The sequence below is a fragment of the Cryobacterium sp. TMT1-66-1 genome (assembly GCF_004403435.1).
Taxonomy (GTDB): Bacteria; Actinomycetota; Actinomycetes; order Actinomycetales; family Microbacteriaceae; genus Cryobacterium; species Cryobacterium flavum.
In genome coordinates this window covers 171,262-228,005 of the sequence record NZ_SOGP01000016.1, presented here as the reverse complement: position 1 = coordinate 228,005, position 56,744 = coordinate 171,262, and the positions used below count along the sequence as shown (strand labels likewise).

57 protein-coding genes and 1 riboswitch (2 of these 58 only partly in view) are annotated in these 56,744 nt (G+C 64.1%); of the genes, 34 read left to right on the top strand and 23 right to left on the bottom strand.

Annotation, left to right across the window (positions count from 1 at the left end; translation table 11 throughout):
- From E3T29_RS12140 to E3T29_RS12100, 9 genes are all read left to right on the top strand, one after another.
- On the top strand, positions 1 to 454 hold the 3' portion of the coding sequence (locus tag E3T29_RS12140) for a copper resistance CopC family protein (protein WP_134345641.1). The gene continues 188 nt to the left of window position 1, outside the view; 454 of the gene's 642 nt are visible here — the last part of the coding sequence; its start codon lies beyond the left edge, outside the window; it ends in the stop codon at positions 452 to 454.
- A gap of 73 nt (positions 455 to 527) precedes the next feature.
- On the top strand, positions 528 to 2,612 hold the full coding sequence (gene recQ / locus E3T29_RS12135) for a DNA helicase RecQ (protein ID WP_370449164.1): 2,085 nt from the start codon (positions 528 to 530) through the stop codon (positions 2,610 to 2,612).
- 277 nt (positions 2,613 to 2,889) lie between these two features.
- Positions 2,890 to 4,998, top strand: a complete 2,109-nt coding sequence (locus E3T29_RS12130; RefSeq protein WP_134345640.1) for an acyl-CoA dehydrogenase — start codon at positions 2,890 to 2,892, stop codon at positions 4,996 to 4,998.
- 149 nt (positions 4,999 to 5,147) lie between these two features.
- On the top strand, positions 5,148 to 6,086 hold the full coding sequence (locus E3T29_RS12125) for an ABC transporter ATP-binding protein (protein ID WP_134345639.1): 939 nt from the start codon (positions 5,148 to 5,150) through the stop codon (positions 6,084 to 6,086).
- Positions 6,083 to 6,931, top strand: coding sequence for an ABC transporter permease subunit (locus tag E3T29_RS12120; protein WP_134345638.1), 849 nt, complete (start codon positions 6,083 to 6,085; stop codon positions 6,929 to 6,931). The genes E3T29_RS12125 and E3T29_RS12120 overlap by 4 nt, the downstream gene beginning before the upstream one ends.
- A 16-nt stretch (positions 6,932 to 6,947) precedes the next feature.
- The gene (locus tag E3T29_RS12115; RefSeq protein ID WP_134345637.1) at positions 6,948 to 8,189 is read left to right on the top strand and encodes a sensor histidine kinase; all 1,242 of its coding nucleotides are present in this window, start codon (positions 6,948 to 6,950) and stop codon (positions 8,187 to 8,189) included.
- Positions 8,186 to 8,878 carry a response regulator transcription factor gene (locus E3T29_RS12110; RefSeq protein WP_241987788.1) on the top strand — a complete coding sequence of 231 codons (693 nt, stop codon included), beginning with the start codon at positions 8,186 to 8,188 and terminating at the stop codon, positions 8,876 to 8,878. The genes E3T29_RS12115 and E3T29_RS12110 overlap by 4 nt, the downstream gene beginning before the upstream one ends.
- A gap of 31 nt (positions 8,879 to 8,909) precedes the next feature.
- Positions 8,910 to 9,866 (top strand): prolyl aminopeptidase, encoded by a 957-nt coding sequence (gene pip, locus E3T29_RS12105; protein ID WP_134345636.1) that lies wholly within the window; start codon positions 8,910 to 8,912, stop codon positions 9,864 to 9,866.
- A gap of 69 nt (positions 9,867 to 9,935) precedes the next feature.
- On the top strand, positions 9,936 to 10,898 hold the full coding sequence (locus E3T29_RS12100; protein ID WP_134345635.1) for a glycosyltransferase family 2 protein: 963 nt from the start codon (positions 9,936 to 9,938) through the stop codon (positions 10,896 to 10,898).
- On the opposite strand, the gene E3T29_RS12095 is transcribed toward E3T29_RS12100, so the two are convergent.
- Entirely contained in the window at positions 10,895 to 12,172 is a 1,278-nt protein-coding gene (locus tag E3T29_RS12095) for an oligosaccharide flippase family protein (RefSeq protein ID WP_166792402.1), read from the bottom strand. The genes E3T29_RS12100 and E3T29_RS12095 overlap by 4 nt on opposite strands.
- A gap of 94 nt (positions 12,173 to 12,266) precedes the next feature.
- Positions 12,267 to 13,208, bottom strand: coding sequence for a hypothetical protein (locus E3T29_RS12090; RefSeq protein ID WP_134345633.1), 942 nt, complete (start codon positions 13,206 to 13,208; stop codon positions 12,267 to 12,269).
- A gap of 235 nt (positions 13,209 to 13,443) precedes the next feature.
- Here E3T29_RS12090 and E3T29_RS12085 point away from each other — a divergent pair, with 235 nt between their 5' ends.
- From E3T29_RS12085 to E3T29_RS19700, 5 genes are all read left to right on the top strand, one after another.
- Positions 13,444 to 14,763, top strand: coding sequence for an O-antigen ligase family protein (locus tag E3T29_RS12085; protein ID WP_134345632.1), 1,320 nt, complete (start codon positions 13,444 to 13,446; stop codon positions 14,761 to 14,763).
- Complete coding sequence (locus tag E3T29_RS12080) at positions 14,760 to 15,830, top strand: acyltransferase family protein (protein ID WP_134345631.1); 1,071 nt, start codon at positions 14,760 to 14,762, stop codon at positions 15,828 to 15,830. Before E3T29_RS12085 ends, E3T29_RS12080 begins: the two co-directional genes overlap by 4 nt.
- Positions 15,827 to 16,894 (top strand): acyltransferase family protein, encoded by a 1,068-nt coding sequence (locus E3T29_RS12075; RefSeq protein WP_134345630.1) that lies wholly within the window; start codon positions 15,827 to 15,829, stop codon positions 16,892 to 16,894. The genes E3T29_RS12080 and E3T29_RS12075 overlap by 4 nt, the downstream gene beginning before the upstream one ends.
- Positions 16,895 to 17,187: 293 nt before the next feature.
- A complete protein-coding gene (locus E3T29_RS12070) occupies positions 17,188 to 18,048 on the top strand; it encodes a hypothetical protein (protein ID WP_134345629.1) in 861 nt (286 codons plus the stop codon).
- 177 nt (positions 18,049 to 18,225) lie between these two features.
- Positions 18,226 to 19,461, top strand: coding sequence for a right-handed parallel beta-helix repeat-containing protein (locus E3T29_RS19700; RefSeq protein ID WP_166792401.1), 1,236 nt, complete (start codon positions 18,226 to 18,228; stop codon positions 19,459 to 19,461).
- Between the two features lie 106 nt (positions 19,462 to 19,567).
- Here the strand turns inward: E3T29_RS19700 and E3T29_RS12055 are convergent, their stop codons facing one another.
- Positions 19,568 to 20,086, bottom strand: coding sequence for an adenylyltransferase/cytidyltransferase family protein (locus E3T29_RS12055; RefSeq protein WP_134345626.1), 519 nt, complete (start codon positions 20,084 to 20,086; stop codon positions 19,568 to 19,570).
- A gap of 303 nt (positions 20,087 to 20,389) precedes the next feature.
- Between E3T29_RS12055 and E3T29_RS12050 the strand changes: the two genes are divergently transcribed.
- A complete protein-coding gene (locus E3T29_RS12050; protein ID WP_134345625.1) occupies positions 20,390 to 22,216 on the top strand; it encodes a hypothetical protein in 1,827 nt (608 codons plus the stop codon).
- A gap of 84 nt (positions 22,217 to 22,300) precedes the next feature.
- Here the strand turns inward: E3T29_RS12050 and E3T29_RS12045 are convergent, their stop codons facing one another.
- Complete coding sequence (locus E3T29_RS12045) at positions 22,301 to 23,374, bottom strand: glycosyltransferase family 4 protein (protein ID WP_134345624.1); 1,074 nt, start codon at positions 23,372 to 23,374, stop codon at positions 22,301 to 22,303.
- A 211-nt stretch (positions 23,375 to 23,585) separates the two neighbouring features.
- On the opposite strand from E3T29_RS12045, the gene E3T29_RS12040 reads away from it, so the two are divergent.
- From E3T29_RS12040 to E3T29_RS12025, 4 genes are all read left to right on the top strand, one after another.
- Complete coding sequence (locus tag E3T29_RS12040) at positions 23,586 to 24,311, top strand: hypothetical protein (protein WP_134345623.1); 726 nt, start codon at positions 23,586 to 23,588, stop codon at positions 24,309 to 24,311.
- 143 nt (positions 24,312 to 24,454) lie between these two features.
- A complete protein-coding gene (locus E3T29_RS12035; RefSeq protein ID WP_134345622.1) occupies positions 24,455 to 28,033 on the top strand; it encodes a PKD domain-containing protein in 3,579 nt (1,192 codons plus the stop codon).
- A gap of 78 nt (positions 28,034 to 28,111) precedes the next feature.
- Positions 28,112 to 29,083, top strand: a complete 972-nt coding sequence (locus E3T29_RS12030; RefSeq protein ID WP_134345621.1) for a glycosyltransferase family 2 protein — start codon at positions 28,112 to 28,114, stop codon at positions 29,081 to 29,083.
- Complete coding sequence (locus tag E3T29_RS12025; RefSeq protein WP_241987787.1) at positions 29,076 to 30,149, top strand: glycosyltransferase family 4 protein; 1,074 nt, start codon at positions 29,076 to 29,078, stop codon at positions 30,147 to 30,149. The genes E3T29_RS12030 and E3T29_RS12025 overlap by 8 nt, the downstream gene beginning before the upstream one ends.
- Positions 30,150 to 30,191: 42 nt before the next feature.
- On the opposite strand, the gene E3T29_RS12020 is transcribed toward E3T29_RS12025, so the two are convergent.
- From E3T29_RS12020 to E3T29_RS12000, 5 genes are all read right to left on the bottom strand, one after another.
- Positions 30,192 to 31,196: a glycosyltransferase gene (locus E3T29_RS12020; protein ID WP_134345620.1), complete on the bottom strand. Its 1,005-nt coding sequence runs from the start codon at positions 31,194 to 31,196 to the stop codon at positions 30,192 to 30,194.
- Entirely contained in the window at positions 31,196 to 32,662 is a 1,467-nt protein-coding gene (locus E3T29_RS12015) for a polysaccharide biosynthesis tyrosine autokinase (protein WP_134345619.1), read from the bottom strand. The genes E3T29_RS12020 and E3T29_RS12015 overlap by 1 nt, the downstream gene beginning before the upstream one ends.
- Positions 32,663 to 32,790: 128 nt before the next feature.
- On the bottom strand, positions 32,791 to 33,564 hold the full coding sequence (locus E3T29_RS12010) for a CDP-alcohol phosphatidyltransferase family protein (protein ID WP_134345618.1): 774 nt from the start codon (positions 33,562 to 33,564) through the stop codon (positions 32,791 to 32,793).
- A complete protein-coding gene (locus tag E3T29_RS12005; protein ID WP_134345617.1) occupies positions 33,561 to 34,814 on the bottom strand; it encodes a DUF1972 domain-containing protein in 1,254 nt (417 codons plus the stop codon). The genes E3T29_RS12010 and E3T29_RS12005 overlap by 4 nt, the downstream gene beginning before the upstream one ends.
- 1 nt (position 34,815) lies before the next feature.
- Complete coding sequence (locus E3T29_RS12000; protein WP_134345616.1) at positions 34,816 to 36,363, bottom strand: sugar transferase; 1,548 nt, start codon at positions 36,361 to 36,363, stop codon at positions 34,816 to 34,818.
- A gap of 480 nt (positions 36,364 to 36,843) precedes the next feature.
- Here E3T29_RS12000 and E3T29_RS11995 point away from each other — a divergent pair, with 480 nt between their 5' ends.
- Both E3T29_RS11995 and E3T29_RS11990 read left to right on the top strand, forming a co-directional pair.
- The gene (locus tag E3T29_RS11995; RefSeq protein WP_134345615.1) at positions 36,844 to 37,893 is read left to right on the top strand and encodes a dipeptidase; all 1,050 of its coding nucleotides are present in this window, start codon (positions 36,844 to 36,846) and stop codon (positions 37,891 to 37,893) included.
- A 198-nt stretch (positions 37,894 to 38,091) separates the two neighbouring features.
- Positions 38,092 to 38,155: riboswitch (guanidine-III (ykkC-III) riboswitch) on the top strand.
- Positions 38,156 to 38,166: 11 nt separating this feature from the next.
- Positions 38,167 to 38,490, top strand: a complete 324-nt coding sequence (locus tag E3T29_RS11990) for a multidrug efflux SMR transporter (protein ID WP_092341947.1) — start codon at positions 38,167 to 38,169, stop codon at positions 38,488 to 38,490.
- A gap of 4 nt (positions 38,491 to 38,494) precedes the next feature.
- On the opposite strand, the gene E3T29_RS11985 is transcribed toward E3T29_RS11990, so the two are convergent.
- The 3 genes from E3T29_RS11985 to E3T29_RS11975 form a co-directional block, all read right to left on the bottom strand.
- On the bottom strand, positions 38,495 to 38,971 hold the full coding sequence (locus E3T29_RS11985; RefSeq protein WP_134345614.1) for an HAD domain-containing protein: 477 nt from the start codon (positions 38,969 to 38,971) through the stop codon (positions 38,495 to 38,497).
- 654 nt (positions 38,972 to 39,625) lie between these two features.
- Positions 39,626 to 39,943: a helix-turn-helix domain-containing protein gene (locus E3T29_RS11980; RefSeq protein ID WP_134345613.1), complete on the bottom strand. Its 318-nt coding sequence runs from the start codon at positions 39,941 to 39,943 to the stop codon at positions 39,626 to 39,628.
- Positions 39,944 to 40,016: 73 nt separating this feature from the next.
- Positions 40,017 to 40,616, bottom strand: coding sequence for a helix-turn-helix domain-containing protein (locus E3T29_RS11975; protein ID WP_134345612.1), 600 nt, complete (start codon positions 40,614 to 40,616; stop codon positions 40,017 to 40,019).
- Positions 40,617 to 40,720: 104 nt separating this feature from the next.
- Between E3T29_RS11975 and E3T29_RS11970 the strand changes: the two genes are divergently transcribed.
- From E3T29_RS11970 to E3T29_RS19695, 4 genes are all read left to right on the top strand, one after another.
- Positions 40,721 to 40,930: an AlpA family transcriptional regulator gene (locus E3T29_RS11970; RefSeq protein ID WP_134345611.1), complete on the top strand. Its 210-nt coding sequence runs from the start codon at positions 40,721 to 40,723 to the stop codon at positions 40,928 to 40,930.
- A 163-nt stretch (positions 40,931 to 41,093) separates the two neighbouring features.
- Positions 41,094 to 41,510, top strand: a complete 417-nt coding sequence (locus tag E3T29_RS11965) for a hypothetical protein (protein ID WP_134345610.1) — start codon at positions 41,094 to 41,096, stop codon at positions 41,508 to 41,510.
- Between the two features lie 426 nt (positions 41,511 to 41,936).
- Entirely contained in the window at positions 41,937 to 42,299 is a 363-nt protein-coding gene (locus E3T29_RS11960) for a single-stranded DNA-binding protein (RefSeq protein WP_134345609.1), read from the top strand.
- A gap of 271 nt (positions 42,300 to 42,570) precedes the next feature.
- Positions 42,571 to 42,738, top strand: a complete 168-nt coding sequence (locus tag E3T29_RS19695) for a hypothetical protein (RefSeq protein ID WP_166789974.1) — start codon at positions 42,571 to 42,573, stop codon at positions 42,736 to 42,738.
- 62 nt (positions 42,739 to 42,800) lie between these two features.
- On the opposite strand, the gene E3T29_RS20745 is transcribed toward E3T29_RS19695, so the two are convergent.
- Entirely contained in the window at positions 42,801 to 43,439 is a 639-nt protein-coding gene (locus E3T29_RS20745) for a DUF2510 domain-containing protein (protein WP_166792400.1), read from the bottom strand.
- An 88-nt stretch (positions 43,440 to 43,527) separates the two neighbouring features.
- Between E3T29_RS20745 and E3T29_RS20480 the strand changes: the two genes are divergently transcribed.
- Positions 43,528 to 43,650 (top strand): hypothetical protein, encoded by a 123-nt coding sequence (locus tag E3T29_RS20480; protein ID WP_255575242.1) that lies wholly within the window; start codon positions 43,528 to 43,530, stop codon positions 43,648 to 43,650.
- A gap of 792 nt (positions 43,651 to 44,442) precedes the next feature.
- On the opposite strand, the gene E3T29_RS11945 is transcribed toward E3T29_RS20480, so the two are convergent.
- Together E3T29_RS11945 and E3T29_RS11940 are read right to left on the bottom strand one after the other, a co-directional pair.
- On the bottom strand, positions 44,443 to 44,988 hold the full coding sequence (locus E3T29_RS11945; protein WP_134345606.1) for a GNAT family N-acetyltransferase: 546 nt from the start codon (positions 44,986 to 44,988) through the stop codon (positions 44,443 to 44,445).
- 292 nt (positions 44,989 to 45,280) lie between these two features.
- Positions 45,281 to 45,838, bottom strand: a complete 558-nt coding sequence (locus tag E3T29_RS11940) for a TetR family transcriptional regulator (protein WP_166792399.1) — start codon at positions 45,836 to 45,838, stop codon at positions 45,281 to 45,283.
- A gap of 37 nt (positions 45,839 to 45,875) precedes the next feature.
- Between E3T29_RS11940 and E3T29_RS11935 the strand changes: the two genes are divergently transcribed.
- The 4 genes from E3T29_RS11935 to E3T29_RS11925 all read left to right on the top strand — a co-directional run bounded on the left by E3T29_RS11935 (position 45,876) and on the right by E3T29_RS11925 (position 48,413).
- Positions 45,876 to 47,060, top strand: a complete 1,185-nt coding sequence (locus E3T29_RS11935; protein ID WP_134345604.1) for an FAD-dependent oxidoreductase — start codon at positions 45,876 to 45,878, stop codon at positions 47,058 to 47,060.
- Between the two features lie 358 nt (positions 47,061 to 47,418).
- Positions 47,419 to 47,577 (top strand): NUDIX domain-containing protein, encoded by a 159-nt coding sequence (locus E3T29_RS20740; RefSeq protein WP_370449163.1) that lies wholly within the window; start codon positions 47,419 to 47,421, stop codon positions 47,575 to 47,577.
- Entirely contained in the window at positions 47,522 to 47,821 is a 300-nt protein-coding gene (locus tag E3T29_RS11930) for an NUDIX hydrolase (protein ID WP_241987785.1), read from the top strand. Before E3T29_RS20740 ends, E3T29_RS11930 begins: the two co-directional genes overlap by 56 nt.
- A gap of 130 nt (positions 47,822 to 47,951) precedes the next feature.
- Positions 47,952 to 48,413 (top strand): TIGR00730 family Rossman fold protein, encoded by a 462-nt coding sequence (locus tag E3T29_RS11925; protein WP_198417755.1) that lies wholly within the window; start codon positions 47,952 to 47,954, stop codon positions 48,411 to 48,413.
- A gap of 101 nt (positions 48,414 to 48,514) precedes the next feature.
- Here the strand turns inward: E3T29_RS11925 and E3T29_RS11920 are convergent, their stop codons facing one another.
- Positions 48,515 to 49,354 carry an arginase family protein gene (locus E3T29_RS11920; protein WP_241987784.1) on the bottom strand — a complete coding sequence of 280 codons (840 nt, stop codon included), beginning with the start codon at positions 49,352 to 49,354 and terminating at the stop codon, positions 48,515 to 48,517.
- A 299-nt stretch (positions 49,355 to 49,653) separates the two neighbouring features.
- Here E3T29_RS11920 and E3T29_RS11915 point away from each other — a divergent pair, with 299 nt between their 5' ends.
- Positions 49,654 to 50,196 carry an NAD(P)H-binding protein gene (locus tag E3T29_RS11915; RefSeq protein WP_134345602.1) on the top strand — a complete coding sequence of 181 codons (543 nt, stop codon included), beginning with the start codon at positions 49,654 to 49,656 and terminating at the stop codon, positions 50,194 to 50,196.
- A 467-nt stretch (positions 50,197 to 50,663) separates the two neighbouring features.
- Here the strand turns inward: E3T29_RS11915 and E3T29_RS11910 are convergent, their stop codons facing one another.
- Genes E3T29_RS11910 through E3T29_RS11900 form a run of 3 tightly spaced genes read right to left on the bottom strand, consistent with a single transcriptional unit; the run spans position 50,664 to position 53,058 of the window.
- Positions 50,664 to 51,494, bottom strand: a complete 831-nt coding sequence (locus E3T29_RS11910; RefSeq protein WP_134345601.1) for an alpha/beta fold hydrolase — start codon at positions 51,492 to 51,494, stop codon at positions 50,664 to 50,666.
- Entirely contained in the window at positions 51,494 to 52,741 is a 1,248-nt protein-coding gene (locus E3T29_RS11905; RefSeq protein ID WP_255575238.1) for an RNA polymerase sigma factor, read from the bottom strand. Before E3T29_RS11905 ends, E3T29_RS11910 begins: the two co-directional genes overlap by 1 nt.
- Positions 52,726 to 53,058, bottom strand: a complete 333-nt coding sequence (locus E3T29_RS11900; RefSeq protein WP_134345599.1) for a YciI family protein — start codon at positions 53,056 to 53,058, stop codon at positions 52,726 to 52,728. The genes E3T29_RS11905 and E3T29_RS11900 overlap by 16 nt, the downstream gene beginning before the upstream one ends.
- Positions 53,059 to 53,194: 136 nt before the next feature.
- Between E3T29_RS11900 and E3T29_RS19690 the strand changes: the two genes are divergently transcribed.
- On the top strand, positions 53,195 to 53,530 hold the full coding sequence (locus tag E3T29_RS19690; protein WP_166792398.1) for a YciI family protein: 336 nt from the start codon (positions 53,195 to 53,197) through the stop codon (positions 53,528 to 53,530).
- Positions 53,531 to 53,557: 27 nt separating this feature from the next.
- On the opposite strand, the gene E3T29_RS11890 is transcribed toward E3T29_RS19690, so the two are convergent.
- The gene (locus E3T29_RS11890; RefSeq protein ID WP_134345665.1) at positions 53,558 to 53,800 is read right to left on the bottom strand and encodes a DUF4913 domain-containing protein; all 243 of its coding nucleotides are present in this window, start codon (positions 53,798 to 53,800) and stop codon (positions 53,558 to 53,560) included.
- A 304-nt stretch (positions 53,801 to 54,104) separates the two neighbouring features.
- Between E3T29_RS11890 and E3T29_RS19685 the strand changes: the two genes are divergently transcribed.
- Positions 54,105 to 54,254, top strand: a complete 150-nt coding sequence (locus tag E3T29_RS19685; protein WP_166789970.1) for a hypothetical protein — start codon at positions 54,105 to 54,107, stop codon at positions 54,252 to 54,254.
- A 155-nt stretch (positions 54,255 to 54,409) separates the two neighbouring features.
- Here the strand turns inward: E3T29_RS19685 and E3T29_RS11885 are convergent, their stop codons facing one another.
- From E3T29_RS11885 to E3T29_RS11875, 3 genes are read right to left on the bottom strand one after another with little or no spacing between them, the layout of a single operon-like run.
- A complete protein-coding gene (locus E3T29_RS11885) occupies positions 54,410 to 54,820 on the bottom strand; it encodes an SRPBCC domain-containing protein (RefSeq protein ID WP_134345597.1) in 411 nt (136 codons plus the stop codon).
- A gap of 9 nt (positions 54,821 to 54,829) precedes the next feature.
- The gene (locus tag E3T29_RS11880) at positions 54,830 to 55,477 is read right to left on the bottom strand and encodes a dihydrofolate reductase family protein (RefSeq protein ID WP_134345596.1); all 648 of its coding nucleotides are present in this window, start codon (positions 55,475 to 55,477) and stop codon (positions 54,830 to 54,832) included.
- 1 nt (position 55,478) lies between these two features.
- Complete coding sequence (locus E3T29_RS11875) at positions 55,479 to 55,817, bottom strand: helix-turn-helix transcriptional regulator (RefSeq protein WP_134345595.1); 339 nt, start codon at positions 55,815 to 55,817, stop codon at positions 55,479 to 55,481.
- Between the two features lie 314 nt (positions 55,818 to 56,131).
- Between E3T29_RS11875 and E3T29_RS11870 the strand changes: the two genes are divergently transcribed.
- Positions 56,132 to 56,744, top strand: partial view of a maleylpyruvate isomerase family mycothiol-dependent enzyme gene (locus E3T29_RS11870; RefSeq protein ID WP_166792397.1) — the 5' portion only. Its footprint extends 71 nt past the window's final position; the window shows 613 of its 684 coding nt (coding positions 1–613); the start codon lies at positions 56,132 to 56,134; its stop codon lies off the right edge, out of view.

Sequence of the window (56,744 nt, the reverse complement as noted above, 5' to 3'; positions counted from 1 at the left end):
TCTGCTCCTGGATTTCGGCGGAACCGGAACGGGAAGCGCCATGGTCGTAACCGGCCCGGCCGACGCGCCGCTTTTCTATGGCGACGGGTGCGCCATAGTCTCTGGCGCCACAGTCGAGACCGCCGCGCAGCTCGGCGCTGCCGGGCAGTACACGGTGATTTGGCAGACGGTTTCCATCGACGGCCACCCCATCTCCGATGAGTTCACCTTCGACTGGCAGCCCGCCGCCGATCAGGTACTCGCCGACGGGGTCGCCACGGCTCCAACCTGCGGCACGACAGCGGATGCCGCCACACCGGATTCCGCCACATCGCCGCCCGCAGACCTCGGCGCGACCAGTTCCGGCTCCGAAAGCTCGGTCTCGACGTTCGTCTGGATCGGCGGAACCCTGGCGGCTGTGCTCCTGGCCGCCGCCGCGACCCTGCTGCTCCTGCGCCGCAAGTTCCGCCCCTAACCGCCCCCACCCAACTCGGAGGGGGAGAGGCGCGCGGGGGAACGTGTCAGGGGGCCCGGGTAAAGTTGGGCAGGTGAGTTGGAATGCTGAGCTGCCCTGGAACCCTGACGACGTCGAACCACCTCGCGTCTTTGACGCACCCGACGACTTCGACGCACCGAGTGACTTCGACGCCCCCGACGACTTCGATGCGCCGCCGCCCGAAGCTGACCGCCAGTTCGGCGAGCGGCAGCCTGCGTACTCGGGCGGCGCATCCGCTTCGACCCAGGGCGCCCAGCGCAGGGCCAACCAGCCGGCCGCTCGCGCCACCGCACCGATTCACGCCGCAACCCGCAAGTTCGCCACCGCCGCCGAGGCCCTGCACACCGTGTTCGGCTATGACTCGTTCCGTGGTGATCAGGCCGAGATCATCGCTCAGGTCGTCGACGGCAAAGACGCCGTCGTGCTCATGCCCACCGGCGGCGGCAAGAGCCTGTGCTACCAGATTCCAGCGCTGGTTCGGCCAGGCACCGGCATCGTCGTGTCGCCGCTGATTGCCCTCATGCAAGACCAAGTGGATGCGCTCACCGCTGTGGGCGTGCGCGCTGAGTTCCTCAACTCCAGTCAGGACTCGCAGACCCGCGGCCAGGTGGAGCGCGACTACCTGAACGGCGACCTCGACCTGCTCTACGTCGCCCCCGAGCGGCTCTCCAATGAGGGCACCAAGCGGCTGCTCGAGCGTGGAACCATCGCCCTGTTCGCCATCGACGAAGCCCACTGTGTGTCGCAGTGGGGTCATGACTTTCGTCCGGACTACCTGGCCCTGGGCGAGCTGGCCGACCGCTGGCCCGACGTGCCGCGCATCGCGCTCACCGCCACCGCAACGGATGCCACCCACCAGGAGATCACCACCCGCCTGCAGATGGGCGACGCCAAACATTTCGTGGCGAGCTTCGACCGGCCCAATATTCAGTACCGCATCGTCGGCAAAGCTGAGGTGCGCAAGCAGCTGCTCTCTTTCCTGAAAACCGAGCATCCGGGCGACGCCGGGATCGTCTACGCGCTCAGCCGCAAGACCGTCGATGCGACCGCCGAGTTTTTGCGTCAGAACGGGGTCAACGCTCTGCCGTACCACGCCGGCCTCGACGCGGGACTGCGCGCCCGAACCCAGTCCCGGTTCCTGCGCGAGGAGGGCGTTGTCATTGTCGCGACCATCGCCTTCGGCATGGGAATTGACAAGCCCGACGTGCGCTTCGTCGCCCATATCGACCTGCCCAAATCGGTCGAGGGTTACTATCAGGAGACCGGTCGGGCTGGCCGCGACGGTGCCCCGGCCACCGCCTGGCTCGCCTACGGCCTGCAAGACGTGGTGCAGCAGCGCCGCATGATCGACGAGTCGCCGGGCGACCTAGGCCATCGGCGAAAGTTGTCCGCCCACCTCGACGCCATGCTCGCCCTGTGCGAGACGGTGCACTGTCGCCGGGTCAACCTGCTGCGCTATTTCGGCCAGACCAGCGAACCCTGCGGCAACTGTGACACGTGCCTAGAGCCACCCGAGGCCTGGGACGGCACGATCCCGGCCCAAAAGCTGCTCTCCACCATCGTGCGGCTGCACCGCGAACGCAACCAGAAGTTCGGCGCCGGCCACCTCATCGACATTCTCCGCGGCAAGGAAACCCCGCGCGCCACCCAGTACCGGCACACCGAACTGAGCACCTGGGGACTGGGAGCCGACCTCAGCGACCAGGCCTGGCGCGGCGTCGTGCGCCAGATGCTGGCCCAGGGCCTGCTCGCCACGTCCGGCGAATACGGCACGCTCATACTGACGGATGCCGCGGCCCAGGTTCTCGGCGGAGGCCGCACGGTGCAGTTGCGCCGCGAACCAGACCGGCCGGCGCGCTCGAGTGCCGCCCGCCGGCCGAGCGCGGCAAAGGTTGCTGCCGCCGACCTCAGTACCGCGCAGGAGAGCCTGTTCGAGGCTCTGCGGGCCTGGCGCTCGGCGGAGTCGAAGGAGCAGGGCGTGCCTGCATACATCGTCTTCGGCGACGCGACCCTTATCGCCGTGGCCGCGGCCGGCCCTACGTCCCTCGCCGCGCTCGACGGCATCACCGGCATCGGGGCCAAGAAGCTCGAGGCCTACGGCGAAGCCCTGCTCGAGGTCGTCGCCGCCTCCGCCTGATCCCCGCCTCGCCGACGCGTGAGTTTCGACCCCAAAAAGACGGGCAAACGCCTTAATACTCATGGGTCGGCGGCGACTCCAGCCGTGAAGGGGCGTCAGTGGGCCGAGGTCTTGTGGGGGAACGCTGGTTCAAACGGCCCTGAGTTGTAGTGAACCTACAAAACGGATGCGGCGCGCGGCATATATCGTTGTCGCCCCCGTACCGCGCATTTCGCGACTGCACCCACGCGGCCCTAGCGTTGCGACCACCACTTCGCGCGAACAGTTAGGACCACCCATGGTTGACACAGCCCAGCGCTCCAGCACCCGATCGACGACGATCGACCCCAGCCGCGATGTCAGCGTCGACACCGGCCCCATCAAGTCCATCGGCGACCCAACAGGGCCCTCGGTCAATGTCGAACAGCTCGGACGCCAGCTGCTCGGCACCTGGGCCGACGTGCGCCTCGCGGCCCGTGAAGTCACCGCGCGCCCCGATATGCAGCGCATAGAAGGACTCTCCATGGCGGACCACCGCCTGCGCGTACTCGAGCAGCTCAAGGTTCTCGCCGCCAATGGTCACGTGCTGCGAGCGTTCCCCAAGCACCTCGGCGGGCAGGACGACCACGGCGGAAACATCGCCGGCTTCGAAGAGCTCGTCATCGCTGACCCGAGCCTGCAGATCAAGGGCGGCGTGCAGTGGGGCCTGTTCGGCGCGGCCGTGCTGCACCTCGGCACCAAGCCGCACCACGACAAGTACCTGCCCGGCATCATGGACCTCTCCGTGCCCGGCGCGTTCGCCATGACCGAGATCGGCCACGGTTCCGACGTCGCGAGCATCGCGACCACCGCAACTTTCGACGAGGCAACCAACGAATTCGTCATCAACACCCCGTTTCGCGCCGCCTGGAAGGATTACCTCGGCAACGCCGCGAAAGATGGCATCGCCGCCGTGCTGTTCGCGCAGCTCATCACCCAGGGCGTCAACCATGGCGTGCACGCCTTCTACCTGCCCATTCGCGATGAGAACGGCGACTTCCTCCCCGGCGTCGGCGGCGAAGACGACGGCCTCAAGGGTGGCCTCAACGGCATCGACAACGGCCGGCTGCACTTCGATAACGTGCGCATTCCGCGGGGAAACCTGCTCAACCGCTACGGTGATGTCGCCGAGGACGGCACCTACTCGAGCCCGATCAGCAGTCCCGGCCGCCGTTTCTTCACCATGCTCGGCACGCTCGTGCAGGGTCGAGTGTCGCTCGACGGCGCCGCCACCGCGGCATCCGCTCTGGCGCTGACCATCGCGATCACCTACGGGAGTCAGCGCCGCCAGTTCACCGCCGGCAGCGACACCGACGAGGAGGTCATCCTCGACTACCAGCGGCACCAGCGCCGCCTGTTTCCGCGACTCGCCACGACCTACGCGCAGACTTTCGCTCACGATGAATTCCTGGTGAAGTTCGACGACGTGTTCAGCGGCAAGGCCGACACCGACGACGACCGCCAAGACCTGGAAACCCTCGCCGCCGCGCTCAAGCCGCTCTCAACCTGGCACGCGCTCGACACCCTGCAGGAAGCCCGCGAGGCCTGCGGCGGTGCCGGCTTCATGGCCGAGAACCGCCTCGTCGGCCTGCGCGCCGACCTCGACATCTTCGCAACCTTCGAGGGCGACAACAACGTGCTGCTGCAGCTCGTCGCCAAGCGTCTGCTCACCGATTACAGTCGCAAATTCGCCACAGCGGATGCCGGTGCCCTGGCCCGCTACGTCGTGCAGCACGCGGCTGGTCGCGCCTACCACGGCACGGGCCTCCGCACCCTGGGCCAGACTGTGTTCGACCGTGGGTCAACGGCCCGCTCTGTCGGTGCACTGCGTGATGCCGACGTGCAGCGCGAGCTGCTCACCGACCGGGTCGAGAGCATGATCGGCGAGGTCGCGGGCAAACTGCGCGCCGCCACCAAGCTGCCCAAAAAACAGGCCGCCGCCCTGTTCAACGCGCACCAGAACGAGCTCATCGAGGCGGCCCGTGCCCACGGCGAGCTGCTGCAGTGGGAGTCGTTCACCCGCGCGCTCGAGTCAACTACAGACGAAGGCACCAAGCAGGTGCTCACCTGGCTGCGCGACCTGTTCGGTCTCGGCCTGGTGGAGAAGAACCTGGCCTGGTACCTCATCCATGGCCGTCTCTCCGCCCAGCGGGCCCAGGCCGTCACGGCCTACATCGACCGCCTGATCGCACGCATCCGCCCGCACGCGCTCGACCTCGTGGACGCGTTCGGTTACTCGCAAGATCACCTGCGGGCCACGATCGCGAGCGGCATCGAACGTGAACGTCAGGTCGAAGCCCGAGATTACTACGCCAACCAGCGCGCCGACGGAACAGCGCCTACACCCGAGAAGCCGGTCAGGAAGTAGTCGTCCCCCCGTCGTACTCAGGTACGACGGGGGTGGCGCACAACCATCCCCACGGTTGATGCGCCACAGTGGGGGTAAACCATACCGTTTGGTATGGGGGCTTCATTGCACGAAAACGGGGCCTCACCCACTAACGGAATGAGGCAGTCGTGATCCAGGCACAGTCCCTGACCAAGCACTACGGAAGCAAGACCGCGGTCGACTCGGTCGACTTCACGGTGCAGCCCGGCAAGGTCACCGGTTTTCTCGGGCCGAACGGCGCGGGCAAGTCCACCACCATGCGCATGATCGTGGGCCTTGACCGACCCAGCCTCGGTTCGGTCATCGTCAACGGCAAACCGTACCACGAGCACAAGGCGCCGCTTCGTGAAGTTGGCGTGCTGCTCGACGCCAAGGCCGTGCACACCGGTCGCAGCGCCTACAACCACCTGCGCGCCATGGCCGCCACCCACAACATCCCGACCAGCAGGGTGCACGAGGTCATCAACCTCACCGGTCTCGAGTCCGTCGCCCGCAAGCGTGTGGGCGGATTCTCGCTCGGCATGGGCCAGCGCCTCGGCATCGCCGCAGCGCTGCTCGGCGACCCGGCCACGCTCATCCTCGACGAGCCGGTCAACGGCCTCGACCCAGAGGGCGTGCAGTGGGTGCGCAAGCTCACCAAGCAGCTCGCCGCCGAGGGCCGCACCGTGCTGCTCTCCTCCCACCTCATGAGCGAGATGGCCCTCACCGCCGACCACATCATCGTTCTCGGTCGTGGCCGGGTGATAGCGGATGCCTCGGTCGCCGACATCATCGCCTCAGCAGCGGGCGAATCCGTTCGCGTGCGCACTCCGCACACCGCGGCGCTGGCCACCCTGCTGGCTCAGGAGAATGTGACCATCACCAACGTTGAACAGGACGTGCTCGAGATCACGGGACTTTCTGTGAACGAGATCGGCGACCGCGCCGCCGCCGCCCATATCTCCCTGCACGAACTCTCGGCGGTGAGCGCCTCGCTCGAGGACGCGTACATGAAACTCACCCAGAACGAAGTGGAGTATCGCACAGGCGACTCCTCCTCCCACACTGAAACGGAGGCGGCTCGATGAGCACCGTAACCCCCACCCAGCCATCCACTTCGCGTGCCTCGTTCGTGCCGACCGGCTCCGGGCTCAGCTTCACCGGCCTGCTCCGCTCCGAAACGATCAAGCTGTGGAGCCTGCGCTCCACCTACTGGACCTACTCCCTCGTCATCGTGGCCGCGCTCGGCTTCGGAGTGCTGATGTCGTTTGCGCTGTCAGCCACGGCCGGACTCGACCCGGCCACCGGCGCCCCCATGCCGATGGAGAGCGCTCAAATCTTCGTGATCGCCTCCACCTCCGGCTTGGCGCTCGGCCAACTCATCGTCGCCGTTCTCGGCGTTCTCTCGATCAGCGGTGAGTATTCGAGCGGCATGATCAAGTCCACCCTCACAGCGGTTCCCAACCGCCTGCCGGCCCTCTGGGCCAAGGTCATCGTGTTGTTCGTTTTCACCTTCCTGATCGGCCTGGTCAGCGTTGTGGGGGCCTTCCTGGCGGCCGTTCCCAGACTGAGCGTCGAGAACATCACCGCGAGCCTGTTCGACGTCGACGTGCTGCTGCCGCTGCTCGGTAACGTGCTCTTCCTCGCGCTGATCGCGGTGTTCGCTGTCGGAATCGGCACGATCGTGCGCAGCAGTGCCGGTGGTATCGCCACGGTGCTGGGAATCCTGCTGCTCCTGCCCACGGTGGTGGCGCTGTTCTCCATGCTCGTCGAGTGGGTCAACGACATTGTGCCGTTCCTGTTCACAGTGGCAGGCTCGGAAATGGTCTATCCGAACACGATGGAATCCTGGCAGGCATTCCTGGTTGTCATCGCCTGGGTCGCCGTCAGCCTCGGTACGGCTGCGCTGCTGCTCAAGCGCCGCGACGCCTAACCCGTACCATCGAAGAATGAGTACCACCACGTCTCCCCCCGGGCGCGCCCTCGCGCCGGGGGGAGATGTGCGTCTGCCCACTCCGCCCGGAGTGGTGCGGCGGTTCTGGAGCCGGCATCCGCACCTGGCCGATGCGCTCATCGTCTTGATCTATGTCGTGCCCATGGTGCTCGTTCTGGTGCTCAACCTGTTCGACAACGACCCCGCACCGGTCGGCGATGTCCTCCTCAATGCTGCCATCATGCTCGTTCTGGCAGTCGCACTGTTCTTTCGGCGGCGGATGCCACGGCTCGTCCTGGCCCTCACCTGGATCGGCCTGCTCACTTTCGCTGACTATGGCGAGGTGCACCTCATCGCCCAGCTGCTCGCGCTCTACGCGGTCGCGGTATATTCCGACATTCGCAGCGCGTGGATCGGGTTCGGCGCAGCCGTGGGGCTGGCGAGTCTGGCCGCGTGGCTCACGGAAGACCTCGACGAGATCGCCTGGATTCCGGTGGCCATCCAGATCGCTATCATGATGCTCGCCGCCACCCTGGTCGGCGTCAATATGGGCAACAGCAAACGCTACGTGACCGCACTGCTCGACCTGGCCGCGCAGCTGACCCGCGAACGCGACCAGCAGGCGCAGCTCTCGCGCATCTCCGAGCGCACCCGCATCGCCGGTGAAATGCACGATGTGGTTGCCCACAGTCTCTCGGTCATGGTCGCGCTCGCCGACGGTGCCCACGCGATCGCGCCCAAGGACCTCGAGCGTTCCCGCGCGGCCATGCTCGACGTCGCTGCCACCGGTCGCCGGTCGATGACGGAGATGCGCCGCCTCCTCGGGGTGCTCGATGTCGGTACCGACCCAGCGCCCCGGGCCCCGCAGCCGGGGATCGACCAACTCGCCGACCTCGTCGAATCCTTTCGGTCGACGGGGTTGCCGGTCGTATTGGAGCGCAGTGGCCGCGAGCCCGCCAATCCCAGTGTGCAGCTGACCATTTTCAGATTGGTGCAGGAGTCGCTCACCAACGTGCTGCGATACGCCGATACGCCGACGCGGGTCGTCGTGCGGCTGGGCTCTGTGCCTGGCGCCGCCGAGGTCACGGTCAGTGACAACGGTCGGCATCGCAGCCAGCCGAGCCCGCGTGGATTCGGCCGCGGACTGATCGGCATGCAGGAACGCGTCGCCATCTACGACGGAACCTTCGAAGCGGGAGCAGGCCTCCACGACGGCTGGCGTGTGCACGCCTCGATGACGTTTGAGGATGAGACATGACAGCTCCCGAGGCGCAGCCCGCCGACATGATTCGAATCATGCTCGTCGACGACCAGGCGCTGCTCCGTGTGGGCTTTCGCATGGTGCTCGAGGCCGAAGACGACTTCAGCGTCATCGCCGAAGCGACCGACGGCGCCCAGGCGATCGCGCTCGCGGAAACGCTGCGCCCGCAGGTCATCCTGATGGACGTGCGCATGCCCGGGCTCGACGGTATCGAGGCCACCCGGCAGATCATGGTGGCTCAGCCCGACATCCGCATCATCATCCTCACCACCTTCGACCTCGACGAGTACGCCTTTGGTGGGTTGCGCGCTGGCGCGAGCGGCTTCCTGCTCAAGAACGCCGAGCCGGGGGAACTGATCACCGCCATCCGCACGGTCGTCTCGGGGGAGGCATCCGTTTCACCACGCGTGACGCGGAGGCTGCTTGACCTCTTCGGCACCCAGCTGCCACTCGTCGACGCCGAAAACGGATGCGCCGCCCAGGCCCTCGCGGCCCTCACCGAGCGGGAGGCCGAGGTCTTCCTCGCCATCGCCGAGGGGCTCTCCAACCCCGAACTGGGCGAGCGGTTCTTTCTCTCCGAGTCGACCGTGAAGACCCACGTCGGCCGAATCCTGCACAAACTCGGCCTGCGTGACCGGGTGCAGGCCGTCATTCTGGCCTACGAACAGGGCCTGGTCGGCCGCTGAACTCGGCAGGCGCGTGGCATAGGCTCGACGCATGCGTACTTTTTACCCCGAGCTTGAACCCTACGAAACCGGCATGCTCGATGTCGGCGACAACCAGACCATCTACTGGGAAGCCTCTGGCAATCCAGACGGCAAGCCGGCGGTCTACCTGCACGGCGGGCCTGGCGGCGCGTCCGGACCTGACCAACGTCGCGTGTTCGACCCGGCGAAGTACCGCATCATCCTGTTCGACCAGCGCGGCTGCGGCCTGAGCACGCCGCACGCGAGCGAGCCCGACGTTGACCTCAGCGTCAATACCACCTGGACCCTCGTGGCCGATCTGGAGAGATTGCGCGAGTACCTCGGAATTGACCGTTGGCTGGTCTGCGGCGGATCCTGGGGCAGCACCCTCGCCCTCGCCTACGCCGAGACCTACCCCGAGAAGGTCACCGAACTCGTCGTGCGCGGCATCTTCACCCTGCGCCCGGTCGAACTCGACTGGTTTTATGAGGGCGGCGCCGCGGCCATCTACCCCGACCTGTGGGAATCCTTCCTCGCGCCCGTTCCCGAGAATGAACGCGGTCACCTGATCGAGGCGTACGGCCGGATGCTGCACGACCCCGACCAGTTCGTGCGCGAACGTGCCGGCGTCGCCTGGGCCACCTGGGAATCGTCGACGATCACCCTGCTGCAGGAGCCCGACAAGATCGCGCACTTCTCGGACCCGGCGTTCGCGGTGGCCTTCGCCCGCATCGAGAACCATTTCTTCGCCAACAAGGGCTGGTTCACGCCGAACCAGCTCATTGACAATGCTTCCCGCCTCGCCGATATCCCCGGCGTCATCGTGCAGGGCCGCTACGACATGTGTACTCCAGCCTTCACCGCGTGGGACCTGCACAAGAACTGGCCGGAGGCCGACTTCCGCCTGATTCCCGACGCCGGTCACGCCTTTGACCAGCCCGGAATTCTCGACGCCATCATCGAGGCGACGGACCGCTTCGCAGCGTAAATGTCTGAGAACAGCGCAGCGTCCTGAGAATTTGTCAGGCAGTCCCCTCGGATCTGCAATACTGACCGCATGACCGACTCGATCTTCGCCTCCCTCGCCGTCGTGGTGGTGAACTTCGGGTCGTGCGCGCTGCTCGAAGAGAACCTGCAACCGCTGTCCCGCTCGGCACCGGGCCTCGCGGTCGTGGTCGTCGACAATTTCACCGACACGGCCGAGCAGGCCAAGGTGGCGGAGCTCGCCGAGCGGGAGGGCTGGCAGTACCTGTTGTCGCCGACCAACCTCGGTTTCGGCGGCGGCATGAACGTCGGCGTTGCACGGGCACAGCAGAACGGGCGCACACATTTTCTCCTGTTGAATCCGGATGCCGCCATCGCCGCCGACCAGGTCGCCCGCCTGCTCGAGGTGGTCTGCAAGCATCCGCTCACCCTGGTCTCGCCGCGCATCCTGCGGCCGGACGGCTCAGTGTGGTTCGACGGCAGCGACCTGTACCTCGACGACGGACGCGTGCGCGCGACCCGCAAGCGCGGGGAATTCCTGGGCGCACGCACCACACCATGGCTGAGCGGAGCCTGCCTGCTGATCAGCGACGAACTCTGGCGCCGGGTCGGTGGGTTCAGTGACGACTACTTTTTGTACTGGGAAGACGTCGAGCTCTCGCACCGGGTGCTGCAGGCCGGGGGAGCGGTCGCGGTCTGCGCTGAGGCTGAGGCGACCCACGCGCAGGGCGGCACCCAGGGCACCGGCCAGCACAGTGCCGGCCAAGCCAAGTCGTACTCCTACTATTACTACAACGTGCGCAACCGCCTGGTCTATGCGGCCCGCAATCTCGAAGGCGAAGACCGCCGGCGCTGGCGGCGGCACAGCGTCGTTGCCGCCTGGGAAGTCATCTCCCGCGGGGGCCGGCGCCAGTTGCTGACGTCGCTGCGGCCGCTTCTGGCCGCGACCCGCGGGCTGCGCGACGGCTTCGCCTACCGGCTGACCCCCGAAGCTACGACCGTGACGATCCCGGCCGGAACGACCCGAACAGGCTAGCGCTTGCGTCGCCGAGTGAACCGTTTCGCGTACTCGAGCAGGGTCACGAAGTCGGTACGCCGCACGCCGTAGAACTGCAGCGGGTTGATCCCGAATTTGCGGTACATGAACGCGAGGTTCAGGTTGCTCGAGATCAGGTTGCCGGCCAGGGTCGCCAGCGCGGCCCCCATCGCGCCGAGCATCGGTGCCAGCACGATCAGCATCCCAATGTTCACGAGGCAGGCGATCAGCAACGACATGCTACGGAGTCCCGGGCGTCCTCGCGCGCTCAATCCGGAACCGCCGATCGACCCCGGCGTGCCGAGCACCACTGCGGCGAGCAGCACGCCGGCCACCGGAAGCGCGGGCCGAAAATCTTCCCCGAACAGAAACGGCAGCCACCACAGCATACTCACGCCGAGGAACAGGGCTGCGCCGGCGCACAGCATGGTGGAAATGCGCGCCGAGGAGGCGAGGCGCGCGTCGACCGAATCGGCGGCATCCGTTACGAAGGTGACGTCGCGCACCGCCTGGTTGATGATCAGCGGCAGTTCGCTCACGCTTACCGCGACCACGTAGAGGCCGAGCTGGTAGGTGCCGGCGAACGGCGTCATGAGCACCTGGTCGAGCCTCGAGAGCAGAATGCCCGAGAGCGATCCGACCCAGATGCGCAGGCCGTAGCTGAGCAGGCCGGCCGTGCGCGCTTCCCGCGGCACGTCGAACGCGCGCGGATCGAGGCTGCGCATGCGCCCGATGTAGACGAACAGGCCGGTCACCGGCATTGCAGCCACGGCGATCGTCGCCACCAGCGGTGTGAGGGTGCCGGTGATCCAGAACGGAATCAGCACGGCGAGCCGCAGCGACGACGTGATGATGCGTTCCAGCGCCACCAGCCGCCAACTTTGGGTAGCGGATGCCACCCCCCGGAACACGCCGACCAGCAGGTTGGGCACGATGGCCAGGCAGGCCACCAGAATGAGTTGCTGCACCGTGGGGTCGCCGCCGCTCAGCCAAGTCGCCGACAGAGCGACCGCACCCATGGCGAGCAGCCCGGCGACGACGAGAATGAGCATGCCCCGGTTCGACGCGTTGCGGGCCAGGGTGGGGTTGCGGGCGATCGCCCAGGTCACGGCTTCGGGAACACCGAAGGTGGCGACGGTGACCACGAGAGCCAGCGGTGCGGTCGCGGCGGCCACGGCGCCACGACCGTCGACCCCGAGGGCCTGGGCCAGGATCGGTCCGGAGAACAGCGCGACGAGCGGGGGGAAAGCGTTTCCGATCAGCGCAATCGTCATGTTGCGCGAGACCGAATTCGGGGCTGCGCGGCGCGATGCCGAGCCGGCTGATGACTGGACCAGTCGCCGGTCCGCTGTCGTGCCGCGGGGTCGCCTAGGCACCATCAGTGGTCACCGCCCGCAGCACCGAGGCGGTGGGCAACGGGCCCGACTCAAGAGGGTCATCGCGCAGCACCCGCTCGCGTTCGAGCGCGCCCACGCACGCCGCGAACTGTGCGTCGTTGCCCCCCTCGGTCACATTTTGTCGATAGAGCGTGCCGCGCTGCGAACCCGGAATAGCCGGGTACTCGGCCTGCCGCTCACCGACCTGACGGGCGCGAATGCCGTGCCGCACGGCGACCGAATAGACCCAGAGGTCGTCGGCTCGCGGGGCGACCCGGAGAAAATCATCACCCTCGGCGCGCAGAGCCGCGAGCAGTCCGAGCGGGTAGTAGATGCCGGAGACGCCGGTGCAGAGTGTTCGAAAACTGGCGGCGGTGCCGCGGGCGGCGACCCACCGGGAATAGGGCGCCACGTCGTCGCCGTCGAAGGTGATCGTGTGGGCGCGCTGCCCGGTGATGTCCAGCGGATGCCGCGCGGCCGCCCCGAGCAGCTCGGCCAGCCACCGGCGCGGGTACAGCACGTCGTCGTCGGCGGCAACCAAGGGGAGGGTCGGCCCGGTCAGGGCATACGGATACTGCTTCTTGTGCGGTCCAAAGTCGGGGCAGGAACGAATCTCCAGGCCCCGCCGCGCCAGGCGATGAAGCGTGGCCGGCGGGTGAGCCACGGTGGCCGTGTCATCAAGCCAGAGGATGAGTCGCGCGGGCCGGTTCCGCCCGGCTGCGATGGTCTCGAGGGCGTAGAACACCAGATCGATCCGGTGACCGAATGAGGTCAGGTTCACGACGACCGCGCCAGACCCCGTGACGGATCGGCGACTCAGTCGGTTGGTCAGGCGCAGGCGGGCGAGGCGCAGCTTGATGGCGGCGCGCTGCGTCAGGGCCGCCGGGTCCCGGCGCAGGTCGGCGACGAGCCGAGCAAATCTCTTGATGACCACAGCCAGCTTCCGGTTGCGCGATGAATATCTCTCACGAAACCGCCACTATACAGGCCCAGCCACCCGACCCCGCGCCCCCCTCTCGGGGGGTGATAATCTCTCATTTTGCTGGCCGTCACCCTTGTTGCTTCGCCGCGGAGCCGTCTATTGTTGTGCACGATGCGGCTGCGCAACAGGGGACGGTGCCCGAATCGTCCCTGTGTGGCCCGGGTGGTGGTGGCTATTGTCCTTTCAGGTGCGCTCCAATAACACCGCGACGCGTCCCGCTGTGGTGCCGCCCCCGCGCACCCGCGCCGGCCGGTTCGCGTACCAGGCTCCGCCCGTCGTCAATAAACTCATCGCCGTCGTCGTTCTGGTCCTCGTCGCCTTGCGCCTCGATATCGACCAGGGCGTGACGGTGGGGGCGGTGGCCTGCGTGGCCCTGTTCCCCGTGTGGTTCCCCGTGCTGCGCCAGTATTCGGGCGCTCGACTGTTCCTGCTCGGCGGAGTGGTCGCCATCGCCTCCGGCATCTGGCTCACCGCCCTGTCGGCGCCCACGCACGATGCCAGTCTTGGCCAGGCCTTCGGTACGATCGCCGGCCTGGTCGGGTTGCTGGCCGGCGTCGGATTCGTGCTCTGGGCGCGCACCGTTCTGTCTGACGCCCAGATCGCCATCTGGTATGGCGCCGGAATCCTGCTCGGGGTCTCGCCGTCGAGCGAGCTGTACGCGGCCAACCCCTGGCGCTTCGGGTACTCGGTGGCCCTGACCATTCTGCTGCTCGGGATCACGCTGCAACTGCGCCGCCGCTGGCTGGAGCTGGCCGTTGCCCTACTGCTCACCGTCGTCGCCACCCTGACGGATGCCCGCTCCACGTTCGCGTTCATGCTGCTGACGGTGCTGTTGGTCGCCTGGCAGATGCGCCCTACCCGGCCAACGCGCGGCAAGTCGGCGCTGCGAGCGCTGCTCGGACTCGGCGTGCTCGGCCTGGTCGTCTTCAACGTGATCCAGGCCCTCATTCTTGACGGCGCGCTCGGTGAGGCCACCCAGCAGCGCACCCTCGCCCAGCTCGAGGAGACCGGTTCGCTCATTCTCGGGGGCCGCCCCGAACTTACCGCCACGATCGCGCTCATGCAGCATCAGCCGTGGGGGTTCGGCGTGGGTACCGCGCCCAATCCGCAGGACATTCTGGCGGCCAAGACCGGCATGGCGTCTATCAACTACGACCCGAACAACGGCTACGTCGACAACTACATGTTCGGCGGCCACATCGAACTGCACTCCATCATCGGGGATTTCTGGGCGGCCTTCGGCATCCCCGGGCTGCTGTTCGCCCTCATTATTCTCGTGCTCATCGTGCGCAGCATCGGCGTCCACGTGGCCGCCAAAAGCGCCAGCGCCGTGCTGCTGTACCTCGGAATCAAAGCCGTCTGGTTCATGTTCTTCGGCCCATTCTTCAGCTCGTCGGTGCTGCTCGTTCTCGTTCTCGGGCTGCTCATCACCCGCAAAGTGCCCCCCGAAACGGATGCCGGGCTGCTCATCACCCCGGCCCTGCCAGCGGTTCGGCGCGGCAGATGAGCGCCACGAAACCGGCTGCCGAACGCATCGTCTGGGTCGACACCGGCCGAGGAATCGCCATTCTGCTCGTCGCGCTGTTCCACTCGGCGAATTGGCTGCTCGGCGCCGGTTTTGACATACCGTATTGGCGGGAGATCAACGACGCGCTGTCATCGATGCGCATGCCGTTGTTCTTTGTCCTGTCGGGCCTGTTCGCCCCCAAATGGCTCCTGAAGCCGTGGCGCGACCTGTGGACGGTCAAGGTGCGCCTCTACCTCTGGGTCTTCCTGCTCTGGGAAGTGGTCGGCTCGATCGTGTTCCTGCTCGGCCAGACCATGAAGGGCGAAGGCTCCGGCCTGCGCCAGGCCGTTCTGGGGCTGATCGTGTCCCCGGTGCTGCCGCGGTTCGAACTCTGGTTCATCTGGGCTCTGTCGATCTTCTTCGTTGTGGCCAAACTCAGCCGGAGAGTGGATCCCCGACTGCAGCTCGTCATTGCCGGTGCCGTGTCGCTGGTCGCGTTGAGCGGGTTCGAGACCGCCAACGTGGGCTGGTCCGGATCGCTCAAGTATTACTTCTTCTTTCTGGCCGGTATCTACCTGCGCGGCTGGATCATCCGCATCGGTACCGTCGACAACCGGCTGCTCATCGGCGCGGCCATGGCGCTCTGGGTGGCCGTCACCGCCACAGTGGCGTTGCTCGGCCTGCGCGATGTCTTCGGCCTGTATTTTCTGAACTGTCTGGTCGGTGTCGTCGGTGGCATTGCGTTCAGCCGAACCCTGCGCGGCGCACGCTGGTTTGGAGCGATCGGGCGCATCACCCTGCCCATCTACCTGGCGCACACGCCCATCGTCATCCTGATTTCCTTCGTGCTGTCCCTGCCGATCGTCTTTCCCGCCGTCGCCGCCATCGCGCCGATCCTGCCGCCCATCCTCGCGGTCACGGCGGTCGTGCTCGCTCTTGCCCTGAACCGGTTCGCCTCGCGCAGCGCTCTGCGCTACGCCTACGAGCCGCCTCCATTTGTCACCGAATTCGACCAGCGTCTCTTTCGGTCGATCCGCCCCGCCCGATCGACCGAGGAGCCGACATGACCCAGGTTCCCGTGCCACCGCCAGTGGCGGGCCGGGAGGCCTGGATCGACGTCGCGAAGGGGATCGCGATCACCCTGGTCGTGCTCTACCACGCGATCATGTATCTCGACGAGGTGGGGCTGGCCGGCGCCCTGGCCCCGCTCAACCCGCTGTTCGACACTTTTCGCATGCCGCTGTTCTTCTTCATGTCCGGAATTCTGGCCGCGTCGGCCATCCGCTTGCCCTACTGGCAGTTATTTCGCAAGCGGATGTCGCTGCTCCTGTACCTCTACCTGGCCTGGGTCACCCTGCAGACGCTGTTCCTGCTCGCCCTGCCGCCGATCAGCCCGTCGGGAGCGCCGAACACCACCTGGGCCAGCCTGGTCACCCTGTTTATTCGGCCCAGCTCGAACCTGTGGTTCATCTACGCCCTGCCGTTGTTTTTCACACTGGCCTGGCTGATGCGACGCTGGTCTCCACTCCTGCAAGTCGCCCTCGCCACTGTCATCGCGGTGCTGTTCGGTGCGCAGCTGCTGCACACCGGCTCACCGTGGGACAAGATGGGCAAGTATCTGGTGTTCTTCATCGCCGCGATTTATCTGGGTCCGCTGGTTCGACGCCTCGTTCCCCGCGTGCGGTGGTGGCACGTTGTGCTGCTCTGCCTCGGCTACGCTGCCCTGGTCGTGGTCACCACGAAATTGAACGTCACCAAGGTTCCCTTCGTGCTGCTGGTCGTGAGCACGCTCGCCGTTGTCGTCGGCATCAGCGTCGCGGTGCTGCTCGCCAAAATACCCGCCTTCGATTTCGTTCGGTCCCTCGGCTCCCGTACCTTGCCGATCTACCTGGTGCACACTTTTCCAATGACGGCGCTCGCGGCCATCCTGGTGGCCTTCGACGTACAGGCTCCGGTCGCGGTCGCGACGTTGTTGCCACCGCTGCTCTGCACCGGTGCGATCCTGCTCGCCCTGGCCCTGCACCGGCGGTTTCAAGCGGTTCCGGGTGTTTTCTCGGTTCCCGTCGCATCCTGGGTCATCGCTCCGAAGCGAACCGCGATCCCGAGGGGCCGCAAAGTTAATTTGACGTAATTTCATTTTTGGGTAACACTCTAGTAACTATCGGTGACTCCCTGCGGTTGCCTCACCCGCATACCCGAACGTGCACCACCCGAAATGACTTCATGATCGACCATATCTCACGTTCCCACCGCCGACCCCTTACCCTGACCCCGCTGCATTCGCGCGGTGCGCACCAGCACCACCCGGCCGTCCATCGTTTTGATCCACCTCGTCCCGCCCTCACCCGCCCCGATCTGCCGCATGCCGTTCGTCTGGAACGCACGCGGACGCGGCGCAGCTCGAGCACACGAACGCCGACCCTCGTGGCCGCCGCAACCCTCGCCATTCTCCTTCCACTGGCCGGCCTGGCGGCTCCCGCCCAGGCCGCAACCGGTGGCGTTGTTCGGATCGCCACGGCGAGTGCAGGCAGTACCGGAGTTCCGTCCGGAACTACCCTGAAGGTGCACAGCGGGGATCTCAATATCACCAAGGCTGGCACGGTCATCAGCGGCCTGGACATTCGCGGCCTGGTCAAGATCAATGCGATCAACGTCACGATCAAGAACTCGATCATTCGTGGTCGCAGCCTCAGCGCCCCCGCCGCCCTGATCAACAATCTGGGCGGGCGCTCCGGCTTGAAGATCATCGACTCGGAACTGTACCCGTCCAAACCGTCCCCTGACATCAACGGAATCTACGGCTACAACTTCACCGCGACGCGCCTGGATATCCACGGCGTCATCGACGCCGTCCACATCACCGGAAGCAACGTCACCATCGCCGATTCCTGGCTGCACGGCAACCTGCACTACGCCAGTGACCCGAATCAGGGCGGTAAGCCGAGCCACGATGACTCCATCCAGATTCAAAAGGGCAGCAATATCACGGTGTACGGAAGCACCCTAAGCGGCTCCCACAACGCGGGCGTGCAGATCACCCAGGACACCGGCGATGTCTCCAACTTCTCCTTCAAGAACAACTTTGCTGACGGCGGAGCCTGCACCATCAACGTGGCCCAGAAATCCTACGGTCCCATCTACGGCACGGTCATCACGGACAACAAGTTCGGCCGCAATACCAAGGTGGTCAACTGCGCCATCATCTCGCCCAGCACGACCAAGATCAGCACGGCGCGCAACTACTACACGCCCGACAGCACGACAGTCTCGGTGCACGCCGGCTAGCTGCCCGCCAGAGCCCTCACGCCGGGGCAGGGTGCACTGCGCCTGCCTCAAGGTATTCACAACTTCTCGTTTGACCCATCCGCATCGATACGGAATGCTGTACCAACGACCGGCGGCTCCCTTCAGCTGCCCCGCCCAACACGACCCGAAGCGTGTGCAGGACACGAAAACACATTTATGAAACTCAACCCGAAACTGATCCACGGCTTACCCGCCCCCCAGAAAGCACGTTCCCCATTTCGTCGCGCGCGCACGACGGCAGTCGCCGCTGTGGCGCTCGGATTGACCGGCGCCTTTGTGGGAATCGCTCCCGCCCAGGCAGTCGACGAGGTGCAACCGAGCTACACAATCACCCCATGGGGTACCGAGCCCGCAACTCCACCCGTCGACACCACGCCGGCGACAGGACTGACCCCGGCGCAGCTACGTTGGCTGCTGGCTCAGCTGTTTCCACCCGTGACGCCCGCTCCCGAGCCGATTGTGGCCCCCGCGCCTGGGCCGGTACCCGCGCCGGCTCCGGCCCCGGTGCCGGCTCCCGCTCCCGCCCCAGTTCCCGTTCCAGTACCGATACCCGTCCCGGTTCCGGTGCCGGCCCCGGTGCCTGCTCCCATTCCGATTCCGACGCCTCCGTCGCAGGGAGGCACGCCGAACGAAAGCAACACCGGTGTGCCGGCGGGCACCAGGCTGACGGTACATAACGGCGACCTGACGATCACCCAGGCGGGAACCGTCATTGACGGTCTGGATATTCGTGGCATGGTCAAGATCGAAGCTCCCAACGTCACGATCAGAAATTCGATCGTGCGCGGGCGAGACCTGAATGGACCGATGGCCCTCATCGGCAACCTCGGCGGCTACGAAAATCTGCGCATCATCGACACCGAGCTGTTCCCCTCCACGCCGTCACCCGACGTTCAGGGAATCTACGGCTACAACTTTGAAGCCACCCGGCTCAATATTCACGGTGTGATCGACGGTATCCATCTGACCGGCGGAAACGTCGCGATCTCGGACTCCTGGGTTCATGACAACCTGCACTACGACCGGGACCCCAATCAGGGCGGCACGCCGAGCCACGATGATTCCATTCAGATTCAGGAAGGATCAAACATCCGCATAGACGGCAACCGGCTGACCGATGCGTGGAATGCTTCCGTGCAGGTCACCCAGGACCGCGGCGACGTGTCCAATCTCACCATCACGAATAACATTGCTGATGGCGGCGGATGCTCGATCAACCTCGCCGAGAAGGCCCACGGCCCGCTGCACGGTGTGGTCATCACCGACAACACCTTCGGCCGCAATACTCGGGTCGTCGATTGCGCGGTGATCGCCCAGTCGTCCACCAAGGTTCAGATGTTGCACAACTATTACACGCCCGACGACACTCTGGTCGTGGTTCACCCCGGGTAACCTGCGCAACGCGTATTCCGCACGCGTGATCGACAACAGAAGGGCGGGTTTCTCGTGCACTGCACGAGGAACCCGCCCTTCTGTGTTCCGCAAGAGCAAGCTGGCTCTAGGAAGTGCCTTCGATCGCCTGGGACTGCCAGCGAGAGGCGGCATCCGGTCGCGTCAGCGCGTCGAGGGCTCGACGCAGCATCGTGCTTGAAGTGTTGACGGTGTACGGAAAATAAACGACCTCAACGCCGACAGCGGCGAACTCCCGCTCCAGGCGGGTGCCTCGGGGGGTACCACGCCAGTCATCACCCTTGAAGAACACATCGAAACGCAGCTGGCGCCAGGTCTCCAGCTTGTCTTCAACGACTTCGGCGACGGCCTCATCGACGAATGAGATGTGCCGCACGATCTCGAGGCGCTCGAACAGCGGAACCACCGGGGTGACCCCCTTGGTCAGCTCAAGCATTTCATCGGACACGACGCCGGCGATCAGATAGTCGCACTGGCTTTTGGCGTGTTTGAGAATATTGAGGTGTCCAACGTGAAAGAGGTCGAACGCACCCGCGGCATAGCCGATGCGCAGGGGGCCTGCCGAATCGGTGCCTGAAGCAGGTGCTAGGGGATGTTCTGCGGCCATAGAGTGCTCAAATTTCTCTCAGGCTGCCCCGCGAGCGCGGCAGGATTCGGGTCGAGAAGGTCAAGGGAAGTAATGAGGAATCCTAACGTCTATCCGCCGGCCTGACTAGGGTGCAGCGTGGGGCATTCGTGTTGGGCATTGCCCGACAGTGGAATAACTCATTTTCGAGGTAGGAAAAAAACGGAAACTGAGTATAATTCCTGAACTGCGGGGGTCGTTCTGAGGCCTCCGACCACGAGAAAATGAGGCTCCTCTATGTTGTGGCGTTTTCGTTCCCCAGCGACAGTCATTGTCACTTCCGCAGTGCTCGCCGCTGCGATATTCACCGGGGCGGGAGCGGCCCAGGCCGACACGTCACCCCCCAGCGCCTCCACCCCGAAGACCGTCGCAGCGGATGCCCTTCCCACAGCCCAAATCAACGGCGTCGTGTGGTCGCAAGTGATCGTGGGAAACACCGTCTACGTCGGCGGTGAATTTACCAAAGCGCGCCCCGCGGGAGCGTCCGCCGGTACAAGCGAGGTATCCCGAAACAACCTCATGGCCTACAACCTGTCGACCGGAGTGATGACATCGTTCAACCCCAGCGTGAACGGTGTTGTTCGAGCGATTACCGCTTCCCCGGACGGATCACGTATCTATGTCGGTGGTGGCTTCAGTACCGTCGGCGGCGTCTCTCGTACCCGGCTCGCTTCATTCAGTACAGCGACCGGGGCGCTTCTGTCCGACTGGAAGCCGACGGCGAACGGCACCGTCCGTGCCCTCGGTACCTTCGGGAGCACGGTGTACGCCGGGGGCAGCTTCACCTCGACCAGCGGCCAAAGCCGCCAGAGGGCTGCATCCTTTGATGGCTCGACCGGGGCCGTGGGCGGCTGGAAAGGAACCATCCCCGATGGCTCGGTCAACGCGTTGACCATCTCACCCAACGGTGACCGGGTCGTCATCGGCGGCTCGTTCACCTCGTATAACGGGGCCACCACTCCCGGCTACGGAATGGCCGCCACGAACTCGAGCACCGGTGCCGGCGTCACCTGGAACATCGGCAAGCTGATCAAGAATGCCGGCCCCAACGGGGCCATCCTCTCGCTCACCTCCGACGCTGACGGCGTCTACGGTACCGGCTACGATTACGGTTCCGGTGCCATGTTCGAGGGTACCTTCCGGGCCAGTTGGAGCAACGGTAATACCGTTTGGATCGAAGACTGCCACGGGGACACCTACTCGGCTGTTCCGGTCGGCGACGTCGTCTACACCACCGCCCACGCGCACTTCTGCGGCAATATCGGCGGACCCCCCGAAACTAACCCGCGCAGCTATCACCGCACCCTGACCTTCACCAAGGCGGCGACCGGCACCATCGCGCGCAACAGCACGGGGGGCAGCTACTTCAACTTCGAAGGACGCCCAGCCCCGACTCTGCTGGCGTTCTTTCCCGACATCAACACCGGCACCTTCACTGGGCAGGGGCAGGGGCCGTGGAACCTCGCGGCCAACTCCCAGTACGTGCTCTACGGTGGCGAGTTCACCATTGTGAACAACAAACGCCAACAGGGACTCGTGCGCTTCGCAGTGTCGTCGATCGCACCGAACAAGGAGGGGCCGAAGGCCACCGGTACGAACTTCCAGCCGACGCTGAGCGTTCCCAGTGCGAGCTCGGTGAAGGTCACCTGGAAATCCAACTACGACCGGGACAACGCACAGCTCACCTATCAGGTGCTTCGAAACGGTGTCGTGGTGCACACGCAAACCGGGCTCTCAGCGGACTGGTTTAGGCCCACCCTCAGCTGGACGGATATCGGGCGATCGGGTGGGACAAGCTATACCTATCAGGTGAGAGCCACCGACCCCTTCGGTAATGCTGTCACCGGATCGTCGGCCAGTATCAAGGCCACCGGTGCGGCGAACAAGACCGCTCCCGACCAGACGATCGCACCGGATGCGCCGACGGTTGCGCCCGACGCGACCGTGACACCCGACGTCGCGCCGGTGCCGGACGTCGCTCCCGCGCCCGAGGTCCAGCCGGTCCCCGCCGCGCCGGAGGTGCAGCCGGACCCTGAGGTGAAACCGATTCCGGGCACCAAGCCGCTCCCGGATGACGCACCAGCGCCGATCCCCGAGGTTCCCGCGGCCTAGGTGCTGTGATCGAAATACTCGATCCTGAGGGGCCGCTCGATAGCCGAGTGGTCCCCTCAGGTGCGCTCGGGGCGCCGTCGTGCGCTAGCTGCGCGCCAGGACGCTGGCGATGAGGGCCCGGCGGCGGTCGTGGGAGAACAGCGGGTTGACTCGAGCCGGCTGCGGCAGCGCAACCTCTGCCTGCACGGCCGCCGCCAGGCCGACGAGCGCGGATGTAATGTCGCGGTCGGGGGAATCGGTGCGTGGCACCCCGAGGCCACCCACGACCGGGAGGACTTCCCCAGCGCCGCCGTCCGCGAAGCCGACCGAACGCACGCCGACCCGCCACGCTTCGATGGGCACCAACCCGAACGGCTCCGGTGTCGACGGAAAACAGGCAACGGCATCGATCTCCTCGGCGATGGCCGAAACCGAGGCTGCTTCGCCGCGGTATTCGATGCGCGGATCACGATTCACCAGCGCCAGCACTGCCTGCAAGGCATCATCCTGCCCGGGGTAGGGTGCGCCAAAGAGAAGTAGTCGCCACCGGGCGCCGGACAATTCCCGGGATTGAAATGCCCGGGCCACCTCGAGATGCCCCTTGTGTCCATTGACCCGCCCGACAACTGCCACGGTCAGCGGGTCATGTATGGTGCGGGCCGGCACGTTGTCGATGGCGCCGAACACCGGAGCCGTGACCGATATGCGATCCCGGCCGACGCCGTGGTCGTGCAACCAGGCCGCGGTCGCCTCGCTGCAGGCGCACACCGGAAAGCTGCCTGCTGCCAGCAGCGTTCGCACGAGCAGGCCGCCGACTCGACCCAGGAGCAGCTCGTGCACCGAGACGTAGAATCGGCGGCGTCGGAGCCGCAGCACCGGAATATAGGCGCTCAGGGCCAGGGTCCACAGCACGACGACGTCTGCGCGGGCCACGTCGTGGCGGAGGACCAGCGGATGCAGCAAATCAGTCAATTTGCTGCGACGCAGCACCACCAGCGATGGGTCGACGACGACCGACACGGCAGCGCCGAACGGTGCCAGTTCGCTCGCCAACGGACCGGTGTGCGGAACGACGACCAGAACCTCGTGACCGAGGCTCACTAGGCATTCCACCTCCTGGCAGAGCACCTTGGAGGCGCCGTAGGCATCATTGCTGCCGTGCAAAATGGCAATTCTCATGTCTGTCGCCTCGTCGGTCGTATGTTTTGGGGGAAGTCGGTCGGGTACCGGAATTTCACACTGTACAGCGTGAGGGGATGCCCCCGGATGGGGTTCAGGCACCCCCTAGGAATGAGGGTGCACCCCGTGTATTAATGGCTGCACCCTATCTATCGCCACACCATGAACTCAACCCGACCTTGCAACCAGCCGAGCAACCTGGAGTTTCACCATGTCAGTGCACCATCCCGTCGATAACAACGCCGGCCCCACCGCGGGCGGCGAGTCGACCAAACGGCGACGCGTCTGGTGGATCGTCGCATCCGCAGCACTCGCTGTTCTCGTCGTCGTTCTCGTCGTCGCCGGGGTCGCCGCCTCGAACGGAGCAGGCCCAAACCTCGCCGGAGCCAGCCAGAGTCCCGCGTCGACCCCCCGGCCTAAGGCAATGCCGACCGCCACGCCGACCGCGGTGCCGTCACGCGACCCATCATCCACGGCGATTCCAACAGCCGCCCCCGCGCCGACCGAGGCCGCCGCTGCCGAACCCGCTCCGCCCGCCGCGCAGGCACCGGTGCCACTCACCGAATCAGCCGCAGCTGTCCCCGGCGTGGTCTTCAGCGTCGGTGCACTCTCGGCCGTCGACGGCGTCGCGCGCGGCCCGGGCGAGGTGGGCGGCCCCTCCTTGCGTTTCACGGTGACCGTGCGCAACGATACGCCCGATACGGTGTCTTTAGGCTCAACCGTGGTCAACCTGTTTTTTGGAGCCGAGCAGAGTCCCGCCACCGAACTGACGGCGTCGGGCGGGGCTCCGTTCCCGGAATCGGTCGCTCCGGGGGCAACCCAGCAGGGGACCTTCGTTTTCGCCGTGCCTAGTGACCAGCGCGACCAGGTCAGCATCGCCGTTGACTACTCCGTCGGCGTGCCGATCGTACTGTTCGAGGGCGCCGCCCCGCGCTGATCGGCGTCCATCGGGCCGCACTGGGCGGCCCTGCGGTTGTGCCCCGGATAGGGGGCAGCAATCTATGAAAGATTCTCACTATACTCCGATGAATGCGGTGGCTACCCGACGCCCCTGCACCTTGTCCCGAGTAAGGAATCTTCGTGCGACTTCTCACTGCGTCTCGCCGGCACGTCAACCCGAGCGCTGCTCCCTCCAAAGACGCGAGCCCATCGCGTACGATCGGTTCGCTGCGTGCCGGCTGGCTCAGCCTGCTGACCATCGTGACCGTGCTCGCGGGCGTCTTGACGGTGCCCCTCATGGCGCAGGCCGACACCAGCCCGGTGGATGCTGGCACGCCGCTCACCGTAGCTGCGGACGCCCTGCCCACGACCCAGATCAACGGCGTCGTCTGGTCGCAGGTGATTGTCGGCAACACCGTCTACGCCGGAGGGGAATTCACCAAGGCACGGCCAGCCGGGTCGGCTGCAGGCGTGAACGAAGTCGTACGCAACAACCTGCTCGCCTACAACCTCACGACCGGCGTGCTGGTCGCGAGCTTCAATCCAGACCTCAACGGCGTCGTCCGCACGCTCGCGGCCTCGGCCGACGGCACGCGACTCTATGCGGGCGGGTTCTTCACCACAGTCGGCGGGGTGGCCCGCTATCGCCTGGCCGCCTTCGACACTGCCAGTGGTGCCCTCGTCTCCAACTGGGCACCGACGGTCAACGCGTCGGTAAAGACACTGGCCACTTTCGGTGACACCGTTTACGTTGGCGGTGTGTTCACCTCAGCGAGTGGGGTAGCGCGCAATCAGACTGCCGCGTTCGCCACCTCCAACGGTGCCATTCGCGCTTGGACCGGTGAGCCGGTCGGCGGGTCGGTCAACACCATGGCGATCTCGCCGGACGGCACCAAGGTGCTCATCGGCGGCTCCTTCACCTCGTACAACAACGCTGACACCCCCGGGTATGGAATGGCCGCGACGGACTCAGTCACCGGTGCTTCCCTGCCGTGGGCCGTGAACGCTCTCATTCGCAACGGTGGCGTCAACGGTGCCATCACCAGCCTGACCTCCTCGGCCGACGGTGCCTTCGGCACCGGTTACGACTATGGGTCGGGAGCGAACTTCGAGGGCACCTTCCGCGCTAACTGGTCTGACGGAACCCTGGTCTGGATGGAAGACTGCCACGGCGACACCTACTCAGCTGTACCGTTCGGCAATGTCGTCTACACGACCGGGCATACGCACTACTGCGGCAATATGGGTGGGCCGGTCGAAACTACTCCGCGCTCCTACCACCGCACCCTCACCTTCTCCATGGCAGCGACCGGCACTCTCACGCCCAATGCCGTCGGCAGCTATGTCAGCTTCACCGGCAAGCCGAGCCCAAGCATCCTGACCTTCTACCCGGAAATCAACTCCGGTACTTTCACCGGCCAAGGCCAGGGGCCGTGGACCATCACCGGCAACGGGCAGTACCTGCTGTATGGCGGCGAATTCACCAACGTCAACAACAAGGGCCAGCAGGGCCTGGTGCGCTTCGCCAGCACGACGATCGCGCCCAACAAGGAAGGCCCGCGCGTGGCCAACGCTGCCTTCGCCGCTGCCTCTTTCGTGCCCACCGTGGACTCCCTCTCGGCCGGCACCGCCCGCATCGGCTGGAAAGCGGCCTTCGACCGCGACAATGAACGGCTCAGCTACGAGGTGCTGCGCGACGGGGTCTCCGTCGGCACGGTGACCGGCCTCTCGACCGACTGGTCTCGGCCGCCCATGGGCTTCACTGACACCGGGCTGACACCCGGCCAGACCTACGCCTACCGCGTGCGCGTGCAGGATTCCTTCGGCAATGTGAAAACCGGCAACCCGACAAGCGTGACCGTCTCCGGATCCGGCGACTACAGCGCCTACGCAACGACAGTGAAGAGCGACTCGCCCAGCTCATACTGGCCGCTCGGCGAACCGAGCGGCACCACCGCCTTTGACTGGGCCGCCGCCTCGAACGAAACCACCGGCACCGGCGTCATCCGGGACGTGGCGGGCGCGCTCGCCGCAGACTCGGACACGGCTTCACGGTTCAGCGGCACCACGGCCGGAACCGCAGCTTCCTCCGCTTTCGAGACGCCCCGCGGTGCCTTCACCGTGGAAGCGTGGGTGAAGACCACGACCAGAAGGGGCGGCAAGATTATCGGGCTCGGTAACGCGGCAACCGGAGCCTCGACCTCCTACGACCGTCAGGTCTACATGGACAACGCCGGACGACTCTGGTTCGGCGTGAAGCCCGGCATACTGCGCACGGTCAACACGACCGCGGCGTACAACGATGGCCAATGGCACCACATCGTCGCCTCGGTCGGCACCGCCGGCATGTCCCTCTACGTCGACGGCGCCCTCGCCGCCCAGCGCACCGATACCACCACGGCCGCCCCCGGCCAGGGTTACTGGCGCATCGGCGGCGACAACCTCAGCGGCTGGACCAGTCGGCCATTCAGCGACTACATTGCCGCCGACATCGACGAGGTGGCCGTCTACAACACGGTGCTCAGCGCCAGCGCCATCGCCCGCCATAACTCGATCGGCCGATTCGGCCCCCCGGCGAACGTGGCACCGACGGCATCCTTCAGCAGCGCGATCACCTATCGCGATCTGAGCGTTGACGCCACCGGATCGATGGACTCCGACGGCACCATCACGAGCTATGCCTGGAACTTCGGCGACGACACCACGGCGACGGGAGCCACCGCAACGCACTCCTACGCGACGGCCGGCAGTTACCCGGTCACCCTCACCGTCACCGACAACTCCGGAGCGAGCACGGTCACATCCCGAACAATTGATGCCACCGACCCACCGGCCAACGTGCCGCCGACCGCAGCGTTCAGCTACCAGGCCACGCCGCTCACTATCGCAACGGATGCCTCCGCCTCTGCCGACAGCGACGGCACCATTACCGGCTACAGCTGGGACTTCGGTGACGGGAGCATCGGCACCGGCGTGACCGCGTCACACAGCTACGCCGTCTCCGGCAGCTACGACGTGACGCTCACCGTGACAGACAACTCCACCGCCACCGCGCAAACGATGCAAACGGTTGTGGTTCCGGCTGTCGATCCGAACACGCCGCTGGCCACCGATGCGTTCTCCCGCACCCTGGCGACCGGCCTGGGCGCCGCCGACACCGGAGGCGCCTGGACCACCACCGGCACGGCATCCAACTACTCGGTCAGTGGTGGCGCCGGCCGCCTGAAAGCCGCCGCCGGAGCCACCGCCAACGCCTATCTTTCCGGCGTGTCCCTGCTCGATACCGACATGCTCGTCACGACGACCCTCCAGCAGGATGCGACCGGTTCCGGTGCGTACACCTCGCTGATCGGCCGCCGGGTCGGTACGGACGACTACCGGGTGCGCATGAAGAACCTGGCGACCGGCGTGGTACAGCTGCAGCTCATGCACGGCGCCACGACCCTGAAGGCCCAGAACATCGCCGGCCTCACCTACACGACCGGAAACGCGCTCCAGCTGCGCGTTCAGGTCATCGGCTCCGCCCCGACCACGATTCGGGCCAAGGTCTGGGCCCTCGGCACCCCGGAACCGTCGGCGTGGCAGACCACGGTGACGGATTCGACCGCCGCGATGCAGACCCCCGGTGCCGTCGGTCTGGCCTTCTATCTGGGGTCGACGGCCACCGTAACACCCGTAACCGCAACTTTTGACGATCTGTTCGTCACGCGAGCCAATTGATTCTGGCCTCGTGTACGAGCACGGGTCTCGTTTCTCCAGCCGCTGCACCGTTCGCACCACTACAGAGGGGCGTTGGTCATGTCACCTGTCAACCGATTCACGACTGACCCGCGCGTTGTGATTGCGGTGCTGACCTATCGGCGCCCGGCCGACCTCGAGGAGCTCCTGCCGGAGCTCCTCGACCAGGCGGGCATGGTGCTCGCGCCCGTGGAGATCATCGTCATCGACAACGATCCCGACGCCGGAGCTCGCACCCTGGTGACCGATACCAGCTGGCTGGAGGTGGGGGAGCCGGCGACCCGACCGACACCCATCCGCTACGTCCACGAGCCCACCCCCGGAATCGCCTCGGCGCGCAACCGGGCACTTCAGGAAGGCCAAGGGGCCGACCTGCTCATCTTCATCGACGACGACGAACGACCCAGCAGCCACTGGCTCGTTCAACTGCTCGATACCTATTCAACCTACCGGCCGGCAGCCGTGGTCGGCCCGGTGCTCTCGCAGTACGACATCGAACCCGACCAGTGGATTCGCGCCGGTGGCTTCTTCGAACGCCGTCGGTTCGCTACCGGCACTCCGGTGTCGCTCGCTGCCACGAACAATCTGCTGCTGGACCTGGCCCAGGTACGCCGGCTGGAGCTCAGCTTTGATGAACGGTTCGGGCTGTCCGGCGGGTCGGACTCGCTGTTCACACGGCAGCTGCACCAGCGTGGAGGGCAGATGATCTGGTGCGATGAGGCGATCGTCATCGATATCGTTCCGGCGGACCGCCTCACTCGAGAATGGGTGCTGCAACGGGCCTTTCGCATGGGCAATACCTGGAGTCGGATCAACCTCGACGACACCGAAAACGGCAAACGGGTGCTGGTACGCATGACCCTGCAGGCGCGCGGCGCCGCTCGGGTCTGCGGCGGGATCGTGCGGTACCTTGCCGGCTCGTTGGTCGGACAGGTGCCGCTGCGCGCCCGCGGCCTGCGCACCGCGGCCCGCGGCGCCGGAATGCTGGCTGGCTCGGTGGGGTCGGTGTACCACGAGTACAAGCGTGGCTAGCCGCCGAATTTCGACCGAGCGGGTCAGGCTGTACCGCACCCTGCGCAGCGCTCACCTGGAACGAGCACACGAGCTGCCGCCGGCCACGATTCTGTTTCGCTTTAAGAGGTATGACTTTCACGAGGAACTTGCTCAGGGCCTCGTGATTGTGCAGGCCCACCCGCTGCGCGCCGCGTGGTTGCTTGGCCGTTCCCCGGTCATGACGCTCGAAATTGGCGAACCGCTCATGCTCTCGAGCGTGTGGGCCAGTACGTTCGCGATCTGTGCCCTCCGACTGCGTGCACTTCTCGGCGGCGGACGGGCAAGCATCGTGTGTTACGCCCTGGAAAACGCCGACCCGTTCGACCGAAAGCTGGGCGCCCGTGCTCGGCTGCGCCGCGGCCTGAACGGTGTCGCAGCCCGCTTCGTCTGGGGTCAGACCGATCGAATCGTTTTCGGAACGGATGCTGCCCGCATCACCTACCGCACGGCCCTGCCCGAACCCGCCCGTGATGCGGTCTCCGCCGTGATTCCGGCGTTGCCGGCCGCCTGCACCTGCCCGGGTGACCCCGAGGCGAACCGGGTGGTTTTTCTGGGGGCGTTCGTTCAACGCAAAGGGTTACCCAGCCTTCTCGCGGCTTGGCCGCTGGTCACCGCGCAGGTTCCAGAGGCCCGTCTCACCCTCATCGGCAAGGGGACGCTGGAAAACGAGGCGCGGCAGGCCGTGGCCAGCGACCCAACGATCGAACTGGTCATCGACCCGCCGCGCAGCGAGATCCACCGGCAATTGCGTCGCGCCGGCGTGCTGGCCCTGCCCAGCCAACCGACCGCAACCTGGCGCGAGCAGGTCGGTCTGCCGATCGTCGAGGGACTCGCGCACGGCTGCAGCATCGTAACCACGACCGAAACCGGGCTCGCGTCCTGGCTCGAGGAGCACGGCCACGACGTGATCGCGCCGGGCTGCACCCCGCAGCAGTTGGCGGATGCCGTGCTCCACACCCTGCAGACACCCAACCCCTCGGTCGTCGACCTGCCGGTCATCGACGGCCGGCTCGCTGCCGATGCCTGGCTGTTTGCCGGTGCCTGAGTGCGGGCTGTTGGGGTCCTGATCGCAGATTATCTGCGGGGGTCAGCGCGTTCGTTGAGCCTGAACGGCCCGCTCATAGGCTGTGACGTGGTCGGCGGCCCCGACGTTCCATCGGCGGTGAGCGAGATTGGGGGTGGGCGTGTCGCGCGGTCGTCGGGCACGCGCGAGTGCGTCGGCCAAAGCCTGGGTGCACAGTGGGCCATTGTAGGTGAGTACCCATTCAGCGCCGACCTCCTCGGCCAGCGCCGCCGTCACCGCATTTTCCGGCACCAACACCGGCCGGTTGAGCGAGAGTGCCAGCAACGCGGCACCGGAATTATGCATCTCGGCGTACGGCAGAACGACCAGTTCGGCGGCACCGATGGCGTCGGCCAGCTCGGCATCGCTCGCGTGACGAAGCACGAACTCGATACGCGGGTCGCCGGCCGCCCCGAGCCGCAGCCGCTGGGCCAGCTCGCTGGATTGCGGAGCACCCACGATACGCAGCGTTGGCTGAGGATCGAGTCCGGAGCCCAGCTGGCGGAAGGAATCGACCAGGGCGTCTACACCCTTATACGGGCGAAGGAGCCCGAAGTAGAGCATCCGGCCAGGCACTGTCGCTCCCGACGGCTGGTCGAAATACCAGTCCCGGTAATCGCCGTGCGGGATGGTCTGTTCGAGCGCGCCAGCGGGTACCGGTGTGAACGGGTTGAGCCGAATCCACAGCGTGGTGCGCTGGTCGAACCGCTCGAGCAAGCGTTGGTCGTGCCGAGGGGAGAGCTCATGGCTGCGCACGTTGTGCAGCGTGCGCACCACCGCGGTGCGACGCAGCCGCAGCCGCGCCAGGAACAGGCGGAACAGCATCCGTCTGGCCAGCGCGCGGCCCGGCGTGCGCCCCTGCAGGAGAATCTCCGGCCAGTGCACGTGGAAAACGTCGTACCGACTCGTGAGTGCGCGGCGCCAGGTGAAGCCGAGCACGTCCACGTTTGGGCTGAGCGACCGGCTCAATTGCAGCAGGTAGGGATTCGTCGTGGCGCGACCCTCCGGAAACGACTGGAGGACCCGCACTACGACGACCGCGTCGATTCTGACGTTCGGGAACTGCGGCGGCCCGTCTCGTCAAACGTGGTGCGCGGTGCCCGGGTGGCGGTGACCCGGTTGGTCGTTCCGGGCGTCAGCGACGCGGAACCTGTTACCGGAGCGAGCGGTCCGTAATACACCTCAGCGCGACGCTCGCGTACCTGGTTGAGCACGATGCCGAGGATGCGGGCGTTGACCGCTTCGAGCGACTCCAGCGTGGTGGCCAGCTGTTGGCGGGTGGTCGACTTGTAGCGAGCGACGACGATGGCACCGTCGGTGAGGTGGGCCAGGCCCAGTGCGTCGGTGGCGGGCAGCAGCGGCGGGGAATCGACGACGATGAAGTCGTAGTCGAGCAGCAGGCGTTGCATCAGGGTTTTCATTGCTGCCGACCCGAGGAGCTGGCCGGGGTTGGGCGGCACGGCACCGGAGGGCAGCACGTCGATGCCGTCCGACCAACGCACGATGGCGTCGTCGGGGCCGACATCACCCAGCAGAACGGTCGTCAGTCCTACATCGCCTTCGAGGTCGCACAGCTCGGCGATCGACGGGCGCCGCAGATCGGCGTCGATCAGCAGCACCCGTGACGACCGCTCCGCCATAGCCAGGGCCAGGTTGATCGCGGTCGTGGATTTACCATCGCGCGTCACCGCCGACGTCACCACGGCGCTGCGCGGGGGGCTGTCCACGTCGATGAATTCCAGGTTAGCCCGCACTCGGCGGTATGCCTCAGCCAGGGCGCTGTGCGGCATCACCCGCATGACCAGGCCGGCCGGATCGGTGCGCTTCTTGCGACCGACCTTTCCAAGCAGGGGGTCGGAGGAGACCCGATCGAGGTCTTTCTCCGTGCTGACCCTGGTGTCGAATACCTCACGGGCCAAGGCGTAGAGCACTCCGAGAACGAGGCCGAGCAGCAGTCCGGTGATGATGATCAGTTGGGTGTTCGGGGCAAAGGGGCTGCCCGGTAGCTGAGCAGGCGAAACCGTCTTGACCGTGATCGATGGCAGGTTGTCCGGCCCTTTCGGTGCCAGATTCTGCACCGTGGTGGCGAGGGAATCGGAGACGGCATCGGCGAGGTCCACGGCCTGGGTGGCAGACCGGCTGGTCACGGTGATGTTGATGAACACCGTGTTGAGGGGAGTCACCGCGGTAACGCGCGAAGCCAGTGCCTGAGTGGAGATATTCAAGCCGAGCTTGCTGATCACCGGCCCCAGAACGGTTGGTGTCGTGGCGAGTTGCGCGTAGGACTGCACGAGGTTTTGCGTGAAGGTTGACGACTGCAACAGCTCGCTGGTGGTCGCACCCCGATCGCTCGTGACAAAGACGCTGTTGGTGGCCTGGTACTGCGTGGGCAGGGTCGTTGCGTAGCCCCACGCCACGGCGCCGCCGAGAAGGCCCACGATAACGATGAGCAGCCACCGTCTCGTGATGGTCCTCAGATAGTCGATTGGTTCCACAGCATTCTCCGTCCGGTTGCGCCCACACTACAATCAAGCTGATCAAAACTCACCTCTGAATGCGGGAGGGAGCATCCCCAGAAGGGGGCACACGGCAGAGCTGGCGCCTGAGGGCAGCGGATGCCTGACTACGGTCGCGCGACGTCCACTCGACCCAGTGCTGTCATGTCGCGAAACCATTTACCCAGCGCCAGTGCGAGATACAGCGCGTTGGCGACAAAGAGAAGGGTATACAAGCCGAAAAAGGCCAACGGAGCGCCCAGCAGCACGAAGGAGAGGCAAAGCACACCGTAGTCGGTGGGAAGACCAAGAAGCGACCGCACCACGGTGCGGGGGGCAGTGGAGAGGGCGGCCGTTGGCGCGTGCTTGGCTTTGAGCAGATCGTTCAGGATCATGGCGAAGAACGACACGGCGGCCACGACCGCAAACCCGATCGGCACGAGCAGCGAGATCGAGCTCGAAAGAGGAAAGTGCGTGAACATCGTGATGAGCACCGCGAGGTGCAGCGTTGAGATCTTGATGGAGTCAACGACGTGGTCGAGCCATTCGCCCGAGGGGGAGCCTCCACCACGCAGACGCGCGACCTGGCCGTCGGCCGAGTCGAAGGCGTACCCGATGGCCAGCAACAGCCACACGACGAGTCCAAGCCACCAGCTGGGCTCACCGATCGCGAGCAGCCCGATCGCGCAGAACGTGAAGCCGGCACTGATCGCCGTGACGTTGTTCGGAGTCAGGCCTAAGCGAAACGCGCTCGCCGCGAGGTAGCGACCAACCCGGCGGTTGACATAGACGGAGTAGGGCGGGGCACCGCGGGCCGCCGTCTTCTGGGCGGATGACAAACGGCGCACGGTGTCAAAGTACGTTTCCGTCGAGGCAGTGGCGTGGGCCGAGGAACTGGTCATAAGGGGATCCCCCTGGACGGTGCGGTTGACGGTTGGCGGTTCATGCTGTCGGGAAGGTTCCACGTTGAGACTCCAGCCCGGCCGCTGCTCTGGCGATGGGTGCTGTAGCCGACGGCCACCCGCCGAGCGAGTCTTTCGTAGCTGGCCGTGACGCTGTCCCAGTTGTACAACTGCTCGGCCCGCTGTTGCAGCGCCGCCGCGACCGCGGCGACCTGCTCGGGGTTCAGTTCGGAATCTTCGATCAGGCCGCTGAGAGAATCGGCCCGCGAGAAGTAGGCGCCATCGCTGCCGAGGACCTCACGATTGAACACGACGTCCCACGCGATGACCTTGGTTCCGGCACCCATCGCCCGCAGCAGCGACGGGTTCGTGCCGCCCACCGAGTGACCGTGCACGTAGGTGGCGGCGTGCATATAGAGCTGGTCCAGCTGATTCTGGTCCCACACACTGCCCAGCATGCGAATGCGGGAATCGGATGCGGCCAAGTCACTGATGCGGTTGGTGTGGCCGACCGCGTAGGGCGCGGAGCCAACGACAACCAGCGGGAGGCGCGCGTCGCTCGCGCGATAGCCCTCGACAATGATGTCGACGTGGTTTTCCGGTTCAAACCGGGCGACGACGAGGTGGTAGCCGCCGGGGCGGAGTCCGAGTTCGGCGAGCCGATCGGTCGGGGTGTCGTGCAGAATTCGGGTGCCGTAGGAGATCAGTTCGGTCGAGATGGAAAACTCGTCCCGGTAGTAGTCGACGATTCCCTGCGCGTCGGCGATGAGGGCATCCGCTTCGCGAACCGAGACTTCCTCGGCCCAGCGGTAGTAGCGGCGACCGGCGCCGCCCCATTTGTCGCGCTTCCATTCGAGTCCGTCGACGTGCACGACGCTCGGGATGCCGCGCAGGCGCAGCAGCGGAACGAACGGAGCGTTGGCGGCATTGAACACGAACGCGACATCGGCCGGACGGTGCAGGGTCGCGTGCAGAACCGACAACCCGGTGTGGCTCAGGGTCTCGAGAATCTTGTGGCGCAGCGCCGGCAGCTCGACCAGTTTCATGCCGAGGTACTCTTTCGGCACCGGCTGGGTCGTGCGGCGACAATAGACGGTCACGTCGTGGCCGCGGTCAACGAGTCGCCGACCAATCTCCTCGACGGCCGTTTCAAAACCGCCGTAGGCTGCGGGAACGCCGCGGGTACCGATCATTGCGATGCTCAGACGCCGGTGGCTGGTGGGCGCAGTGTGTTCGATGCCCGCGGTCATGTCAATATGCCCCTACTGGTTGAATGACGGTCTTAACGGTGCGCCAAATGATCATCAGGTCGCCGGCCAGGGACCAGTTCTCGACGTAGTACAGGTCGAGTCGGACGCTGTCTTCCCAGCTGAGATTGGACCGCCCGTTGACCTGCCACATGCCGGTCAGGCCGGGCTTGATGTACAGGCGGCGGTGCACGTGGGTTTCGTAGACCTGAACTTCTTCAGGCAGCGGCGGGCGTGGCCCGACCAAGCTCATCTCGCCGACGAAGATATTCCACAGCTGAGGCAGCTCATCGAGCGAGTACTTGCGCAGCACGCGGCCGATCTTGGTGATCCGAGGGTCATTGCGAATCTTGAACAGCACCCCGGATGCCTCGTTCTGGTCGAGCAGGCCAGCCAGGTCGTCCTCAGCGGTCTGCACCATCGAGCGGAATTTGATCATGCGGAAGGTCTGTCCGTTGCGGCCGCACCGTTCCTGCCGAAAGAGGACCGGGCCCGGGCTGTCGAGTTTGATGAGTACGGCGATCACGGCGAGCACGGGAAGCAAGAACACGATCGCGGCAGCCGTCGTTACGATGTCCAGAGTGCGCTTGAGGGCATGGCGGCCCCCCTCGAACCGGGGTATTTCGACATGGATCAGCGGGAGGCCGTCGACCGGACGAAAGTGGATGCGGGGACCAGCGACATCCGTTAGCCGGCTCGACAGAACAAGCTCCGCGGAGGTGCCCTCGAGGTCCCAACCCAGGTTGCGAATGTAGGAACTGCCGCCGCTGGGCTGCCCAGCAACGATGACCGTGTCGACGCCCATGGCAGCGGCCGCCGCGGCGACGTGCTCGAAATCGGACACGATCGGCACTATGCGTTCGCCGGCCGAGATCTCGTCACCAATGCCGTCTTCCAGAGCTGCGCCGACGATGTAGTACGCGGCTCCGGACTTGGTGTCGATCTGGCTGACCACGTATTCCACGTCGTCGCGATTGCCGACGACGATCACGCGGGAGAGGTAGTGGCCGAACCTGCGCTGGTGCAGCAGCCACTTGCGCCACAGCCACCGTTCGAGAACGAGCGCAACAATTCCGATAGGAAGCGCCAGCACGAAATAGAGCCGGGCGATATCGATGTGAACGATCAGAAAAACGATGGCCAGCATGCCGAAGGTCACGGCGCTGGCGTTGATGACCTGTTTGTACTCGCTCGCTCCAACACCCACGACGCGGGAGTCCCTGGTATGGAAGAGCTCGAGGGTCGTGAGCCAGGTCGCCACGATGAGCAGCGACACGAGCCAGTAGTTGGCGCTGAACGATCCAGGAACGGCCGGAATGCCGTCCACGCCGAACCGAAAGACCAGTGCGCTACCGACCGCGAGAATAATGACTACAATATCGGTCAGTCGCAGCTTGGTGCGGTACCGCCGAGCCCAAATCAGCCCTGACGAGGGGGTGTCCACCGCGATGTCGGCCGGCGCGGACGCTGTCTGGTCAACGAGTCGGAGTTTGGCGGTACGCCGAAGGGGCAGGGATTGCGGGAAAGAGGCGGGCGAATCTGATTCACTCATGCGTCATTCCCCCTGCCATCGAACTCGAAGTGGTGCCGGGTGTCGTCGTGGTTGTGGTGCGAGGGCGCGTGTCGCGGGTTCTTAGGGTGGTTCGGCGGGGTGGAATAAATGTCACGTTTTCATTCCCTGCAGTCGGGTTTACAGGAACAGGTGGTCATAGTGACAAGGCGGCGATGCTGGCACTTGTCGTTCGATGGGGCGCGGCGGATGAAGATGATTCTTTCTCAGCAACTTACTGGCAGAGACTACCCCGTTTCAAGTCGGCGGCGCTGTAACCTTAATGGGGGTCAAAATGCCCTGTATGGGGGGACCTATTGGGGCGTGTTCACCCTGAGAGCGGCCGACGCCCCTGTCAGGCCCGGAATTGCGGGTAGAAATCAGGCAGGCACTGCCAGGGGGCAAACCGGCTCGAGCGCATTAAATGCCCGATGGTGAGGGTCCTAGGCTGGTATTTCGCACCGATTGCCGGGAAGAGTTCACGTGACCGTAAGAAAACCGAAATTTGACGTTATTGACGGGCATAACGACCTCGCCTGGGCATGCCGCGAGCATAGAGACTATTCCGTTGCCGGGCTGGACTCCGAGCAGGATTCTGCCCGCAATCATTTGCAAACGGATGTCCCCAAATTACGGCGCGGAGGTGTGCAGGGGCAGTTCTGGTCGGTGTGGGTGCACACCGACCTTGAGGGCACCGATTCGGTGCAGGCGACGCTGGAGCAGATCGACTTTATTCACCGCCTGATTGCCGCCTACCCCGACGATTTCGAGCGGGCCGTCACCGCCGACGACGTTGAGCGAGCACGGCACGGCGGAAAAATTGCATCGCTCCTCGGGGTTGAGGGCGGCAACCAGATGAACAACTCTCTCGCGGTACTGCGCGAGTACGCCCGGTTGGGTGTGCGTTATATGACGCTCACCTGGAACTCGTCAACGGAGTGGGCCGACGCGGCTGCCGGCGAGGTGACCCACGACGGCATTAACGAGCGTGGCCGGGTCGTCATCGCCGAGATGAACCGCATCGGAATGATGGTAGACCTGTCCCATGTTTCGGCTGCCACCATGCAGGACGCCCTCGATGCCTCAACGCTCCCCGTTCTCTTCAGCCACTCTTCGTGCTATGCCCTGAACCCGCACCCTCGCAACGTGCCCGATGCGATTCTCAGTCAGCTCGCCGCCAACGGCGGCGTTCAGATGATCACCTTCGTGCCGGCCTTCATCTCGGCCGACTATCGACGCTGGGAAGACAACGGTTCGGTGGCGGAGAAGCCGCAGATCACCGTGGCGCACGTTGCTGACCATGTGGAGCACGCCCGAAGCGTGGCCGGAGTCGATCACATCGGTCTCGGTGGCGACTTCGACGGCTGCCCGGACATGCCAGTCGGGGTCGCCACCGTGGCGGACTACCCCAACCTGTTCACCGAGCTCGAGCGGCGCGGCTGGACCGACGCCGAACTCGCCAAGCTCGGCTCCGAGAACGTGCTGCGCGTACTGCGCGCAAACGATGCGGCCTACCGGGCGTTCGTGGCCTAGCCGCCGTAGCCGCGGCTGCGCGGTGCAATGCTACAACAGCTGTCGCTTATTGCTTGCGCTGCTGGCCGGCCACTCGCGCGAGCAGAAAGCGACAGCCTGCGCAGCAGACGGGCGCGCGAAACGGATGCCGCGGCATCCGTTTCGAGGCGGGACGCGGTTCTGCACATCGTTTGCCCAGTGGTTGTGCCTAAGGTCGAAGCAGGTTGCGATGCGCGGCCCCGGACGACGGATCAGTACCCGGCATAAGACAAGACTGGCCGAGGAGTATTAGTCATGTCGTGGATTCTGCTTATTGTGTCCGGAGTTCTGGAAGCGGTCTGGGCGACGGCGCTTGGTAAATCCGAGGGGTTCACGAAGTTGTGGCCGACCGTCATCTTCGGCGGGGCACTCGCGCTCAGCATGACCGGCCTGGCCTGGGCGATGCGGGAGATTCCGATCGGAACGGCTTATGCCGTCTGGGTCGGCATCGGAGCGGCACTCACGGTCACCTGGGCGATGGTCACGGGGGATGCGAGCGTGTCCTGGCTGAAGATCGCCCTGCTGCTCGGCCTGATCGGCTGCATCGTCGGGCTCAAGCTCGTCGACGGCGCGCACTGAACACTCAGGACGAAGCGAGGCCCTCGATGAAGTGCCGCACATCGTCGACGTGCGCGGCCGTGAGCCCGATGTCCATCTCGGGCTGCACCAGGAGTGTGGGCCGCGCCTGCGCGTCGGCCCAGCCGACGGCATCCTGGCGCAGGATATCGTCGATCCAGATCACCGCGTCGGGCTGCGGATCCTGCCTGGCCAGCCAGCGGGCGACCCAGTGCAGCTTCGCGGTGGGTGCGGGCGCTGACGGGTCGAAGTGCAGATTGCGCGGAAAAGCGATGCCCTCGGTGTCCGACGATAAGCCAAGATCCCGGGTCAGGTGAAACGTGTGTGTCGGCGACCAGGTGGTAGCCCACACGATGGATCCGAGTTTGGCCAGCCGCCACACCAGTTCTGCGCGGGGTGGATCGAGCACAAGCCTCTGGTTGACGACCCGCGGGTTGAGCACCCCGTCGACGTCGAGCAGGATCACAACGGTGCGCGTGGTCATCATTCGAGCCTAGCTGGCCGCTCACTGGACAACTTTGAGCGGTTGCGACCCCGCCACACCCCCCGAAGTTGTCGAGTGAGAGTGGCGAGCATAAAAAAAGGCCACTCCCGAGTTACTCACAAGTGAGTTTCCTAGGGAGTGGCGGTGGTGGCCCCGACCGGCGTCGATCCGGTGACCTTTCGATTTTCAGTCAAAACAGATCGCTACAGCCTGCTGCCCAACTCGTAGAATTCCCTATAATTTCGGGCTTTTTGACTGACTCAGACGCCCGTGGAACGACGTCACTTTCATACAAATGTGTTCAAAATGTGTTCACGGTGAAGACCAGCTTTGGTGGAGCCGCGGTGCTATTCCGAAATTGAAATTACTCACCGTTTGCTAGAACGTTTCTGGTTCCGCGAGGTCCCAGCCTACGGAGACGAGATAAGAACGTAACTGAGCGATGCGCTGCTCCACCTCGCTGATATTGTCCTTAGTCGTTCGGGACGCGTCGGAAGCACTAGCTGATGCATCGGTCGTGTGTTCGATTTCGCGCTTGGTGGCTAATCGCCTGCGTTCGCGCAGCTGCGCGTGGAGCTCCCGCATCGCTTGCAGCTCTATACGTTCGTGACGTTCATCGGCGGTTGCCCACCGATATGCGCCTTCGGGTTCGCCCTAAATCCAAGCGTCGAACTCGACAACGGTCATGCCATCAAAGCTAGGGCTGAGGTTGGCGACATCCAAGGCAGCCAGGGGTCGGGCGATTGACGCGAGTAAGAAAATCGGCGGAACTCGAAGTGCTTTGGCGATGTTGAGGAGTTGACTCACTGGGAGGTCGTGCTTCCGACCGGCCTCGATGTTTTGCACGACAGCTTCGGTGACGTTGTCGCCGGGGATGAGGTCGGCCAAGGCTCGTGCCGAATGGATGCCATGCTGTTTGCGGATCGCCTGGAGGCGGTTGCCGATCCCAACTTGCGCCAGAAAGTTCGTCACGCGCACAGAGTACAACTCGCGGGCCAGTTCTCTGCGGCTCCCACGCGGCAATGCTTTGGCCTAGCCTCAGTGGTTACTGGGCCCAGCCTTCGAGGTCCCACCCCGTATCGGCAAGGTAGGTGCTGAGCTGTTCAATTCGCCGGTTTGCCTCGGCAAGTTGTTCCTTGGTGGTATCCCAGATCGGGGGTTCGACGGTGGCTTCGCCCGCGGGGGTGAGCTCTGCCTCGATGGACGCGTTGATGGTGAGGCGTCTGCGTTCCCGCAGGCTGGCGATGAGTTCTCGCATGGCCTCGAGCTGGGAGCGTTCCGTGCGCTCGGTCAGGTCTCGCCACCGGTAGGCGCCGTCGGTTTCACCGGAGATCCAGGCGTCGAACTCTGCGACGGTCATGCCCTCGAACGTGTCGCTGAGGTTGACCAGGTCCAGTTGGTCATGGGGACGACCAATTGGTGCCAGCAGAAAGACAGGCGGGACTCGTAGGGCGTGGGAGATGTTCAGGAGTTGGCTGACCGAGAGGTCTTGTTTGCGGCCGGCTTCGAGGTTTTGCAGGATGGCTTCGGTGACGTTTCCGCCGGGCATCAGCTCGGCGAGGTCCTTGGCGGAGCGGATCCCGTGCCGTTTGCGGATGGCTTGGATCCGCTCGCCGATTCCGGCCTGCCTTACAAAACCTGTCATGCCGACACCGTACAGCTATTGGTCCTTGTCAAACATTGAAAAGCGTTTTATTGTGATCGCAACACGAAGTACTCAGTGTCTCGTGTCACCAAAAGGACGCAATCATGACTGAAGAATTCATCCTCCCCGTCGTCGTCGCAGAACTCACCGGCCTAACCGTCGGCGGGCTGGCCCACCTGCGCTACCTGGGTCGGGGACCACGGTTCTACAAGCCGACGCCGAAGAGGGTCTTGTACAAGCGATCCGAAGTGATCGCCTGGGTCGAAGCGAGCGCGCAGACACAGACGAGCGAACGCGCTCTCGTGGCGCGGTGAGGCCGCATCTCCTGCTGCGAGCGACGAGAACGGCCGCCGGCGGCAGATCAAAGAAAAAGCCCCGGGTTGCACCCCGGGGCAAGGATCGAACACCCGCAAAGGATCTGATCTGTGACCAGAGTACTGAAATTCTGCCATCTCGCAACGCTTCGCACCCGACCTGGTGGGTGAGAGCACTGTGGGCCTCTATGCGGCGAAGGGTGCCGTTCTCGTGGCTGCACGTTTGGGTCTGGGGCACGCGGCGACCCGGTTGCTGCTGCACATGGCTCTGGAAAGCTGGGACGACACCGACAACCCCGGCAATCAACCGCCGCGCCGGTACTTCGCATCCCGCGAATCATCGGCGATCGCCTTGGGCTATCTGGCCCCCGACAACGGATCAGAGTCTGCGCATCATTCGGTCAAACGGGCGATTGCCGAACTCGTCGCCAGCGGCGCTATCGAGCGAGTCAGCTCCGGCTATCGCGGCCACAACGCCGAGTTCAATCTGCTCGTCGACAGCAGAAAACCGGGCGGTCACCGGGGGTATGAAACTAACGTCATTCCGATGCTTCGGGGCGGAGGTTTGGGGGCCGTTTAGCGTACCGATAGGGGGCCAGATCTGGCCCTATAGGGGGGCCGCTGACCGGCCCCCCTAACAGTACTAACAGGACAAACAAAATATTAACAGTACGCGCGCGCGAGAAGCGCCTGTGGATAACTTGCCTCAAACGCCCGCCGACTGCCCCTCGATCGCAGCCATAAATGGCTCGATGCGACACCGCGTAAAACACAATTTGTGGCCTGTCCGGCCGATCACTGTAGCTGGGTACGCGCCACCGTTCCCAGATTCTCAGACACGGCCGCAGGCTCCCTTATTTCGTCAGAGATTCAGTGCCCTCAGGGCGCTCTCGCTCCCTCTCGATTTCTCTCGCCGGACGGCACAAAAAACAGTTGGTCGAAGAATCAAAGCCACCGACAACCCACCGCAAGTCAACGCACCACACCCATCGAAGGAGAAGCACTCATGACCAAACGCACCATCATCGGCAACCTGGCTCTCGACCCCGAGGTCGTCACAGCAGGCAGCATCCAGATCACCAAGCTGCGCGTCATCGAAAACACCGGTGAATACCGCGGCGGCAAATGGCTCGCCCACGCCGCCGCCGCCACTCACTTCGTGGAAGCCAAGTTCGAGCTCGGCCAGAACGTCGCCGCCACCCTGCACAAAGGTGACCGCGTGATCGTTGTTGGCCGTGAACACACCGACAGCTGGGGCGACGACCAGTCACGCCAATACGGACGCGTCATCGACGCCGCCAACGTCGGACCCGACCTCAACCGGGCTGTCGCCACCGTACGCCGCAACTCCAAGCCCGACACCGAATAACCATCCAGGGTGGGCCGCACGCGCGGCCCACCCACACAACCTCGTGAAAGGAGCATCACTATGAACGACCACGACAGCGAACTGATCACCCGGGTGAATGAGCTGGCCGACATCGCACGCAGCCTGGCTCACGCGACTCGAGCGATCGACCGGCCCTACGGCTCGTATCTGCTGCTGGGATGTCTGACCGCGACCCAGCGCTCGCTGGGCCAGGTTTACGACCAGCTCGCCAACTGGCACAGCACCGTCATCGACGGCGTCGAGTACAACGGTGAAGACGGGCGGCGCCGGCTGCGCACCTGGAGTCGCCCGTGCCGAACTCGGCCTCCGCGATGCCGCACAATTCGCCGGCATCGTCGAAGATGCCCTCCTGCAAGCCCACAACGCAAACACCGTCGTCCGCTGGTTCGACAGCATCAAGAAGTTCCCGCAGCTGTAAATGCAGGGAGACTCTGATCTCCCGAGAAGGGCTAACAGATCGATGCGTGAGTGGTTCTAGCGCTAACGCGGCATCGAATAGTCGCAGCTCGCTATTCCGTACGCACCACTCGACGTGTTCTCGGAGACGGTAACTCCATCAACGATAATCTTGCACGTCACAGTCCCGCGGTCGCCTCGATTCTGGGCCGAGATATATAGGAAAGCGCCCGGGGCAGTGGTGTGACTCACGCCGATTTCGCCATCTGTGTTCGTCATCGGCAGCTTGACGTCGTGTTGCTCTGTCCCCGTCCCTGACGAAGCTGTGATGCTCGCCGAGGAGGCTGTTCCTTCCACAAAGTAGGTAGCGCGTAACGCCGGCGCTGGGGCCGGGGGCTCTGCGGGAATTGCCCGTGTATCTGAAGAGCGGGACGACGTCGAGTCTGGAGAGCTGAGCGCGGTAGCGAATGCAATAACGATGGCAATGACCGCTGCCCCCACGATGATCCAAACGGTTAGCGCCAGGCACCCGGGCCCGGTCCTTACACTGGGCAGAGTTACCGCAGGCAGAACAGGAGACTGCGCCAGACCTACAGGCGCGGCAGAACTTCCAGCCGGCCGCGCATAGGCGGTCCAGTTTGCACCGTCCCAGTAGCGCTCAGCCTCGTCGCCTCTTGGGTCGGGATACCAGCCCGCTGATGGGTTATTTGGCGAGGCGGTCATCCATCCAGCATGGGCCACCCGACGCATGCTGGCGATCTGGTGACTGCCCCAGTTAGTGGGGTTCCCACTGGCTTCAATGGTGCTCTGCGTGAGCCCCACGGTTGCGGATGTGGCGGTCGATGCGGAGCCGCTCAAGATGAATTTTGGTGGCTTCGCCGAGAGGCGAGTAACGGCGCGGGTATTCGTTTACCTATTCACCGGCAGCGAATAGGTAAACGAATAGGTAAGGGGTCTCTTTCCCTGTCCCACCACCACCCCCTCGCTGCGCTCGCTTCCCAACCTCCCACACCCATCGTTCCTCAGTGTGTAGGAGGTTTGGAAGTAAAGGGGTGGTGGTGGGACAGGGAAAGAGAAGAAAAAAGTAGAAGAAAAAAATACATAAAAGAAGAAAACTGAAAAGAAAAAGAAAAAGAAAAAGAAAAAGAAAAAGAAAAAGAGAAAAACAAAAACAAAAGACAGAGAAGTAGTGAGAAAAGATGAGAAGAGGTGAGAAAAAGTGGCAGGAAAAGGCATGAATCGGCGTGGTCAGCTTCCTGCCGCCCTCGTGGATCCGATGGATTGCACAGGGCGGGTCATTCATGGCTTGTGGCTGGGCGACAGCGTCGACGACGGGTGTGATGGCAAGACGTACTGCAGAGTGAAACGGGTCGCGTGGAGACGCTGATCAGTAGTGAAGACCACAATGCTCAAAGCCACAGGTGCCAAGGTCAGCGCTACGACGTTCGAAGCTGTTGAGTTCGAAGGGCACACAGTCTGTTCAGCCGACCGTCTGCCGCGCATGACTGTCATGACAACGATCTCTCACAACCAGACTTCAACGCCCGACCCAGCCAGTGTCGACCTCCGGCTGAGTTACTCCGTCGATGTAACCGCCCTGGTCAAATGAAAGCTGGCGGAGTCTTCGTCAGAAGAACAGACCACGATTGTGCCCTGAGCAACTAGAGATTTCCAGAGACAGTGAGTGTGGCACGTCGCCGATGACCGCGGCAACCAGTCACCCGTTTCAGGTGCGGTCGCTGGCGAGCAGCCCGAAGACTACGGTGTCGGCCCATTCCCCCTTGCTCCACCAGCTCTGGCGGAGCTGCCCCTCGTGTTGCATCCCGACCCGGCGAGCGAGGTTCGAGGACGCTGCGTTCCGTCCGTCCATCTGCGCTGCTACCCGATGCACATCGTACTCATCGAACGCCAAGTCGAGGACCGCGCTGACAGCCTCGCTCGCGAACCCTCGGCCCCCCTGCTTTGGATCAAGGACCCATCCGATCTCCGTGCACCTTCGTTCCAGGTCGGTGAACCACAGCAGCACGTCACCGACTGGAGCCCCTTCGTGCTCGATGACGAGTGCGAGCGCGCCGGACACGCCGTCCAGGCCAGTCTGCAACACGCGCTTGGTGCTCTTGGCGCGAGCCACCTCTACCGTCCAGGGCTCGTCCAGGAGATAGATCGCGACGTCCGGTTGGGAGTAGACGCCGAGTAGCCAGTGGGCGTCCGATGCGACATGCAACCGGAGTACGAGTCGATCTGTTGACAGTGGGAATGCGGGGGAGCACATATTGAATGACCATACAGGAAACGCCACTCCCTGCCGGTCGGTACTTGCCGCCCGTAATCCAGATGACTAGCGTGCGCGCCCCACGTGACCAGGCGGCCGTATCCCGCCGCTACAGGGATGCCCATTTACTCCCATTCGATGCACGCAGGGGTTCCTTATCTGCAGCACCCTCGGCGGCATCATGCAACTATCCTTCGAACGTGCATTGCTTCTAGCGGATCCTCACGCGGAGCTCTGGCTGACAAGTAGGTCGACTGCTTGAGTCTCCAGTCGCGCGAAAGGCGACTATCGTTCAGCGCATCATCGACAGCAAATGTGTCGCGGCCTGCCCTTCGGTCATCGTGGTCATCGATGGCAATTTGAGTATGTAGCGTGAGAAGATCACACCGATGAGCGCTGTGGCTATGCGACGGGCGCGCTCCTGGCCGAATTCCGCCGTCAGCGTTTCAAATACGGTGTGCTGGAGGTATGACGACAATACCTGTGCGTGTGGGCCACCAGCGATGAGTTGGCGGGCGAACCCGGTGAGCAGCTCGCCTTGCTCAGGATGCTCCCACACAGCTATCAGCCCGCGGGCGAGGCGTGCGAGATCAATTTTCCCGTCGGGCATTATTGCCGCGGCGATCACGTGGTGAGGGGCTACGCGCAACGCAACGGCCGCCGCAATGAGGTCATCCCTTGACCCGAAATAATAATTGACCAGAGTATGGCTGACGCCGACTTCATTCGCCAGGTTACGGGAAGAGATCTCGGTCAGGTCGCCGACCTCAAAGTGGCGCTGTGCGGCATCGAGCAGGCGTTTTCTGGCGGAGGCTCCACCGAGGGGTCGTCCGCGTACGTTATTGACCACACTCGCATGATTGCATGTTGAGGAGGATTCTGTGCGCATGAATAAAAATTTCGAGACCGACTGTGTGATCGTCGGCGGCGGTCCAGCCGGAATGATGACGGCACTATTGCTGCTCCGTAATGGTGTGAAGGTCACTGTGGTTGAGAAGCACGCAGACTTCCTCCGCGACTTTCGCGGTGACACGATTCACCCGTCCACCCAGGAACTACTCGAGGAACTCGGTCTTCTGAACGAGTTCCTCGCCCGACCTCACTCCGACATGGAACGCGTGACTCTCAGCTGGTACAGTACCGAGCTCGTGCTGGCCGACTTCAGCCATCTTCCCACCCGCCGCAAAACCATGACGTTCATGCCGCAGTGGGACTTCCTCGACCTGCTCGCTGACGCGTGCTCGAGGCATCCTGGGTTTCGCCTTCTCCGATCGACTCGTATCGACGCATTATCCAGCGAGGAAGGGCGGATCGTCGGGGTCACCGGCACTGCGCCCGATGGCGACATGAGCATCCGTGGTCGCCTCGTCATCGACGCCTCCGGTCGTGACTCGGTTGTCCGTGCCCAGGCCGGTCTAACTCCGGTCGGTGTCGCGGCGGCAATGGATGTGCTCTGGTTTCGACTGTCGAAGCAGCCCGATGAGCATTACCCGTTTATCCAAGCGGGCGCCGGAATGATCATCACTATCGACCGTGACGATTTCTTCCAGATTGCTCATGTGATCCCGGCCGGCAGCTGGAACGGCTCGAAAGACGACATCGCTCAAATGAAACAGCGCATAGCTTTCATCGCCCCGAGGATGCAGGAAGCCGTTGCACCCATCTCCGCCGCCGACGTGCAAGTGCTGAACGTACGGCTAGAACGCCTGCGCGAATGGAGTGTCGATGGGCTCCTCTGCATAGGGGACGCAGCTCACGCTATGTCGCCGGCTGGTGGCGTCGGTATCAACCTCGCGATTCAGGATGCCGTCGCGACCGCTCGCATCCTCGGACCCGTGCTGCGCAGCGGAACGCCCAGCCGCGCCGACCTCCGTCGCGTACAGCGTCGGCGATCCTGGCCGGCGCGCATCACTCAGATGGTCCAACGCTTACTACAGGAACCGCTGCTATCCACGCACGCGCCCGGGACCCCGTTGCCACTACCGCTACAACTCCTCCGTGACCACCCTGCCTCCGCCCGGCTTACCGGGCGATTCGTCGGACTGGGCGCGAGGCCAGAGCACATCCATTGAACGTGTGAGACCAAGTCTCGTTGTCCTGAAACGCAAGATCTGTGCTCGTAGTGCCCGACGGTTCCGGACTGAGTGCAAACGGAGCTATCACTGTGCTGCGCAAGTCATTTCGAGCAGGATTACAGATCGAATGGGAGGCGTCACGGGAAAGGCGCCAACCGGGGCAAAGGACGGCTCGAAATCCGACTACTTCTGGGTCGGCTAGCGCCACACTCTTAATCCCAAATTTTATTTCACGGACGGTGAGCGACGCAGTTCGGGCACGAAACCGGCCACCGCTTCAAGAAGCTGGAATTGTGTCACAAGGGAACCCTCTGTGGGATGCGTCTTGAGGGTGGAGGCTTGGTAGCGTGACGGGATGATTACTCAAACGCTCGTTGTCGCTGCGGTGTGCTTTCGCGACGGCGCCGGCAGGATACTTACCGTCCGTAAGCGCGGTACAAGTTTTTTCATGCTGCCCGGTGGCAAATCCGATCCCGGGGAAACTTCCGGTGCGGCCGCTCCGGGAAGTTTATGAGGAGCTGGGCGTAACGGTCGCGAAGGAAGACCTCGCCCTGCTGGGCAGCTGGACTGCCACCACCGCAAACGAGTTTGACACAATCGTCGACGCGACCGTCTATCGTAGCGATGTCGTCATAGCGCCGGTAGCGTCGGCGGAAATTGTTGAGCTGCGATGGACAGATCCCACCGTCACGACCGAACTGGACTTTCCACTCGCGCCGCTGCGCCTTGAATTCGTGTTTCCCGCTCTGGCTGCCTAATGCAGGTCGCAATCTTCACTGGATCCGCGTCTGGTCACCGCCCAGTGTTTGCTGAACGTGCAGCCAGGCTCGCTCGCACCTTGACTGAACCGGAATCGGGATCGTTTATGGTGGCGGCAATGTTGGCTTGATGGGCGTCATCGCGACCGAGGCCGTCAGCCACGGTGGTTCCGTCATCGGCGTTATGCCGGGCTCTCTCGTCGACCGAGAATTGGCCCATCCAGGCCTCACCCGACTGGAAATCGTTGAGTCCATGCACGAGTGCAAAGCCCACATGGCAGAGTTGTCCGACGCCTTCATCGCTCTTCCGGGCGGGACCTGGACCCTGGAGGAATTCTTCGAGGTCTGGACCTGGCAGCAGCTAGGAATCCACAACAAACCAGTCGCTCTGTACAACATCGATGGCTTCTGGGGTCCCCTCATCGCGACGATCGATGCCGGCGTGGACGCAGGATTTCTCCGGAGGACCTACCGGGACTCGCTGATCATTTCCGACAACGCTCAAGACTTGCTCAACCAGCTCACGATCTGGGAGCCAGCACCGCATAAATGGAATGAACGAGGCACAACACCCGTGGTCCCTCTGCCGTAAAGTCTCACCAAAACGCCGAAGGACATCCGAGAGCGATAAGGCGACCGTGGCGCTCATGCAGGCGTTCAATATCTGTCGCGGCGACCTCGTAAGCCGAACCTTCATCGCTTCACTTGATGCCCCAGGTCCGCCATGCCCACTGCGATGATTTCGGCCAAGAGGGTGGCGTGGCGTCCGTTGGGATCAAGATCGGGATCGAATACTGTGACTTGGCCTCCGATCGCTCCGGGGGCGAGCGCCTTGAGGAGTTCGACGAGTTGTTCCGGGTTGAGCCCGCCAGGATCGGGGCTGTCAACGGCCGGCATGAAGATGGGGTCGAGCACGTCGACATCGAGGTGCAGCCAGTAGCCGGCGCTCCCAATGGTGGTTCGAGCGGCTCTCGCCGTCTCGGTCATTCCGATCTCGGTCGATCGGTGGGCGGGTAGGACGAGGCCGAGGAAGCGTCGGACCTCGTCGACATGTTGGTCGTCTTCGCGGCATCCAATGTGAACGGTGTTGGCGGGCGAGAAGTACGGTCCGCGGCCGTCGATGTTGGCGACTGCCGGCCAGTGCAGACCAACGGCCGCGGCGAGATCCTCTCCGGCGACGCTGGCGCACTGATCCGAGTTTCCGGGATGACGGAAGTCTGTGTGCCCATCGATGTGAACGAGGCCCGCGTTGTTCTGGAGCGCGAGCCCAGCCGCCACGAGAAGGCTGCAGTCACCTCCGATCACCAGCGGCGCCCGGCCGTTGGCGATGACTCCAGCGATCCGGCGCGCGAGGCGACGCGCGTGGTCGATTAACTGAGCTTCGTTTCGCACGTGGTCGGCGGCGCGAGTGATGTCGTCATCGACATACCGACCGGGAAGGACCACTCCTCCATCGACAGCGCCGTCTACTATCAAACGACGGAACAGACCCGCTTCTCGAAGTGCCTCAGGCGCCTTGGATGTGCCCGGCACGCTTCCCGGCTCGGGAGGTCGAAGCCCTAGGTTGGACGGTGCAGATAGTAGCGTGATCACGCACCCAGACTGTCAGGTCCGCAGAATGGCGTCGACCATTCCCGACCGCTTTACTACTACTACGAAAGTTTGCCGAAGCAGAAGTGCTCGCAAACCGAACCCACTACGGGACGAGTGATTTGTCGCGAGAGGTCCGCAAGCGCCCAGGCGACGTGCGCGAAAGTCTCGCCGCCAATGCGATCGGATTTTATAGACGAATCTTCCAAGGTGAAGCCAGGGACGACGAAGCGAATGGACCCATGAACAAGCACCTCGTTGTTGGAGCGGGCCTGATCGGCTGTCTGCTCGCCGAACGCCTCGCGGCGCGCGGCGACACGGTGACCATCGCGACCCGCTCAGGCTCTACAGCCGTCGGTGTGACCACCCTGGTACTGGATGCCAGTGATCCGGCCACCTTTGTGCAAGCTGCAACGGATGCCTCGACCATCTTTGTCTGCACGAATCCGCCATACACCGACTGGGCCGCACAATGGCCGCCCATCTTCGATGCGGCTATCGCCGCCGCATCCGCCATGGGCGCCCGGATCGTCGTGATGGGCAACCTGTACCCGTATGGGTCGCCGACCGGCGCAATGTCCGAACACTCTCCCGAGACGACCACCGAAGTCAAGGGACTGATTCGCCGGGCCGGATGGGCGAAGATACGCACCGCCCACGACACCGGCTACATCCGCGCCGTCGAGGTGCGCGCCAGCGACTACGTCGCGCGGCATGCGGCTCTCCGCGACTCAAAACGAAATCCAGTAGACACCGAGCGAACCCACTGCGAAGCGGGCGACTAGGAGCAAGACGATGACCGCTATTGCGATGGTCAGCCAGAGCCACCATCGGCGGCCGGTATTCGCGATGGCCAACGCGATGAGGATGGGAACGGAGAGATACATCATGGACACGACCAGTAGGGGAGCGGCGAATCCAAGGGAAGATACGCCACTTACTGAGGCGATGACGGCCACCGAAGGGATCAAGGAAATGGCTGTGGTGATGGTTCCAACTACTCCGACCGCCCAAGCGAGCACGAATTGGATAGTGCGTGTGAGTCGCGGTTTCTCGGCTATCACTTCGTTGTTACCTTCCGCGTGCTGGTTGTTGGTTCGAGTAAGGATGCACAGAATGATGGGGTCAGCGTCGACTTGCCAGAGGATGCCGGCGTCGTTGACGATGCCATAACTTCCTGCACCGGTCTTATCCGCGAGCTCGTATGCGCCGGTCAGTCCCGCGCGTGTACGGGTGGGCGCAAGGGGGCACCTCAGTGCATTTCGGCCTGTTGCCGTAACCAGTCCATGGCCAAAATGCTTGCGTTCAGAATTGAGACGTGGCCGTCTCGTGGCCGGGTCCAGAGTTCGGCGTCGGGGAGGTGCTCGAGGAGCCACTGGGAGTGGGAGGGAGGGACGATGCGGTCATCGCCGCCGTGTGCGAGGAGTACGGGTATCCGGACGCGTGACAGATCAACGCCCCATGGTTTCACGAAGGCAAGGTCGTCAGCGATCAGCCCCTCGGGGCCAGCTGCCGTCGCGGTCCCTGCGTCTGCGTTGAGTGATGTCCACTCCGATTTCAGCGCGGCGTAGTCTCGCGAATTGAAACTTTCTTCATCGAAGTTGGAAGTTCGTTCGTAGATTACGCGGGCATTTTCTCCGTGTTGCGCCGCACGCAGGGACGGCCCACCGCCAACCATTCCGGCGAACCAGTTGAAGTCAGTGGTGAAGGGCGCGAGACTTGCAAACGTTGCTACAGCCCGCACCCTGTCACCCACAATCGCAGCGCAGGCCAGGGCGTGAGGCCCGCCCCCGGAAGCGCCCATGACGGCGATCTGGTCGATGCCCATCGTATCGATGAGTTGCTCGACGTCGGCTGCGGCGTCGGTGACGGTGCGACCGGGTTGAGCTGACGAGTCTCCGTAACTTGGTCGTGCGTAAGAGATCCAGCGGATGCCGCGCAGCGCAGCGGCTCGCAGGTGCGGTTCGAGGGCTGCTCCGGTTTGTGGCGAGCCGTGGTGCCAGACAACGGTCAGGGGAGCGTGAACTCCGTTGGTGCTGTCGTAAACGTCCAGCGTTCGCCCGTCGGTTAAGGTGATGCGCATCAGCGTCTCATTTCTGTCAGGCGTTTGCCCAGGTAGCGTTTCTCGGCCTCTGATGGGGCCAGTTGACGTGCTTTTTCGTATTCGATTGCGGCTTCGGTGCTTCGACCCATCCTGCGCAGCAAATCGGCGCGTGTCGCCGGGAGTAAGTAGTAGTCGTCCATGCCCTGCGAGGTGACGAGCTCGTCGATAAGGGCTAGGCCGACTACTGGTCCCTGGGACATGGCCACCGCAACCGTGCGATTGAGTTCCACTACCGGTGAGGGATCGATGAAGGCGAGAGCGTCGTACAGTTCAACGATGCGCGCGAAGTTCGTGCGTGCAGCATCCGAAGCCTCGAGGTGGCAGGCGGCAATGTGGGCCTGCAGCCCATACCGGCCTGCGCGCGGTGCCAGCGACCGAAGGATGGTGAGGGCCTCAGTAATGGCATCCCGGTCCCACAACGATCTGTCTTGCTCTTCAAGGGTGACGACATCTCCGGCAGCGTCGGTGCGAGCTGCGGTACGCGCATGATGCAGCAACATCAGGGCAAGGAGCGCGCGAACTTCATCGTCGTCGGGCATCAGCTCGACGAGCAGCCGGGTGAGCCGGATCGCTTCACGAAGGAGAGGAACTCGGATGAGAACCGCCCCGCCGGTAGCGGAGTACCCCTCGGTGAACAACAAGTACAGCACCGCCAGCACACCGTCGCGCCGTTCCGGCAAGAGGTGGGGCGGTGGCACACGGTAGGGGATACCGGCGTGCTTGATCTTTGCCCTGGCACGCACCAGTCTTTTTTCCATCGCCGGCTCGGTCACGAGAAAGGCACGCGCGACCTGCGCGGGAGTGAGGCCCGCTACGGTTCGCAGCGTCAGGGCAACGCGGTCATCCATCGAAAGTGCGGGGTGGCAGCAGGTGAAAATGAGACGGAGACGATCATCCATGTCTACCCCCATGTCTGGATCGGGCTCGATCGGTTCGTATGCGTCGACTTCGCTTGCTTCGACGGCAACCCGCCGAAGCGCGCGGTCTTCGGCGCCCGCGTGCCGAAGCAGATCGATCGCGCGCCTCTTGGCCACCGTGGTCAGCCACGCGCCAGAATTATCCGGAATACCACCCTTGCGCCAGTCAGAGAGCGCCCTCGCAAACGCATCCTGTGCACAATCCTCGGCAAGGGCGAAGTCGCCGGTCATGCGAATCACAGTGGAGATGATGCGCGCAGTTTCCTCGGCAGAGGCACGAGCGATGGCATCCGCTACTCGATCGGCCACATCGGCCTGATCTCGATCTGACCGAGCTGGGCCATCGGATGCTTCGCCGCGATCTCAATCGCCGCATCGAGGTCGCCGCACTCGATCACGTCATATCCAGCGATCCACTCCGTCGTTTCAGCGAACGGCCCAGCAGTGACGCTGAGCCGCCCACCACGCAGTTTTACCGTGGTCGCATCGTTCGCTGGGCGCAGGCGATCGCCGTGACGTCTGGTGCCCCCTTCAGTGGTTGCGGCTACCCATTCTTCGATGGTGTGGACAGTCGGTTCGGTTGTCGGTGCCGTCGAGTCTGTGCAGATGAATAGCATGTATTCCATAAGTCGGTCCTTTGCTTGTCGTTGTGTGAATTCGACGTACGGGATGAGCACTTCAGGACAGCGCGTCAAAACGCGGTGTCCTCATAGTCTTTCGCTATACGTCGCAGTAAGAAATACATCGCTGAAGGAGTTCCTAATGAAGTACATGATTTTGATCCACGCGAGTGCAGCCAGCGAACTTGCGATCCAAAGCGAAGCCCTCGCTGAGTTTGAAGCCGCCCACGGCGCAGTTATCGGCGAGCTCTCAACCACCGGCGAGTTGATCGACACGCACGAGCTGGAAGTCCCCGGCGCGAAAGTGGTTCGCACTAACGGCGGTCTTTCTGTAACCGATGGACCATTCGCGGAAACCACCGAATGGGTGGGCGGGTACTACATCATCGACGTCGCAAGCGAAGATCGCGCGATCGAGATTGCTGCACGCTTCGTTGAAGCCCGCTACGCGGCGGTCGAAGTGCGCGCCCTCGGTTAGGGGCTGGCTATAGCGACTTGAAATCGTTCAGTAGGAAGTCATTAGATCAGCTGGCCAACGTGCGGACGCTGGCGAACATGCCAGCGGAAGTGATGGGTGAGGGAGCGGGTTACCGTCGCTCTTCCGGTTCCGAGAGGTCGCGAACGGTCCTTCCGGGGACAGGAGCATCCGCATGTGGTGGTCTGCGTGGTGGCGCCACCACACGCTCATGCCGAAGGTTGGTTCCAGGCGTAGTGCTTCCCTCGCCTGCGAGAACGCGACATCCGAGATTGCAGGACTTTACGAAAGTGGGAACGGCCGGGAGCGCCAGCAGGCGGTCATCGCCTGTGAAGAGACCCTTTGGTTTCTCGTCTGGAAGCGGGAAGTCTCCGTGTTTAAAAGCAATCAAACAAGAGCTTTCATCAGGTCCCACGCGCGCTGTATCGGTCCTTACGATCGGGGACAGCTCGTTAGGTCGTCGAATGAAATGTCATGAGGAACCTTGTCGATGAAACCAAGAGTGATGGGCGCGGAACCCGGGAGGCACGTAGAGCGCCGGCATGATGCCTCAGGCAGTGCGTGTTCGCCACGGCTCGTGATCGTGCGCGAGTCAGACCAGCTCGGGGCCGAGCGCGCGCACCCGCAGCTGGCCTTCAGTGTGCGGCTCGTCGAGCTCCCGACGCTGGACGTAGACCGGTTTACCGGCGAAAAGGTGGTTGCCGCCGCGGTGGTGGTTGATTTGTGAGTCACTAGGACCTCTAGTGACTCCTCCATTTTGGTCAAGCGCCGACGGCTTTCCAAGGGGATCGTGTGCGCAGCCGGAACGCCGGGGCTGAGTGCGTGAGGTGCGTCAGCGAGGTAGTTGCCCAGAGCCTCGAGCAGGCCCCGGGTGCCTTCCTTTCAGCCCGGCCCATCGGCCCAGAACTGGTCGAAGAAGACGCCGTGCTCGACGTGCGTGAACCGGGTGCCCGCGTTGAGCGGCTCGAACTCCAACGACGCCACCGACGTCGACATGTGAACCCCGTCGAGCCACATGTCGTAGGTCGTGACGATGCGGACGTGCTTGACGATGTCGGTGTACGTGGCCTCGTACCGCGAGACCAGACCGTCGTGAAATGCCCCCTCGTCGACGTCGCGTCCGCCGACGCGAAAGTCTAACGCCCACTCACCGGGCTCAATGGTGTCGCCAGCGCCGTACCAGCCCCGCTTCTGGTCCTCTTCGGCGAACGCGTCCCAGACGCGCTTGAGAGGAACGGGGTAGTCGCGGGTCAGGGTGAACCCGGCGCGGGCGAGTCGGCGTTCGATCGTCATGAGTACGTCCTATCGTGCGAAATTAACGTGGATTGTGCCACTCTCGGCCACTTCCGTTGTTACCTTGTGGGTGAGGTCGAGGCGGGGCAGGCCGTCCCACAGTCGAGTGCCCCGGCCGAGGAGGATCGGGGCGACCATGAGGTGCAAGTGGTCGACGAGGCCGGCGCGCAGGAAGTCGCGCGCGGTGCCGACTCCACCGCCGACGCGCACGTCGAGGCCGCCGGCAGCCTCGGTCGCCTCCGCGAGCACGTCCTCGATTGCTGCGTTGCGGAAGTGGAACGTCGTTCCGCCCTTCATCGGGATCGACGGACGCGGTGCGGTGTGGGTGAGGACGTAGACCGGGGTGCCGAACGGCGGCTGGCCACCCCACCAGCCCTTCCAATCCGGATCGTCGGGAAACGAGTGCAGGCCGAACATGGTCGCGCCCATGATCTCGGCGCCGACGCCCTCGAAGAACGCGACGGCGTAGGAGTCATCGATGCCGGTCGTGCCGGTGCCGCTAATGTCGCCGAAGACGCGCTCGTGGAACGTGCGGGTCGCGGCGTAGGCCGCAGTGAGGCGCCCCCAGTCCTCACCCATTGGATTTTCGGGGGCGTGTTCGGTCGTCGAGGTGTAGCCGTCCAGCGAGATGAACAGGTCGATGCGAACGCGGCTCATGTCAGGTTTCCTTCGGGGTTGAGCAGGTCATGTGGATGCCGAGCCGGTCGGCTTGGTGTTCGGCGGGGGTTCGTTGCTCGCCGAGCCACAGGTGTAGGACGTCGAGGGCGCCCGGTCGCAGGCTCATGGTGCGGACGCGCCCATGCTTCTGTGACGTGACCAGTCCCGCGTTCTCGAGGACGCACAGGTGCTGCATGAGCGACGGCAACGCCATCGAGAACGGTGCCGCGAGTTCGGACACGACGGCGGGGGACTTCGCCAACCGTTCCACGACGGCTCGGCGCGTCGGATCCGCGAGAGCGCGGAGCACGGCATCGAGCTCGTCGTGATACTTAGGCACATACCTTATTATTCTTGAAGGGCAGGGATTCGTCAATCGGCTCACGCCAGGAACGTGTCCCGCGTTTGAAGTTTCTCCGGAATTAGACGTTTAGCACCAGTGTCATTTCCCGTACTCGCCTGCACAAATTATCCACACCGACGTCGACCCTTGCTGCCGTCCTGCATGGGGAACGTTGAATGGGACTTTCAGAGAGTCACTGGGCGGAACACCCGCACGTGTCCAAAGGAGTTTGCTGGTCGCCGCGACAAAATCGAGTAGTTGAAATCGGTAGTCTTACTGTGGCGAATGCTTGTAAGGGACCCCCTCGACAGGTGACCTTTTTGATGACCACCCGTTTCGGAGGCCAATTAGCCGTGACAACGACAGGCGTAGAGACGCTGTACGCCGCTGAGCGCGACCGATTCGCCGAGGATCTCGCCGGTCTCGATGACGCATCCTGGCAGACGCCGAGCCTGTGTCGCGGGTGGACAGTGCGCGACTTGTGCGCGCATCTGCTCATGCCCTACGAACTAGGATTTGGCAGCTTTATTGTCGGTCTCGCGCAAGCGCGCTTCAACTTCGACGAGTTCGCTTATCGCTGGGCCAGGACTGACCGGCGAACCGGCGCCGAGCTGACGCGCTTGATCGCGAAGACCAATGTTGCCGGCTTCGCGGTCCCCGGCGCGGGAGAACTCGCCCCACTGGCACACTTGGCCATTCACTCCGGAGACGTTCGTCGGCCGCTCGGCCTTGCTGGTCGGATTTCTCCTGAAGCGGGCTGGATGGTGCTCAATGAGCTGACGAGCGGCAGGCACTCGGTCGGTGACGATCTCCTTCGTGGACTGCGCTTCCAAGCCACCGATACCGACTGGTCGCTGGGTGGAGGACCCGAAGTCAGTGGCGATGTCGCTACTCTCCTCAGCGCACTCAACCGCCGTCGTACGG

Excerpts from the sequence above, each read along its gene's own strand:
- E3T29_RS12130 (WP_134345640.1), top strand. The coding sequence starts at position 2,890 with ATGGTTGACACAGCCCAGCGCTCCAGCACCCGATCGACGACGATCGAC.
- E3T29_RS12120 (WP_134345638.1), top strand. The coding sequence starts at position 6,083 with ATGAGCACCGTAACCCCCACCCAGCCATCCACTTCGCGTGCCTCGTTC.
- E3T29_RS12115 (WP_134345637.1), top strand. The coding sequence starts at position 6,948 with ATGAGTACCACCACGTCTCCCCCCGGGCGCGCCCTCGCGCCGGGGGGA.
- E3T29_RS12110 (WP_241987788.1), top strand. The coding sequence starts at position 8,186 with ATGACAGCTCCCGAGGCGCAGCCCGCCGACATGATTCGAATCATGCTC.
- pip (WP_134345636.1), top strand. The coding sequence starts at position 8,910 with ATGCGTACTTTTTACCCCGAGCTTGAACCCTACGAAACCGGCATGCTC.
- E3T29_RS12100 (WP_134345635.1), top strand. The coding sequence starts at position 9,936 with ATGACCGACTCGATCTTCGCCTCCCTCGCCGTCGTGGTGGTGAACTTC.
- E3T29_RS12095 (WP_166792402.1), bottom strand. The coding sequence starts at position 12,172 with ATGACGATTGCGCTGATCGGAAACGCTTTCCCCCCGCTCGTCGCGCTG.
- E3T29_RS12080 (WP_134345631.1), top strand. The coding sequence starts at position 14,760 with ATGAGCGCCACGAAACCGGCTGCCGAACGCATCGTCTGGGTCGACACC.
- E3T29_RS12075 (WP_134345630.1), top strand. The coding sequence starts at position 15,827 with ATGACCCAGGTTCCCGTGCCACCGCCAGTGGCGGGCCGGGAGGCCTGG.
- E3T29_RS19700 (WP_166792401.1), top strand. The coding sequence starts at position 18,226 with ATGAAACTCAACCCGAAACTGATCCACGGCTTACCCGCCCCCCAGAAA.
- E3T29_RS12055 (WP_134345626.1), bottom strand. The coding sequence starts at position 20,086 with ATGGCCGCAGAACATCCCCTAGCACCTGCTTCAGGCACCGATTCGGCA.
- E3T29_RS12045 (WP_134345624.1), bottom strand. The coding sequence starts at position 23,374 with ATGAGAATTGCCATTTTGCACGGCAGCAATGATGCCTACGGCGCCTCC.
- E3T29_RS12040 (WP_134345623.1), top strand. The coding sequence starts at position 23,586 with ATGTCAGTGCACCATCCCGTCGATAACAACGCCGGCCCCACCGCGGGC.
- E3T29_RS12030 (WP_134345621.1), top strand. The coding sequence starts at position 28,112 with ATGTCACCTGTCAACCGATTCACGACTGACCCGCGCGTTGTGATTGCG.
- E3T29_RS12010 (WP_134345618.1), bottom strand. The coding sequence starts at position 33,564 with ATGACCAGTTCCTCGGCCCACGCCACTGCCTCGACGGAAACGTACTTT.
- E3T29_RS12005 (WP_134345617.1), bottom strand. The coding sequence starts at position 34,814 with ATGACCGCGGGCATCGAACACACTGCGCCCACCAGCCACCGGCGTCTG.
- E3T29_RS12000 (WP_134345616.1), bottom strand. The coding sequence starts at position 36,363 with ATGAGTGAATCAGATTCGCCCGCCTCTTTCCCGCAATCCCTGCCCCTT.
- E3T29_RS11990 (WP_092341947.1), top strand. The coding sequence starts at position 38,167 with ATGTCGTGGATTCTGCTTATTGTGTCCGGAGTTCTGGAAGCGGTCTGG.
- E3T29_RS11985 (WP_134345614.1), bottom strand. The coding sequence starts at position 38,971 with ATGACCACGCGCACCGTTGTGATCCTGCTCGACGTCGACGGGGTGCTC.
- E3T29_RS11975 (WP_134345612.1), bottom strand. The coding sequence starts at position 40,616 with ATGACAGGTTTTGTAAGGCAGGCCGGAATCGGCGAGCGGATCCAAGCC.
- E3T29_RS11970 (WP_134345611.1), top strand. The coding sequence starts at position 40,721 with ATGACTGAAGAATTCATCCTCCCCGTCGTCGTCGCAGAACTCACCGGC.
- E3T29_RS11960 (WP_134345609.1), top strand. The coding sequence starts at position 41,937 with ATGACCAAACGCACCATCATCGGCAACCTGGCTCTCGACCCCGAGGTC.
- E3T29_RS20745 (WP_166792400.1), bottom strand. The coding sequence starts at position 43,439 with ATGACCGCCTCGCCAAATAACCCATCAGCGGGCTGGTATCCCGACCCA.
- E3T29_RS11945 (WP_134345606.1), bottom strand. The coding sequence starts at position 44,988 with ATGTGCTCCCCCGCATTCCCACTGTCAACAGATCGACTCGTACTCCGG.
- E3T29_RS11935 (WP_134345604.1), top strand. The coding sequence starts at position 45,876 with ATGAATAAAAATTTCGAGACCGACTGTGTGATCGTCGGCGGCGGTCCA.
- E3T29_RS20740 (WP_370449163.1), top strand. The coding sequence starts at position 47,419 with ATGATTACTCAAACGCTCGTTGTCGCTGCGGTGTGCTTTCGCGACGGC.
- E3T29_RS11925 (WP_198417755.1), top strand. The coding sequence starts at position 47,952 with ATGGGCGTCATCGCGACCGAGGCCGTCAGCCACGGTGGTTCCGTCATC.
- E3T29_RS11915 (WP_134345602.1), top strand. The coding sequence starts at position 49,654 with ATGAACAAGCACCTCGTTGTTGGAGCGGGCCTGATCGGCTGTCTGCTC.
- E3T29_RS11910 (WP_134345601.1), bottom strand. The coding sequence starts at position 51,494 with ATGCGCATCACCTTAACCGACGGGCGAACGCTGGACGTTTACGACAGC.
- E3T29_RS11900 (WP_134345599.1), bottom strand. The coding sequence starts at position 53,058 with ATGGAATACATGCTATTCATCTGCACAGACTCGACGGCACCGACAACC.
- E3T29_RS19690 (WP_166792398.1), top strand. The coding sequence starts at position 53,195 with ATGAAGTACATGATTTTGATCCACGCGAGTGCAGCCAGCGAACTTGCG.
- E3T29_RS11885 (WP_134345597.1), bottom strand. The coding sequence starts at position 54,820 with ATGACGATCGAACGCCGACTCGCCCGCGCCGGGTTCACCCTGACCCGC.
- E3T29_RS11880 (WP_134345596.1), bottom strand. The coding sequence starts at position 55,477 with ATGAGCCGCGTTCGCATCGACCTGTTCATCTCGCTGGACGGCTACACC.